General features: G+C 71.6%; 58 protein-coding genes, 1 tRNA gene and 1 riboswitch (1 of these 60 running past the window's edge). Of the genes, 29 read left to right on the top strand and 30 right to left on the bottom strand.

Features of this window, described 5'->3' with window-relative positions; genetic code table 11:
* Positions 1-462: the 3' portion of an AAA family ATPase gene (locus Cus16_RS14130; protein ID WP_069713297.1), read on the top strand. It extends 87 nt beyond the left edge of the window; only the last 462 of its 549 coding nucleotides appear in the window; the start codon falls outside the window, past its left edge; the stop codon is at positions 460-462.
* Positions 463-526: 64 nt separating this feature from the next.
* On the opposite strand, the gene Cus16_RS14125 is transcribed toward Cus16_RS14130, so the two are convergent.
* The gene (locus Cus16_RS14125; RefSeq protein ID WP_069713296.1) at positions 527-1,273 is read right to left on the bottom strand and encodes a phosphoglyceromutase; all 747 of its coding nucleotides are present in this window, start codon (positions 1,271-1,273) and stop codon (positions 527-529) included.
* Between the two features lie 44 nt (positions 1,274-1,317).
* On the opposite strand from Cus16_RS14125, the gene Cus16_RS14120 reads away from it, so the two are divergent.
* Complete coding sequence (locus Cus16_RS14120) at positions 1,318-2,091, top strand: class I SAM-dependent methyltransferase (RefSeq protein ID WP_189319609.1); 774 nt, start codon at positions 1,318-1,320, stop codon at positions 2,089-2,091.
* Between the two features lie 53 nt (positions 2,092-2,144).
* Here Cus16_RS14120 and Cus16_RS14115 read toward each other — a convergent pair whose 3' ends face one another.
* From Cus16_RS14115 to Cus16_RS14105, 3 genes are all read right to left on the bottom strand, one after another.
* Positions 2,145-3,212 (bottom strand): YgfZ/GcvT domain-containing protein, encoded by a 1,068-nt coding sequence (locus Cus16_RS14115; protein ID WP_069713295.1) that lies wholly within the window; start codon positions 3,210-3,212, stop codon positions 2,145-2,147.
* Positions 3,212-3,814, bottom strand: a complete 603-nt coding sequence (locus Cus16_RS14110) for an FABP family protein (RefSeq protein WP_069713294.1) — start codon at positions 3,812-3,814, stop codon at positions 3,212-3,214. Before Cus16_RS14110 ends, Cus16_RS14115 begins: the two co-directional genes overlap by 1 nt.
* A gap of 176 nt (positions 3,815-3,990) precedes the next feature.
* Entirely contained in the window at positions 3,991-4,272 is a 282-nt protein-coding gene (locus tag Cus16_RS14105) for a hypothetical protein (protein WP_141719004.1), read from the bottom strand.
* Between the two features lie 118 nt (positions 4,273-4,390).
* On the opposite strand from Cus16_RS14105, the gene Cus16_RS14100 reads away from it, so the two are divergent.
* The 8 genes from Cus16_RS14100 to pstB all read left to right on the top strand — a co-directional run bounded on the left by Cus16_RS14100 (position 4,391) and on the right by pstB (position 13,561).
* Positions 4,391-5,074 carry a DNA-binding response regulator gene (locus tag Cus16_RS14100; RefSeq protein WP_069713293.1) on the top strand — a complete coding sequence of 228 codons (684 nt, stop codon included), beginning with the start codon at positions 4,391-4,393 and terminating at the stop codon, positions 5,072-5,074.
* On the top strand, positions 5,074-5,910 hold the full coding sequence (gene mshD / locus Cus16_RS14095) for a mycothiol synthase (RefSeq protein ID WP_141719003.1): 837 nt from the start codon (positions 5,074-5,076) through the stop codon (positions 5,908-5,910). The genes Cus16_RS14100 and mshD overlap by 1 nt, the downstream gene beginning before the upstream one ends.
* Positions 5,911-6,004: 94 nt before the next feature.
* Positions 6,005-8,170: an RNA degradosome polyphosphate kinase gene (locus Cus16_RS14090; protein WP_069713292.1), complete on the top strand. Its 2,166-nt coding sequence runs from the start codon at positions 6,005-6,007 to the stop codon at positions 8,168-8,170.
* Complete coding sequence (locus Cus16_RS14085) at positions 8,167-9,114, top strand: NUDIX hydrolase (protein ID WP_069713291.1); 948 nt, start codon at positions 8,167-8,169, stop codon at positions 9,112-9,114. The genes Cus16_RS14090 and Cus16_RS14085 overlap by 4 nt, the downstream gene beginning before the upstream one ends.
* Positions 9,115-9,382: 268 nt before the next feature.
* The gene (gene pstS / locus Cus16_RS14080; protein WP_069713290.1) at positions 9,383-10,489 is read left to right on the top strand and encodes a phosphate ABC transporter substrate-binding protein PstS; all 1,107 of its coding nucleotides are present in this window, start codon (positions 9,383-9,385) and stop codon (positions 10,487-10,489) included.
* A gap of 196 nt (positions 10,490-10,685) precedes the next feature.
* Positions 10,686-11,636, top strand: coding sequence for a phosphate ABC transporter permease subunit PstC (pstC, locus tag Cus16_RS14075; RefSeq protein ID WP_069713289.1), 951 nt, complete (start codon positions 10,686-10,688; stop codon positions 11,634-11,636).
* Positions 11,637-11,650: 14 nt separating this feature from the next.
* A complete protein-coding gene (pstA, locus tag Cus16_RS14070; RefSeq protein ID WP_069713288.1) occupies positions 11,651-12,736 on the top strand; it encodes a phosphate ABC transporter permease PstA in 1,086 nt (361 codons plus the stop codon).
* Between the two features lie 45 nt (positions 12,737-12,781).
* Positions 12,782-13,561 (top strand): phosphate ABC transporter ATP-binding protein PstB, encoded by a 780-nt coding sequence (gene pstB / locus Cus16_RS14065; RefSeq protein ID WP_069713287.1) that lies wholly within the window; start codon positions 12,782-12,784, stop codon positions 13,559-13,561.
* A gap of 180 nt (positions 13,562-13,741) precedes the next feature.
* Here pstB and Cus16_RS14060 read toward each other — a convergent pair whose 3' ends face one another.
* The 3 genes from Cus16_RS14060 to Cus16_RS14050 form a co-directional block, all read right to left on the bottom strand.
* Positions 13,742-14,623 (bottom strand): anti-sigma factor domain-containing protein, encoded by an 882-nt coding sequence (locus tag Cus16_RS14060; RefSeq protein ID WP_069713286.1) that lies wholly within the window; start codon positions 14,621-14,623, stop codon positions 13,742-13,744.
* Positions 14,620-15,219, bottom strand: a complete 600-nt coding sequence (sigK, locus tag Cus16_RS14055; RefSeq protein ID WP_069713285.1) for an ECF RNA polymerase sigma factor SigK — start codon at positions 15,217-15,219, stop codon at positions 14,620-14,622. Before sigK ends, Cus16_RS14060 begins: the two co-directional genes overlap by 4 nt.
* Positions 15,220-15,745: 526 nt before the next feature.
* Positions 15,746-16,375, bottom strand: coding sequence for a DNA-directed RNA polymerase subunit beta (locus tag Cus16_RS14050; protein WP_069713284.1), 630 nt, complete (start codon positions 16,373-16,375; stop codon positions 15,746-15,748).
* 140 nt (positions 16,376-16,515) lie between these two features.
* Here Cus16_RS14050 and Cus16_RS16750 point away from each other — a divergent pair, with 140 nt between their 5' ends.
* The 3 genes from Cus16_RS16750 (at position 16,516) to Cus16_RS14040 (ending at position 17,443) form a co-directional block, all read left to right on the top strand.
* Entirely contained in the window at positions 16,516-16,677 is a 162-nt protein-coding gene (locus Cus16_RS16750) for a hypothetical protein (protein ID WP_189319608.1), read from the top strand.
* Positions 16,678-16,727: 50 nt separating this feature from the next.
* Positions 16,728-16,800, top strand: a tRNA-Lys gene (locus Cus16_RS14045).
* Positions 16,801-17,122: 322 nt separating this feature from the next.
* The gene (locus Cus16_RS14040; protein ID WP_069713283.1) at positions 17,123-17,443 is read left to right on the top strand and encodes a hypothetical protein; all 321 of its coding nucleotides are present in this window, start codon (positions 17,123-17,125) and stop codon (positions 17,441-17,443) included.
* Positions 17,444-17,467: 24 nt separating this feature from the next.
* On the opposite strand, the gene Cus16_RS14035 is transcribed toward Cus16_RS14040, so the two are convergent.
* The gene (locus Cus16_RS14035; protein ID WP_069713282.1) at positions 17,468-18,403 is read right to left on the bottom strand and encodes an aldose 1-epimerase family protein; all 936 of its coding nucleotides are present in this window, start codon (positions 18,401-18,403) and stop codon (positions 17,468-17,470) included.
* Positions 18,400-19,251 (bottom strand): DeoR/GlpR family DNA-binding transcription regulator, encoded by an 852-nt coding sequence (locus Cus16_RS14030; protein ID WP_189319607.1) that lies wholly within the window; start codon positions 19,249-19,251, stop codon positions 18,400-18,402. The genes Cus16_RS14035 and Cus16_RS14030 overlap by 4 nt, the downstream gene beginning before the upstream one ends.
* A 64-nt stretch (positions 19,252-19,315) precedes the next feature.
* On the opposite strand from Cus16_RS14030, the gene galT reads away from it, so the two are divergent.
* Both galT and galK read left to right on the top strand, forming a co-directional pair.
* Entirely contained in the window at positions 19,316-20,413 is a 1,098-nt protein-coding gene (galT, locus tag Cus16_RS14025) for a galactose-1-phosphate uridylyltransferase (RefSeq protein WP_069713281.1), read from the top strand.
* Complete coding sequence (gene galK, locus Cus16_RS14020) at positions 20,410-21,546, top strand: galactokinase (RefSeq protein WP_069713280.1); 1,137 nt, start codon at positions 20,410-20,412, stop codon at positions 21,544-21,546. Before galT ends, galK begins: the two co-directional genes overlap by 4 nt.
* Before the next feature lie 142 nt (positions 21,547-21,688).
* Here galK and Cus16_RS14015 read toward each other — a convergent pair whose 3' ends face one another.
* The 4 genes from Cus16_RS14015 to glyA form a co-directional block, all read right to left on the bottom strand.
* Complete coding sequence (locus Cus16_RS14015; protein WP_069713279.1) at positions 21,689-22,075, bottom strand: hypothetical protein; 387 nt, start codon at positions 22,073-22,075, stop codon at positions 21,689-21,691.
* Positions 22,076-22,135: 60 nt separating this feature from the next.
* Positions 22,136-22,642, bottom strand: a complete 507-nt coding sequence (locus Cus16_RS14010) for a hypothetical protein (protein WP_069713278.1) — start codon at positions 22,640-22,642, stop codon at positions 22,136-22,138.
* Positions 22,643-22,739: 97 nt separating this feature from the next.
* Positions 22,740-23,672: a tetrahydrofolate dehydrogenase/cyclohydrolase catalytic domain-containing protein gene (locus Cus16_RS14005; protein WP_141719002.1), complete on the bottom strand. Its 933-nt coding sequence runs from the start codon at positions 23,670-23,672 to the stop codon at positions 22,740-22,742.
* Entirely contained in the window at positions 23,669-24,928 is a 1,260-nt protein-coding gene (gene glyA, locus Cus16_RS14000) for a serine hydroxymethyltransferase (RefSeq protein WP_069713344.1), read from the bottom strand. The genes Cus16_RS14005 and glyA overlap by 4 nt, the downstream gene beginning before the upstream one ends.
* A gap of 122 nt (positions 24,929-25,050) precedes the next feature.
* Positions 25,051-25,136, bottom strand: a riboswitch (ZMP/ZTP riboswitch).
* A gap of 37 nt (positions 25,137-25,173) precedes the next feature.
* Between glyA and clpS the strand changes: the two genes are divergently transcribed.
* The 10 genes from clpS (at position 25,174) to Cus16_RS13950 (ending at position 32,077) form a co-directional block, all read left to right on the top strand.
* Positions 25,174-25,473 (top strand): ATP-dependent Clp protease adapter ClpS, encoded by a 300-nt coding sequence (gene clpS / locus Cus16_RS13995; protein ID WP_069713277.1) that lies wholly within the window; start codon positions 25,174-25,176, stop codon positions 25,471-25,473.
* Entirely contained in the window at positions 25,470-25,946 is a 477-nt protein-coding gene (locus tag Cus16_RS13990) for a DUF2017 family protein (RefSeq protein ID WP_069713276.1), read from the top strand. The genes clpS and Cus16_RS13990 overlap by 4 nt, the downstream gene beginning before the upstream one ends.
* On the top strand, positions 25,943-26,869 hold the full coding sequence (locus Cus16_RS13985) for a GNAT family N-acetyltransferase (RefSeq protein ID WP_069713275.1): 927 nt from the start codon (positions 25,943-25,945) through the stop codon (positions 26,867-26,869). Before Cus16_RS13990 ends, Cus16_RS13985 begins: the two co-directional genes overlap by 4 nt.
* A gap of 57 nt (positions 26,870-26,926) precedes the next feature.
* Positions 26,927-27,346, top strand: coding sequence for a MarR family winged helix-turn-helix transcriptional regulator (locus Cus16_RS13980; RefSeq protein WP_069713274.1), 420 nt, complete (start codon positions 26,927-26,929; stop codon positions 27,344-27,346).
* Positions 27,235-28,806 carry an MFS transporter gene (locus tag Cus16_RS13975; protein WP_083264004.1) on the top strand — a complete coding sequence of 524 codons (1,572 nt, stop codon included), beginning with the start codon at positions 27,235-27,237 and terminating at the stop codon, positions 28,804-28,806. Before Cus16_RS13980 ends, Cus16_RS13975 begins: the two co-directional genes overlap by 112 nt.
* Positions 28,807-28,860: 54 nt before the next feature.
* The gene (locus Cus16_RS13970) at positions 28,861-29,073 is read left to right on the top strand and encodes a hypothetical protein (RefSeq protein ID WP_141719001.1); all 213 of its coding nucleotides are present in this window, start codon (positions 28,861-28,863) and stop codon (positions 29,071-29,073) included.
* Between the two features lie 108 nt (positions 29,074-29,181).
* On the top strand, positions 29,182-30,042 hold the full coding sequence (gene purU / locus Cus16_RS13965) for a formyltetrahydrofolate deformylase (RefSeq protein ID WP_069713272.1): 861 nt from the start codon (positions 29,182-29,184) through the stop codon (positions 30,040-30,042).
* Positions 30,043-30,051: 9 nt separating this feature from the next.
* Positions 30,052-30,459 (top strand): YrdB family protein, encoded by a 408-nt coding sequence (locus Cus16_RS13960; RefSeq protein ID WP_083264002.1) that lies wholly within the window; start codon positions 30,052-30,054, stop codon positions 30,457-30,459.
* Positions 30,456-31,640 carry an N-acetylglucosamine-6-phosphate deacetylase gene (gene nagA / locus Cus16_RS13955; protein WP_223246632.1) on the top strand — a complete coding sequence of 395 codons (1,185 nt, stop codon included), beginning with the start codon at positions 30,456-30,458 and terminating at the stop codon, positions 31,638-31,640. The genes Cus16_RS13960 and nagA overlap by 4 nt, the downstream gene beginning before the upstream one ends.
* Positions 31,641-31,672: 32 nt before the next feature.
* Positions 31,673-32,077, top strand: coding sequence for a VOC family protein (locus Cus16_RS13950; protein ID WP_069713271.1), 405 nt, complete (start codon positions 31,673-31,675; stop codon positions 32,075-32,077).
* Between the two features lie 887 nt (positions 32,078-32,964).
* On the opposite strand, the gene Cus16_RS16450 is transcribed toward Cus16_RS13950, so the two are convergent.
* The 5 genes from Cus16_RS16450 to Cus16_RS13930 all read right to left on the bottom strand — a co-directional run bounded on the left by Cus16_RS16450 (position 32,965) and on the right by Cus16_RS13930 (position 36,815).
* Positions 32,965-34,251 carry a hypothetical protein gene (locus tag Cus16_RS16450; protein ID WP_141719000.1) on the bottom strand — a complete coding sequence of 429 codons (1,287 nt, stop codon included), beginning with the start codon at positions 34,249-34,251 and terminating at the stop codon, positions 32,965-32,967.
* Between the two features lie 666 nt (positions 34,252-34,917).
* The gene (locus tag Cus16_RS16935) at positions 34,918-35,127 is read right to left on the bottom strand and encodes a hypothetical protein (protein WP_069713269.1); all 210 of its coding nucleotides are present in this window, start codon (positions 35,125-35,127) and stop codon (positions 34,918-34,920) included.
* Positions 35,128-35,188: 61 nt separating this feature from the next.
* A complete protein-coding gene (locus Cus16_RS16930) occupies positions 35,189-35,383 on the bottom strand; it encodes an alpha-L-fucosidase (RefSeq protein WP_223246631.1) in 195 nt (64 codons plus the stop codon).
* A gap of 53 nt (positions 35,384-35,436) precedes the next feature.
* Positions 35,437-35,934: a hypothetical protein gene (locus tag Cus16_RS13935; protein WP_069713268.1), complete on the bottom strand. Its 498-nt coding sequence runs from the start codon at positions 35,932-35,934 to the stop codon at positions 35,437-35,439.
* Between the two features lie 53 nt (positions 35,935-35,987).
* Positions 35,988-36,815, bottom strand: coding sequence for a helix-turn-helix transcriptional regulator (locus Cus16_RS13930; protein ID WP_069713267.1), 828 nt, complete (start codon positions 36,813-36,815; stop codon positions 35,988-35,990).
* 122 nt (positions 36,816-36,937) lie between these two features.
* Between Cus16_RS13930 and Cus16_RS13925 the strand changes: the two genes are divergently transcribed.
* Both Cus16_RS13925 and Cus16_RS13920 read left to right on the top strand, forming a co-directional pair.
* Positions 36,938-37,876: an SDR family oxidoreductase gene (locus Cus16_RS13925; protein ID WP_069713339.1), complete on the top strand. Its 939-nt coding sequence runs from the start codon at positions 36,938-36,940 to the stop codon at positions 37,874-37,876.
* Positions 37,877-37,911: 35 nt separating this feature from the next.
* Entirely contained in the window at positions 37,912-39,081 is a 1,170-nt protein-coding gene (locus tag Cus16_RS13920) for a MalY/PatB family protein (RefSeq protein WP_069713266.1), read from the top strand.
* A gap of 30 nt (positions 39,082-39,111) precedes the next feature.
* Here Cus16_RS13920 and nagB read toward each other — a convergent pair whose 3' ends face one another.
* On the bottom strand, positions 39,112-39,897 hold the full coding sequence (nagB, locus tag Cus16_RS13915; RefSeq protein WP_069713265.1) for a glucosamine-6-phosphate deaminase: 786 nt from the start codon (positions 39,895-39,897) through the stop codon (positions 39,112-39,114).
* A gap of 58 nt (positions 39,898-39,955) precedes the next feature.
* Here nagB and Cus16_RS13910 point away from each other — a divergent pair, with 58 nt between their 5' ends.
* Positions 39,956-40,435, top strand: coding sequence for an NUDIX hydrolase (locus Cus16_RS13910; protein WP_069713264.1), 480 nt, complete (start codon positions 39,956-39,958; stop codon positions 40,433-40,435).
* Positions 40,436-40,534: 99 nt separating this feature from the next.
* On the opposite strand, the gene Cus16_RS13905 is transcribed toward Cus16_RS13910, so the two are convergent.
* The 4 genes from Cus16_RS13905 to Cus16_RS13890 are packed head-to-tail and all read right to left on the bottom strand — an operon-like array spanning position 40,535 to position 44,655.
* The gene (locus tag Cus16_RS13905) at positions 40,535-41,605 is read right to left on the bottom strand and encodes an ABC transporter ATP-binding protein (RefSeq protein ID WP_069713263.1); all 1,071 of its coding nucleotides are present in this window, start codon (positions 41,603-41,605) and stop codon (positions 40,535-40,537) included.
* On the bottom strand, positions 41,602-42,462 hold the full coding sequence (locus Cus16_RS13900) for an ABC transporter permease (protein WP_223246630.1): 861 nt from the start codon (positions 42,460-42,462) through the stop codon (positions 41,602-41,604). Before Cus16_RS13900 ends, Cus16_RS13905 begins: the two co-directional genes overlap by 4 nt.
* Positions 42,459-43,502 (bottom strand): ABC transporter permease, encoded by a 1,044-nt coding sequence (locus tag Cus16_RS13895; protein ID WP_411266611.1) that lies wholly within the window; start codon positions 43,500-43,502, stop codon positions 42,459-42,461. Before Cus16_RS13895 ends, Cus16_RS13900 begins: the two co-directional genes overlap by 4 nt.
* Positions 43,503-43,506: 4 nt before the next feature.
* Positions 43,507-44,655, bottom strand: a complete 1,149-nt coding sequence (locus tag Cus16_RS13890; protein WP_069713262.1) for an ABC transporter substrate-binding protein — start codon at positions 44,653-44,655, stop codon at positions 43,507-43,509.
* A gap of 198 nt (positions 44,656-44,853) precedes the next feature.
* On the opposite strand from Cus16_RS13890, the gene Cus16_RS13885 reads away from it, so the two are divergent.
* The gene (locus Cus16_RS13885) at positions 44,854-45,291 is read left to right on the top strand and encodes a YdeI/OmpD-associated family protein (RefSeq protein ID WP_069713261.1); all 438 of its coding nucleotides are present in this window, start codon (positions 44,854-44,856) and stop codon (positions 45,289-45,291) included.
* 142 nt (positions 45,292-45,433) lie between these two features.
* On the opposite strand, the gene Cus16_RS13880 is transcribed toward Cus16_RS13885, so the two are convergent.
* The 7 genes from Cus16_RS13880 to Cus16_RS13850 form a co-directional block, all read right to left on the bottom strand.
* The gene (locus Cus16_RS13880; protein WP_069713260.1) at positions 45,434-46,312 is read right to left on the bottom strand and encodes an NAD(P)H-hydrate dehydratase; all 879 of its coding nucleotides are present in this window, start codon (positions 46,310-46,312) and stop codon (positions 45,434-45,436) included.
* Positions 46,302-47,042 (bottom strand): histidine phosphatase family protein, encoded by a 741-nt coding sequence (locus tag Cus16_RS13875; RefSeq protein ID WP_069713259.1) that lies wholly within the window; start codon positions 47,040-47,042, stop codon positions 46,302-46,304. Before Cus16_RS13875 ends, Cus16_RS13880 begins: the two co-directional genes overlap by 11 nt.
* Positions 47,043-47,082: 40 nt before the next feature.
* Complete coding sequence (locus Cus16_RS16445) at positions 47,083-48,039, bottom strand: hypothetical protein (protein ID WP_069713258.1); 957 nt, start codon at positions 48,037-48,039, stop codon at positions 47,083-47,085.
* Positions 48,040-48,415: 376 nt separating this feature from the next.
* Positions 48,416-51,538, bottom strand: a complete 3,123-nt coding sequence (locus tag Cus16_RS13865; protein ID WP_069713257.1) for an alpha-mannosidase — start codon at positions 51,536-51,538, stop codon at positions 48,416-48,418.
* Positions 51,539-51,598: 60 nt separating this feature from the next.
* Positions 51,599-52,429, bottom strand: a complete 831-nt coding sequence (locus tag Cus16_RS13860; protein ID WP_189319611.1) for a carbohydrate ABC transporter permease — start codon at positions 52,427-52,429, stop codon at positions 51,599-51,601.
* 71 nt (positions 52,430-52,500) lie between these two features.
* Positions 52,501-53,451, bottom strand: coding sequence for a carbohydrate ABC transporter permease (locus tag Cus16_RS13855; protein WP_083263999.1), 951 nt, complete (start codon positions 53,449-53,451; stop codon positions 52,501-52,503).
* A 106-nt stretch (positions 53,452-53,557) separates the two neighbouring features.
* A complete protein-coding gene (locus tag Cus16_RS13850; protein WP_069713256.1) occupies positions 53,558-54,919 on the bottom strand; it encodes an extracellular solute-binding protein in 1,362 nt (453 codons plus the stop codon).
* Between the last annotated feature and the right edge of the window lie 688 nt (positions 54,920-55,607).

Genomic DNA, 55,607 nt, shown 5'->3' with positions numbered 1-55,607 from the left:
CCCTTCCTGTCGAAGGACCGGATCAAGGAGCCCCTCGCCGACGTCGTCGGTCCGATGATCGGCTCCCGCGAGCTCGGGGGCATCGCCATGGACTCGATGTGGTCGATGGCACGGGCCGTCGAGAACGGGGTCGTCCTCGACGCCGTCTGGCTGCCGGCACGGGACCGGGACCGCCTGGAGGCCGGGCTCACCACCGCCGGGTCGCCGCGCGCCGTCGAGGTCTGGTGCCACGTCGACCGGGTCACCGCCGCAGAGCGGCTGCGCGACCGGTACGAACCCGGCACCCTCCCGGTCCGGCACGAGGTGCACGGCGACCTGACGGACGTGCTCGCGTTCTGGGACGAGCACGGCGACACCGCCGAGCCCGTCGCGCTGCCGGGCGTCCCCGTCGTGCGCGTCGACACCGGTCGGCCGTACGACGTCGGCGCGCTCGTGCAGGAGATCGCCGCGCACTTCGTCTGAGTCCGCGCCCGGGACGACGAACGCCCCGCCGGAGACCGGCGGGGCGTTCGTCGTCGTGCTGGTGCTACTTCTTCGCGCCCTGCGCGGCGACCGCTGCGGCACCGGCGGCGGCGGCCTCGGGGTCGAGGTAGTACGAGGGCTTCGTCGGGCGGAAGTCGTCGTCGAGCTCGTACACGAGCGGGATGCCCGTCGGGATGTTGAGGCCCGCGATGTCGTCGTCGGAGATGCCGTCGAGGTGCTTCACGAGCGCGCGGAGCGAGTTGCCGTGCGCCGTGACGAGGACGGTCTTCCCCTCGCCGAGGTCCTTCGTGATGTCCGACTCCCAGTACGGCAGCAGGCGGTCGATCACGAGCTTCAGCGACTCCGTGCGGGGCAGCTGGTCGCCGAGCTCGGCGTAGCGACGGTCCCCGGCCTGCGACCACTCGGCGTCGTCGGCGATGGGGGGCGGCGGGACGTCGAACGACCGACGCCACTCCATGAACTGCTGCTCGCCGTACTGCTCGAGCGTCTGGGCCTTGTCCTTGCCCTGCAGGTCGCCGTAGTGGCGCTCGTTGAGGCGCCAGTCGCGCTTCACCGGCAGCCAGGCCAGGTCGGCCTCGAGCAGCGCGATGTCGGCGGTCTGGATCGCCCGGGTCAGCAGCGACGTGTACAGGACGTCCGGGACGATGCCCGACCCGGCGATGAGCTCGCCGGCGCGCTTCGCCTCCTTCTCGCCCAGCTCGCTGAGTCGGACGTCGACCCAGCCGGTGAACAGGTTCTTCTGGTTCCAGTCACTGTTGCCGTGACGCAGCAGGACGAGCGTGGAGGTCATGCCCCGAGTCTACCGAGCGGGTGCGCCTCGGTACCCTGGGCTCCATGCCCATCGGGAACGTCACGCGCGGGACCACCGGGTTCAACCGGCTCCGTCGCGTCGACCGGTGGATCGCGACGCTGCCGGCGCTCCGGCGCACCGCCGACCCGCTCGTCGCGGACGTCGGCTACGGCGCTCGCCCGACGACCACCCTCGAGCTCCGCGACCGGCTGGCGCGGGTCCGTCCCGACGTCGAGGTGACGGGCATCGAGATCGAACCGGCCCGCGTCGCGCTCGCGAACTCGGTCACCCGGGACGGGGTGACCTTCCGGCTCGGCGGCTTCGAGACGCCGACGCCCGGCGGTCGACGGCCCGTCGTGATCCGCGCGTTCAACGTCCTGCGGCAGTACGACGAGTCCGCCGTGGTCGACTCGTGGCGGATCATGCAGGACCGGTTGCAGCCCGGTGGGGCGCTCGTCGAGGGCACCTGCAACGAGGTCGGCCGGGTGGCGTCCTGGGTGACGCTCGACGAGCACGCGCCGCACACCTTCACGGTGTCGCTGCGGGTCGCCGACCTCGAACTGCCGAGCATCGTCGCCGAGCGGCTGCCGAAGGCGCTCATCCACCGGAACGTCCCCGGGGAGCGGGTGCACGCGTTCCTGCTCGACCTCGACCGGGCGTGGGCCGTCGCCGCCCCGCTCGGCACGTACGGCCCGCGGCAGCGGTGGATCGCCACGGTGCAGGGCGTGCGCGACCGGGGCTGGCCCGTGCTGCACGGGGTCTCCCGGTGGCGCCTCGGCGAGCTCAGCGTCCCCTGGTCGGCCGTCGCCCCCGCCTGAGACCCGGCGCGGAGGACCGACGCGGAGGACCGGCCCGGCGTCGGTCGCCCGGGCTACGAGCGGCGGACGGCGCCGAGTCGCGGCAGACGCGGGACGTTCGCCGTCGCTCCGGCGCCGGGCGGCACGATGACCTCCTGCGCCGCGGTGACGACGACGTCGTCCACGGTGAGCGTCAGCGTCGCCGCGGGGTCGAGCGAGCGCTTCACGACGGCGAGACCGACCGGCCCGAGCTCGTGGTGGAGCGCCGACGCGGTGAGCCGCCCGACCTCGTTCCCGTCGAGCTCGACCGCGGTCCCCGGCGCGGGGAGCACGCCGTCCGAGCCGTCGAGGTGGAGCATGACGACCCGACGCGGCGGATGGCCGAGGTTGTGCACCTTGGCGACGGTCTCCTGCCCGCGGTAGCAGCCCTTCGACAGGTGCACGGCGGAGCGGAGCCAGTCGAGCTCGTGCGGGATCGTCCGGTCGTCGACGTCGGTCAGGGTCGGGCGCCAGGCGGCGATCCGCAGCGCCTCGAAGGCGAGCAGCCCCGCGACCGGCGCACCCGTCGCTGCCAGCGCAGCCGCGGCCTCCCGGGTGACCACGTCGATGCGGAGGGTCCAGTCGGAGCCGGGGTGGGCCTCCCCTGCGGCGTAGCCCCACCCACCGGGCGCGACCGACGACCACGGGTCGACCCACTCGACGACCACGTCGTCCGGGGCGGACGACCCGTCGAAGCGGCCGAGCGTGACGAGGTCCGCCGAGCGGTCCGCGACCTCGACGCGGAGCATGAAGCGCATCGTGTCGAGCCACGCGGCGAGCGGTGCCGCGTCGGCGGGCTCGGTGAGGAGCCACGCGACCGATCCGTCGTCGACGACGCGGGCGGCGTGCTCGACCCGACCGGACTGGTCGAGCACGAGCGTCTCGGTGCTCGCACCCGGCTCGAGCCCGGTGAGGAGCTGCGACGTGATCGAGTTGAGCCAGGAGAGCCGGTCGGGACCGCTGACCGTGACGACGCCGAGCCCGAGCTCGACGACCGCGCGACCGGCGACGAGCGCACGCTGCTCGCCGGTCGGGTTGCCGAAGTGCGCCGCGGGCCCCTCCGGTGCGGCGACGAAGCCCGGACGGTCGGCGAAGACGGCCATCAGTCGACCTTCGCGAGCTGCCCCGAGGCGTGGGAGGTGAGCTGCTGCCCGAGTGCGGCGATGTCCCAGGCCCAGAACAGCTTGCCCTCGACCAGGCCGTAGAGCCGGGTGGCGGCCGAGTAGTCCTTCGCGTTCGGCGAGCGCATCACCGCGTCGGTGGCCAGGTCGATCCGGCCCTTCTTGACGCGGCCGACGTAGAGCTCGTTGACGCCCGTCGGGTGGATGATCGCGGCCTCGACGTCGAAGCCGTCGGTGGTGTTGCGGAGCGCCTCGACGCTCTCCACCGTGGTGAAGGGCACCGGGCCGTCGCCCATCAGCATCGCGGGACCGCGGTCACCGGGCTCGCTCGGGCGGTCGATGCGCCAGTAGCCCATCTCGGCGGCGAGCGGCGTGTGCTCGTCGTCGAGCAGCCACGAGGTCGACGAGTAGTTGAGGTAGGGCAGCCCGTCGTGGCTGAAGCTCACGCGCTGGCCGAACTCGTACTTCCGGGGCTCGTCCTCGCCGTCCACGGGGTACTCGACGACGCCCGTGCCCTCCCAGACACCGACGAGCCACGACAGCGGGACGAGTTCGGGTGCCAGGCCCTCGGGCAGTTCGATCAACGCTGACCCTTGAACAGCTTCACGACGACGACGACCGAGATGAACGCGATCGCGAGCGACGCCAGGCCGAGGAGGCCCACGTAGAACAGCTCGAGCGCAAGCAGCGAATCCATGCCGCGAGTCTACGCGGGACGCCTGACGGCGCCAGGGCCGGGCACCGCGGGTCGCGCGGGCGGTCAGCGCGCCAGCAGGACCACGGCGGTCACGAGCACGACGACGAACGCCCCGGAGGACGCGATGCTGATCCGCTCGACCAGCCCGTCCTTCGTCGCGGTGATGAGCTGCAGCACGAAGCTGACGAGCACGCACAGCACGAACACGAGGAGCAGCCACGCGAAGGAGTCCTGCTGCGTGAGGGTGAGGACGAGCACCGCGCCGACGACCGCGAGCACCCAGACCGGCAGCACGGAGGTCAGCCGCAGACGGCGCTGGTCGAGGGGCGGGACGGGCTCGGTCACGCGCTCCATCATGACAGGGCCGCGCCCGCGTGGGCGTCGGACCGACCGGCCGGTCGGCGGGCGGTTCCGCGGGCATCACTAGGATGGCTCCACGACTCCCCCTCGTTCTGGAGGTCCTGTGGCCCAGCTCCTGGTACTCACCTCAGCCGCGCCCGGCGACGTCCTGCCGAGTCTCGGTCTGCTGAGCCACCGGATCCGTCACGTCCCCGCCGAGGCCGCGCAGCTGGTCAACGCGCCGCAGAGCGACCTGATGTTCGTGGACGCCCGCACCGACCTGGTCAGCGCGAAGGCCCTCTGCAAGATCCTCGCGACGAGCGGGTCGACGACGCCGATCGTCCTCGTCGTCACGGAGGGCGGCCTGACCGCCGTGAACAGCGAGTGGAACGTCGAGGACGTCGTGCTCGAGACCGCGGGTCCGGCCGAGGTCGACGCGCGGATCCGCCTGACCACGGGTCGCGCCGCCAAGAACCCGACGGGCTCGAAGATCCAGGCGTCGGGCGTCGTCATCGACGAGGCCAGCTACTCGGCGAAGGTGCGCGGACGCCCGCTCGACCTGACCTTCAAGGAGTTCGAGCTCCTCCGCTTCTTCGCCACGCACCCGTCGCGGGTGTTCACCCGCGAGCAGCTCCTCAGCGAGGTCTGGGGCTACGACTACTTCGGCGGCACCCGCACGGTCGACGTGCACGTGCGACGCCTCCGCGCCAAGCTCGGCGACCTCGAGTCGCTCATCGGCACCGTCCGGAACGTCGGCTACCGCTTCAACGTCCACGACGACGAGGCCGAGCGGCTGGCGGACCGGTAGTGCTCGCCGTCGTCGAGATGCTCGCGAGCGCGTCCGTCGCCGCCGGCGAGGCACCGCCGTTCTCCGACCAGACCCTGGTCGACGTGCGCGCCGGTCGCGCGACGGTGATCGGCGACGAGCGCGGGGTGGCGGTCGTCCGCGACGGCGAGCTGGAGCTCGTGGTCGCCCGGGAGGCCCGTGGCCAGGGCGTCGGCTCGGCCCTCGTCGCGCAGGTGCTCGCCCCGGGCGGCGGGGCCGCGACGCCGCCGGCCCCCGCACCCCGGCTCGCGTGGGCGCACGGGGACCACCCGGCCGCGCGCGCGCTCGCCGACCGGTACGGCTGGACCGTCGTCCGCACGCTCCTGCAGCTGCGGGCGCCGATCGTCACCGAGCCCGTCGACCCGCGGGTGCCGGAGGGCTGGAGCCTGGACGCGTTCCGCGCCGGGGACCCGGTCGACGAGGACGCCTGGCTGACCCTGAACGCGGCGGCCTTCGCGCACCACCCCGAGCAGGGGCGGATGACGCTCGACGACCTCCGTGCCCGCGAGGCCGAGGCGTGGTTCTCCGGCGACGACCTCCTGCTCCTCCGCGACGCCGACGGGGCGCTCGCTGGATCGTGCTGGCTCAAGGTCGAGGACGGCACCGGCGAGTTCTACGCGGTGGCCGTCCGGCCCGACCTGCAGGGGCAGGGCGTCGGCGGGGTGCTGATGCGCGCGGGGACGGCGCGCCTGGCGGGCCGGGGCCTGACCGCCGCAGCGCTCTACGTCGAGGGCGACAACGAACCGGCGCTCGCGCTCTACCACCGGTCGGGCTTCACCCGGCACGCGATCGACGTGCAGTACGCCGCGCGGTCCTGACCGGGCCGGTCCCGAGGGCCCGCGTTCACCCGCGCGCTCCTCAGCGTCCACCCGCGCTCCACCGACCGTGCCGGGCGGGTGGCAGGATGGCGACATGGACACCGAACCGCAGCTCGACGGCGAATCCGTCGCCCCCGACCTCGACGACTTCGACGAGGTCGTCGAGATCGAGCACGAGTCGCTGCCCTCGGACCGCTACTTCGACCGCGAGCTGAGCTGGCTGCGCTTCAACCAGCGCGTGCTCGAGCTCGGTGAGGACCGCACGCAGCCGCTCCTCGAGCGCGCGAACTTCCTGGCGATCTTCGCGTCGAACCTCGACGAGTTCTTCATGGTCCGGGTGGCCGGGCTGAAGCGCCGCATCGACACCGGCATCGCGGTGCCGACGAACGTGGGCCGCGCCCCGAGCGACGTCCTGCGGGACATCGCGGCGAAGGCGCACGAGCTGCAGGACCGGCACGCCCAGGCGTTCATCGACTCGCTCAAGCCGGACCTCGACGCCGCGGGCATCCACGTCGAGCACTGGTCCGACCTCGACGAGGCCGACCGGCTGCGCATGCGCGAGTACTTCAACGAGCAGATCTTCCCGGTGCTCATGCCGCTCGCGGTCGACCCGGCGCACCCGTTCCCGTACATCTCCGGGCTGTCGCTCAACCTCGCGGTCCGCGTCCGGAACCCGAAGTCGCAGCGCCAGGAGTTCGCGCGCCTCAAGGTCCCGCAGAACTTCTCGCGCTTCATCGCGCTGCCCGACGACGGCTCCGGCCGGATGCGCTTCATCCCCCTCGAGGACCTCATCGCGAACCACCTCGACGACCTGTTCCCGGGGATGGAGGTCCTCGAGCACCACGTGTTCCGGGTCACCCGCAACGAGGACGTCGAGATCGAGGAGGACGAGGCCGAGAACCTCATCCAGGCCCTCGAGCGCGAACTGCTCCGCCGTCGGTTCGGACCGCCGATCCGTCTCGAGATCACCGAGGACATGGACCCGGTGACCCTCGACCTGCTCGTGCGCGAGCTCGACGTCACCGAGCAGGAGGTCTACCGCCTGCCGTCGCCGCTCGACCTGGGCGGACTGTTCGAGATCGCCAAGATCGCCCGTCCCGACCTGCACTACCCGCGCCACGTGCCGACGACGCCCGTGCAGTTCCAGCCGGGCGAGCCGAACACGAAGCCCGACCTGTTCCGCGCGATCGCGGCGCGCGACGTGCTCGTGCACCACCCGTACGAGTCCTTCGCGACGAGCGTGCAGGCCTTCCTCGAGCAGGCCGCCGCGGACCCGAACGTGCTGGCCATCAAGCAGACGCTGTACCGGACCTCCGGTGACAGCCCCATCGTCGAGGCACTGATCGACGCCGCCGCGGCGGGCAAGCAGGTGCTGGCGCTCGTCGAGATCAAGGCGCGCTTCGACGAGCAGAACAACATCGGGTGGGCCCGGAAGCTCGAGAAGGCCGGCGTGCACGTCGTCTACGGCCTGGTCGGGCTGAAGACGCACTCGAAGCTGGTGCTCGTGATCCGGCAGGAGGGCGGCACCCTCAAGCACTACAGCCACATCGGCACGGGCAACTACAACCCGAAGACCTCGCGCATCTACGAGGACATGGGCCTGTTCACCGCGGACGACACCGTGGGCAAGGACCTGACGCGGCTGTTCAACGAGCTGTCCGGCTACGCGATCGAGAAGAAGTTCAAGCGCCTGCTCGTCGCGCCGCTGCACCTCCGCAAGGGGCTCGTGAAGCGCATCCAGGCCGAGGCCGAGAACGCCCGGGCCGGGAAGCCCTCCGGCATCCGCATCAAGGTCAACTCGATGGTCGACGAGCAGGTCATCGACGCGCTCTACCTCGCGAGCCAGGCCGGGGTGCCGGTCGACGTGTGGGTCCGCGGCATCTGCTCGCTGAAGCCCGGCATCGAGGGCGTGAGCGAGACCATCCGCGTCCGCAGCGTCGTCGGCCGCTACCTCGAGCACTCGCGGGCGTTCACGTTCCACAACGACGGCGACCCGCTCGTCTTCATCGGGTCGGCCGACATGATGCACCGCAACCTCGACCGCCGCGTCGAGGCACTGGTCCGCCTCACCGACCCCGCGCACACCGCCGAGGTCCAGGAGATGTTCGACCTCGCGATGGCGGACACGACGAGCTCGTGGCACCTCGAGTCCGACGGCGAGTGGACCCGCCACTCGACGGACGACGACGGCCGACCGCTCGCGGACGTGCAGAATGTGCTCATGCGGAAGATCTCGGCCCGGAAGCGCTCGGCTCGGTGAGCGGCGGCGCCTCGGGCCCCGTCGTCGCGGCGGGCGCGGTCGTCTGGCGCGAGCGCGACGGCGTCCCGCTCGTGCTGCTCGTCCACCGTGACCACCACCAGGACGTCTCCCTGCCGAAGGGCAAGGTCGACCCGGGCGAGAGCGTCCCGACGACCGCGGTCCGCGAGATCGCCGAGGAGACGGGGTACCGCGTGCACCTCGGTGCGCCCCTCGGCACGGCGGAGTACGTCCTGCCGAGCGGCCGCGACAAGGTCGTGCACTACTGGTCGGCGCGTGTCGGCTCGAAGGAGTTCGAGCGGGCCGGACGGTTCCGCCCCAACGACGAGGTCGCCGCCATCGACTGGGTGACGATCGACGACGCCCGCGCCCGGCTCACGTACGAGCGGGACGTCGCGATCCTCGACCGCTTCGCCGAGCGCGTCGCGGCCGGCGAGCACCGCACGTTCGCGCTCATCGCGCTCCGGCACGCGAAGACCGTGCCCGGATCGGACTGGGACGGCCCCGACGCCACCCGGCCGCTGCTGCCCGTCGGACGGTCGCAGGCCAGGGCCGCCGCCGCCCCGGTCGCGGCCTTCGGCCCGAAGAAGATCGTCAGCAGCACGGCGGCGCGGTGCCTCGCGACCGTCGAGCCGCTCTCGGCCCGGACGAAGATCGGTGTCTCGAGCACGGCCGACATCAGCCAGGACGCCCACGACCGGGGCGCGGCCGACGTCAAGGGCGTGGTGCAGAAGCGCATCGCCAAGGCGAAGTCGACCGTCCTGTGCTCGCACGGGCCGGTCCTGCCGGACATCGTCGCGCGCATCGCCGCGGCGACGGCCGACGACCGCCGTCGCTTCGACCTCCGTCGGGCCGCCATGCTGTCCGTCGGGGACTTCGCGGTCCTGCACATCGCCGGCGAGAAGCTCGTCGCGGTCGAGACCCACCGGAACACCGTCCCGGCCTGACCGGACGCGGACCGACGTGGCGGAGCTGCGCCGCGCCTCCAGACCGATGCATCTGCATGATCCGGAACAGCGCACAGCGAGACCGATCATGCACCCGCTCGCGCGTCCGCGCACGTGTTCCGGACCGGGCACAACCCCTCGTTCACCTCCCGTTCACCGATGAGCGCCATCCCCGTCACCTCGCGTCCCTACAGTCGCTCCCGGGTCAGCACCGGCCCGAGGGACCAGCAGCGGTCCCACCTGCAATGACATTCCCGAAGGGACCCCTGTGAACATCAAGCGATTCGGTTCGATCGCAGCGATCGCGATCGCCGGCGCCGTCGTGCTCTCCTCCTGCGCGGCGAACGAGGGCGGCAGCGGCGAGTCCGCGGCTCCGACCTCGAGCTCCGGCACCGACTACTCGAAGCTCTCGGGCACGCTGACCGGCTCCGGCTCCTCCGCACAGCAGACCGCCGAGGCCACGTGGGCCGCCGGCTTCCAGAACGTCGCCTCCGGCGTGACGGTCAACTACTCGCCGGACGGCTCGGGCGCCGGCCGCAAGAATTTCATCTCGGGTGCGGCGGACTTCGCCGGCTCCGACGCCGCGCTCAAGGACGAGGAGCTCTCCGGCTCCTTCGACCTCTGCAACGCCAAGGCCATCGACATCCCGGTCTACATCTCCCCGATCGCGATCGCCTACAAGATCGACGGCGTCAGCGACCTGACCCTCGACGCGAAGACCATCGCGGGCATCTTCTCGGGCAAGATCACCAAGTGGAACGACTCGCAGATCGCCGCGCTGAACGACGGCGTCGACCTGCCGGACGCGAACATCACGGTCGTGCACCGCTCGGACGACTCGGGCACCACGCAGAACTTCTCCGAGTACGTGTCGGCGAACGCGTCGGACGTCTGGACCGAGGCTCCGAGCCAGACCTTCCCGTACCAGGTCGGTGACTCGGCGAAGGGCACCTCGGGTGTCGCGTCGGCGATGGCCAGCGCCTCGAACGCCATCACCTACATCGACGACTCCGGCGCCGGTGACCTCGACAAGGCCAAGCTCATGGTCGGCGACAAGGCCACCGAGATCTCGGCCGAGGGCGCTGCCAAGGTCGTCGCGGACTCCGAGACGGTCTCCGGCCGTGAGGACAACGACCTCGCGATCGACATCAACCGCAAGGACACCGCCGAGGGGGCGTGGCCGCTGGTCCTCGTCTCCTACGCGATCGCCTGCCAGGAGTACAAGGACTCCGCCAAGGGTGAGCTCGTGAAGGGCTACCTCGACTACGTCGTCTCGAAGGACGCGCAGGACGCCGCCGCGAAGGAGGCCAAGTCGGCCGCCCTCTCGAGCGACCTCGCGGAGAAGGCCGCGAAGGCCGTCGCCTCCATCAAGTAACGCCCCCTGAGCACCCGGACGCCGGTCCCACCCAATCGACCGGCGTCCGGGTTCTCGCCCGTCCGGCCCAGCGCCCGACGCCAGTCCGGCCCAGCGCCCGACGACCGCCCGGCCCGAGGCCGGGAACCCCGCACCACCCCGTCGCCTCCCCCGGCCGCTCCTGACGGAGCACGGCCTCCCCTCCGACAGGAGTCCCATGACGACCGCACCGGCCCAGCCAGGGGCCACCGTCTCCCCCACCAAGCCGAAGGCCGTCGTCCGCGTCGGCGACCGGGTCTTCTCGACCGCCTCGGTGGTCGCGGGCAGCCTCATCCTCTTCGTGCTCGTGCTCGTCGCCGCCTTCCTGGTCTGGCAGAGCATCCCCGCGTTCAGCGCGAAGGTCGGCGAGCTGCCGAACAACGCGACGAGCTTCTGGGACTACGTCGGTCCGCTCGTCTTCGGCACGATCTGGTCCGCGCTCATCGCACTCGTCTTCGCGGTGCCGCTGTCGCTCGGCATCGCCCTGTTCATCTCGCACTACGCCCCGCGACGCATCGCGCCGCTGCTCGGCTACGTGATCGACCTGCTGGCGGCGGTGCCGTCGGTCGTCTACGGCCTCTGGGGCATCGTGGTCCTGGCGCCGTTCGTCAAGCCGTTCTACGGCTTCCTCAACGAGTACCTCGGCTGGTTCCCGCTGTTCTCCGGCCAGGTGTCCGGCACCGGCCGCACGATCCTGACCGCGTCGATCGTGCTCGCGGTGATGGCGATCCCGATCATGACCGCGGTCATGCGCGAGATCTTCCTGCAGGCGCCGACCCTCAACGAGGAGGCCGCCCTCGCCCTCGGGGCGACCCGGTGGGAGATGATCCGTCTGTCGGTCCTGCCGTTCGCGAAGTCCGGCATCGTGTCCGCGATCATGCTCGGCCTCGGCCGCGCGCTCGGGGAGACGATGGCGATCGCCCTGGTGCTCTCGGTGTCGACGAACGTCACGTTCCAGATGCTGACCTCGCTCAACCCCTCGACGATCGCGGCGAACATCGCGCTGCAGTTCGCCGAGGCGTCCGGCACCGCGTTGAACGCCCTCGTCGCGTCGGGCCTGATCCTCTTCGTCATCACCCTGCTCATCAACATGCTGGCGCGCTACATCGTGCGCAAGCGGGTCTCCTGAGAGGTCGCGCCCCGATGTCACTCGCTCTCCGTCAGACCGGCGTCGCCGGCAACGTCTACGCCAACGGCAAGCTGCACAAGTCCGTGCCGTGGCTGCTCCTCATCGGCTCGTGGGTCGCGCTGATCGCGGTCTTCGCCCTGCTCAACGCGGGCGGTGCCGTCCGTGACTTCAACGTCGTCGCGGCCCTGTTCCTCGGCACGGTCCTCTTCGACGTGCTCATCGTCGTCGTCTCGCGCATCGTCGAGGGCGGCCGCAAGGCGGTCGACCGCCTCGTGACGTCGCTGGTCGCCACGGCCTTCGTCGTCGCCGTCCTGCCGCTGGTGTCGCTCCTCTGGACCGTGATCGCCGACGGTGTCGCCCGCTTCGACGGCACGTACTTCAGCTCCTCGATGCGCGGCGTCATCTCCGAGGGCGGCGGGGCCCTGCACGCCCTCATCGGCACGCTCGAGATCACGCTCTTCGCGGCGCTCATCTCGGTGCCGATCGGCCTCCTCACCTCGATCTACCTCGTCGAGTACGGCAAGGGCGCCCTGGCGAAGGGCATCACGTTCTTCGTCGACGTCATGACCGGCATCCCCTCGATCGTCGCGGGCCTCTTCGCATACTCGCTCTTCGCGCTCTTCCTCGGTCCGGGCGCCCGCTTCGGCCTCGTCGGCTCCATCGCCCTGAGCGTGCTGATGATCCCCGTGGTCGTCCGCTCCACCGAGGAGGTCCTGAAGATCGTGCCGATGGAGCTCCGCGAGGCCTCGTACGCCCTCGGCGTCCCGAAGTACCTGACGATCCTCAAGGTGGTCCTGCCGACGAGCCTCGCCGGCATCACCACGGGCGTCATGCTCTCGATCGCCCGCGTCATCGGTGAGACCGCGCCGCTGCTCGTCACCGCCGGCTTCACCGCGAGCATGAACTACGACCTGTTCAAGAACCCGATGATGACCCTGCCGGTGTTCGCCTACACGCAGTACTCGCAGCAGGGCGCCAACCCGGTGCCGTTCGTCGACCGGGCCTGGACCGCGGCGCTCGTGCTCATCCTCATCGTGATGGTGCTCAACCTGCTCGCCCGCTTCATCACCCGACTCTTCGCCCCCCGGCTCCCGCGCTAGCGCCGAGCACGCACGGTCAGACCACCCCACCCCGAAGGAAACCACGTGTCCAAGCGCATCGAGGTCGACGGCCTCAACGTCTACTACTCGAAGTTCAAGGCCGTCGAGGGCGTCGACATGACGATCGAGCCCCGCACCGTCACCGCCTTCATCGGCCCGTCGGGCTGCGGCAAGTCCACCTTCCTCCGCACGCTCAACCGCATGCACGAGGTCATCCCCGGCGCCTACGTCGAGGGCTCGGTCAAGATCGACGGCGACGACCTGTACGGCGCCGGGGTCGACCCGGTGCTCGTCCGCCGCCAGGTCGGCATGGTGTTCCAGCGCCCGAACCCGTTCCCCACGATGTCCATCCGCGACAACGTGCTGGCCGGTGTGAAGCTCAACAACAAGCGCCTGTCGAAGTCCGAGTCCGACGACATCGTCGAGCGCTCGCTGCAGGGCGCGAACCTGTGGAACGAGGTCAAGGACCGCCTCGAGAAGCCCGGCATGGGCCTGTCCGGCGGTCAGCAGCAGCGTCTCTGCATCGCCCGCGCGATCGCGGTGCAGCCGGACGTCCTGCTCATGGACGAGCCGTGCTCCGCGCTCGACCCGATCTCGACGCTCGCCATCGAGGACCTGATCGAGGAGCTCAAGAAGGACTTCACGATCGTCATCGTCACGCACAACATGCAGCAGGCGTCGCGCGTCAGCGACAAGACCGCCTTCTTCAACATCGCGGGCACCGGCGCACCGGGCAAGCTCATCGAGTTCGACGACACGGCGACGATGTTCTCGAACCCGTCGGTGCAGGCGACCGAGGACTACGTCTCGGGTCGCTTCGGTTGATCGGCCGTCGGACCGTCGCCTGACGGACGGCCTGGAGGCCCGGTGCACGTCCGCCACGGACGGCACCGGGCCTCGCTGCGTCTGCTGGTACGACCTGTCGGCTGGTACCGCACGTCCGACGACGACGACGGGCGGGCAGCGGATGCTCCGCTGCCCGCCCGTGTCGTGCTGTGCCGTGCGCTAGGCCTGCGTGGTCGGGACCGCCATGATCGGCGTCGTGGTCGGCTGCTCGGAGCCGCCCTCGGGCTCGACCGTCATGCCGATGGTCGCGCCCTGCGCCAGCTGTCCGTCGAGGACTGCCGTGTGCACCCCGTTGCGAGCGCCGTCGACCAGACCGGCCGGGACGATCTTCCCGCCCTCGCTGCCGATGTACCAGAGCTCGTAGGTCTTGCCCTCGGGCGCCTGCTCGACACCGTCGAGGATCACCGCCGAGCGTCCCACGTCGTGCGACCAGACGACCGTGGCCGAACCGCCGCCGGCGACCTTCGCGGTCGAGCGCTGGAAGTCCGCCGCGGCGTAGATCGAGTCGAGCGTGCCGGAGGCCTGCGTGGTGCCCGGGCCGGTGCCCTCGGACTGGCCGAAGTTCGTCCCGACGCCGAGCCCGACGCCGAGGAACACCACGGCGACGGCGGCCGACGCCGCGAGGGCGGCAGCCGGCCGCTGGAACCAGCGGCGGCGGGCCGTCGCTGCCGCGCGACCCTCGGCCGGAGCCGTGGGAGCGGACGAGGCGAGGGACGTGACGGGGGCGGTCGGGGCCTCCAGGCCGGTGACCGGAGCGTCGGTGCCGAGGCCGGACGCCGGAGCGGTCTGCTCGGCGACCGGGGCCGCCTGCGGGGTCCGGGCGATCTGGGTCATCAGCGACGTCTTCAGCGACGACGGCGGCTCGATCGGTTCGACGGCGTAGGCCAGCTGCAGCGCGGTCTCGCGGAGCGAGTCCGCCTCGGCCTGCAGCTCGGGCGACGTCATGAGTGCGTACTCGAGCAGCGCGCGCTCGTCGTCCGAGAGGGCGTCCAGTGCGTGCGACCCGGTGAGCAGGGCGGGGTCGTCGTGTCGGGTGTTCATGACGTCACTCCCATCTCGTCTCGGAGTCGGATCATCCCGTCACGGAGACGGGTCTTGACGGTGCCGATCGGGACACCGAGCCGTTCGGCCATCTCGCTGTGCGAGTAGCCGCCGTAGTACGCGAGCTGCACGGCCTGCCGTTGGAACTCGGTCAGCTTGCCGAGCGCCCGACTGACGCGTTCGTGCTCGATCCGGATCTCGACCGACTCCGACACCTGGTCGAAACCGGCCTCGAGGTCGCGGATCCCGATCCGGGTGTCCCGATCGTGCGACGCCTGCGAAGCCCGGATCCGGTCGACCGCCCGTCGGTGGGCCATGGTCAGCACCCAGCTGGCGGCGGTCCCGCGGGAGCGGTCGAACCGGGTGGCCTGCTGCCAGACCTCGAGGAAGACCTCCTGCGTGACCTCCTCGGACTGCGCCCGGTCCTTGAGGAGCCGGATCACGAGTCCGAGCACGCGGCCGGACAGGGCGTCGTAGAGTTCGGAGAAGGCAGGCTGGTCGCCGGTGGCGACGCGGGCGAGCAGGTCGTCGGGCGACACGGGTGCGGGCTCGTCGGAGCGCCAGGCCTCGGTGTCATGTTCCACGAGCGCTAGCATTGCAGGTTTCCCCCCTCTCGGTGGCATCAGGGTCGACACACGCGTTCACTTCGCAGGGTCGGGTTCGGGTGATCGGGTCCTCGCGGCGGGTACGTGGGCGAGGGCAGCGCGACCCGCAGGGAATTGACCGGCGGGTACCGGACCGGGTCACGCTGGCCCTCACTGTGACGTCCGCGAGGAGCGTCACACCCTCTCTTCGGCACCGTCCCCTGAACGGATTGGGAGCAGCTGCGACGAACGCTCGTCCCGGCGCCGTCGGCAGGGGCACGCCGGGGGCGTCGGGGGCACGCCCGGCCGCGCATCGTGTCCACCGAGAGTGAACACGGTCGCTCGTCCAGCGAGCGTCTCGTACGATGGGTCTCGCCGGGCCGCAGCAAGCCCCGGGCTCCAAAATTCGCCGCTTCGAGCGGCCTCGCGCCGAGAGGCGCTTCTGCGGCCCGGTCTTCTGCTGTCCGGGCGGTCTTCTGCCTGTCCGGGCGGTCTTCCGCCTGTCCAGGCGGTCTTCTGCCTGTCCGGGGCGCTCGCGTCAGTCCAGGCTGTCGCGGCGCCAGAGCGCCGCCGCCTCGGTGAGGTCCGCGGCGAGCTCCGTGAGCCGGAGTGCGCGCCGGGTCAGCTCGCTCGCACGCGGTCCCGCCGTCAGGTCGGCGTCGTCGGCGACCGACGTCGCGCCCGCCGCGGTCAGCCGGCAGAACGCCGCTCCGCGGTCGAGTGCCACCGCGAGGTCGCCCGTGTACAGGCCGTGCAAGATGCGGTCCGCGAGCGTGAGGATCTCCGCCGGACCCGTCGGCTGCTCGGCACCAGCGACGGCCTCGTCGATCGTGCCGATCCGCTCCGTGCCGCGCTCGAAGAAGTACGCGATCTCCTCCGGGTTCTGCCGGATGACGACACGGACGAGGTAGATGCGCCACAGGGCGCCCGGCAGGGTGTGCGCCCCCACGCGCGCCCAGAGCTCGGCGATCGCGTCGATGCCGTGCACGTCCGTGTAGGTCACCAAGCGTTCGACCACCGACGGGTCCGGGTCCTCCCGCACGCGGTGCAGCAGGGCGTTCGCGGTCTCGTGCGCGACGCGGTTCACCAGCGCCGGGTCGTCGCCGCCCTGGATCGCGGCGAACTCCTTGTCGGTGAAGTGGACGGGGCGGTGGTGATCGCGAGGCACCCGGCGAGTGTAGGCACGGCCGCCGACGCCCGCGCCCCCCGTTCGCCCTGGACGCAACCCCGACCCGCCGCGTACCGTGCTCGGGCGGGGAGGCGGTCCCTCCCCGCCCGAGGAACCCGGAGTGAGGAAGAGGTCACCCCATGAACGCCCTGCTCGTGGTCCTGGCCGTCGTCGCGGTCGTCCTGCTGTTCGTCGGCGGCATCGTCGCGAGCCTGAAGCTCCTGCTGTTCGTCGGGATCGTGCTGTTCGTCGTCGCGCTCGTTGCGTGGATCGTGCGTGCCCTGACCGGGCGCCGGAGCTGAGGCGCACCCGGTCCCGCACGTGGGGCACCAACCGCTAGCCTTGCGGATGAGGGCCTCTAGCTCAGTCGGTAGAGCACCGGACTTTTAATCCGAGGGTCGTGGGTTCGAGCCCCACGGGGCCCACACGTCCGAGGGCGCCGGCTCTTCATCCGAGGGTCGTGGGTTCGAGCCCCACGGGGCCCACATGCGCGTGCTGCGCTGCCGGGAGCCACGAGCGTCGACCTGCGGCAGAGCCCCGACCGCCCGCCGTGCACGACCACCCTCTCCTGCGCCGACGTCGAGCGCTGAGCGGGGTACAAGTCGTCCTCAGCAGGTTCATGGTGCGTCTTGTGCACAGTTCAGTCGCCGTTCAGCGGACTGTTGGCCCCGCGCCGATAGTGTCGTGCCCGGTCCCGATCAGCGGACCGAGCACGAACGCAGCACGACAGAACGGACGGGGTACACCGTGACCGAGCCCATCGACGCCACGCAGGCCAGCACCACCGGTGACGCGCGCCGCATCGTGGAGCTCGCAGCAGCGACGAACACCACGATGAGCAACCAGCTCCTCCTCGACACCCTCCGCCGCAACGCCCGCGTCACGACGCGGCACATCCGCACGGACTTCCTCGAGGTCGCGACGGCCACGACCGTGCTCGGCTACGTCTGCCGCCAGGGCAAGGCGTACGTCGCCCTCCGTGGTGACGACCCGGCCTGGGCGCAGGAGATCGGCCGCTACGGCACCGAGTCCCTCGCGGTCGAGGCACTCCGGATGCGTCGCGCCTGAGCGCCTCGGATCCGCAGCGGTCGGTCAGGACCAGACGCGGCGGATGCCCCAGGTACCCGTCCACGACTCGTCCGGCTCGAGCCACCGGAGTCCCTCGCCGGAGTTGAGCGCGTTCGCGGGTGCTGTCATGGGCTCCACCGCCACCGCGAGTCCGGTGCCGTCGCCACGGGGGAACTCCCGCGAGGTGAAGACCTGCACGTACGGGAACGACGCGTCCTGCCAGAGCTCGACGCCGTCGCCCTCGGGCCCGTGCAGCGTCGTCCGTCGCACGCCGTCCGCGTCGGGCGTGACGTCGCGGTAGGCGGTGTCGAGGTCGGCGTCCCCGGCCCGCTGCCCGCCCCGCAGGTCGTACGGCGTGCCCTCGACCGGGACGGTGCCGTCGGGGATCTTGTGCTCGTCGACGGTGAAGGCGGTGGCCGCGTCGAGCGTCACGACGAGGTCCTCCGCCGGGGTGTCCCCGGCGCGCAGGTACGGGTGCGCACCGACGGCGAACGGCGCGCGGACGCCGGACCGGTTGACGATCGTGTGCGTCACGCGGATGCCGTCCTCGACGAGCTCGTGGTGCACGCGGGTCTCGAGCGTGAACGGCCAGCCGTGCTGCGGGTGGATCGTCGCCTGCTGCACGATGCCCGACCCGGTCTGCTCGACCACGCGGTAGGGCGAGAAGCGGAGCAGGCCGTGCGAGGCGTTGCCGTACTTCGGCTCGGTCACGTCGAGCTGCTGGCGCTTCCCGTCGAGCTCCCACACGGCACCGGCGACGCGGTTCGGCCACGGCACGAGGACGATGCCGTCCGCGCCGGGCGGGAGCGACGTGACGGGGAACGGCTCGGTCAGGTCGAAGCCGGCGACCCGGAGCTCCCGGATGCCCGCGGCGACCTCGGTGACGACGGCCTCGACGACACCGTCCGGTCCGGCGTGACGGAGGTGGTACTGCCCTCCGGTGGGTGCTGCTGCGGTCATGCGGTCCTGTCCTTCCGTGGTGCTTCGTCGTCGTGTCCGCCGTCGGCCACCACGACCTCGACCCCGGCCGCCCGGATCGGGGCGACCGCGTCCGCGGTGACCCCGGCGGTGACGACGACGTCGATGTCCTCGAGCGGGCGGACGCGGCCTCGGTGTGCCCGGCCGAACTTCGAGCCGTCCGCCACCACGACCGTACGCCCGGCGGTCGCGGCGAGCATCCGCTTCGCCTCGGTCTCGGGCAGGTTCACGTTGGTGAGCCCGTGCTCGACGTCGAGCCCGGTCCCGCTGATGAACGCCAGGTCGGCGGCGATCGCGGGCAGGACGGCACCCATGAACGGTGCGACGAGGGAGTGCTGGAGCGGGCGCAGGGTGCCGCCCGTGACGACCACCGTGAAGCGTGGGACGGCCGGTTCCAGGGCGAGCGCGGTCGTGAGCGAGTTGGTGACGACGGTGACGTCGGTCAGGTCCTCGCGCGCGACCAGGGCCGACGCCACGGCTGCCGGCGTCGTGCCGACGTCCAGCACCACGCACTGTCCGGAGCGGACGAGGTCCGCCGCGGCGCGCCCGATCGCGGCCTTGGCCACCTGGTGCTCGACGGCGGTCTCCTCGAGCGGACGCTCGCCGGAGCCGGCCCCGAGGCGGACGGCACCTCCGCGCACCCGGCGGATGCGGGCCTCCTGTCCGAGCGTCGCGAGGTCCTGCCGGACCGTCACCTCGCTCGTGCCGAGCGCGGCGGCCAGCGCCGCGGTACGGACGAGACCGGGGGCTCCCTCGACGATGGACACGATCCGGTCCTGCCGGAGGGGCGCGGGCAGCGAGCCGGCCAGGAAGAGGTCGTCGTCGCGCACGGGACGAGTTTCGCGCACTTGCGGAGGCTTTCGCAACGCTTCACGGACGCGCTAGGCTCGTGCGGTGATCACCAAGCGCGTGACGACGCTCGCCGACGGCCGCGAGCTCATCTACTTCGACGACGCCGACACGCAGTTGCCCGCCGAGCGCAGCATCGACGAGCGCGTCCTCGACCCCCGGCCGGAGACCGCGCGGATGCGGCAGGACGTCCTGACCGGCGAGTGGGTGTCCATCGCATCGAGCCGGCAGAACCGCGTGTTCCTGCCCCCGGCCGACCAGGACCCGCTCGCACCGCAGACCGCGGCGAACCCGTCCGAGATCCCGAGCCGCTACGACGTCGCGGTGTTCGAGAACCGCTCGCCGTCGTTCGGCCCGTTGCTCGAGGCCGAGGACGCCCCGGAGTCGCTCGGGTCACTGTCCGACGTCGGCCTGAACCGCCAGCTCCGGAGCGTCGGCCGCTGCGAGGTCGTGTGCTTCTCCCCCGAGACGAGCGGCTCGTTCGCCTCGATCTCCGAGTCCCGCGCCCGCACCGTGGTCGAGGCGTGGGCGGACCGCACCGCGGCGCTGTCCGCGATGCCCGGCATCCAGCAGGTGTTCCCGTTCGAGAACCGCGGCGAGGCGATCGGCGTGACGCTGCACCACCCGCACGGGCAGATCTACTCGTACCCGTACGTCACGCCCCGCACGCAGCGCCTGCTCGCGTCGATCGAGCGCTTCGGGCCGGACCTGTTCGAGCAGCACCTCGCGAACGAGCGGGCCTCGGAGCGCGTCGTGCTGCAGGGCGAGCACTTCACGGCCTTCGTGCCGTTCGCCGCGCGCTGGCCGATCGAGGTCCACATGCTGCCGCACCGGCACGTGCCCGACCTCGCCGGCCTGACCGACGCCGAGAAGGACGAGCTCGCGCACATGCACCTGCGGCTCACCCGCGGACTCGACGCGCTCTACGACACCCCGACGCCGTACATCGCGGCGTGGCACCAGGCGCCGGTGCACACCGCGCGCGACACCGTGCGGCTCATGCTGCAGATCACGTCCCCGCGCCGCGCGGCGGACAAGCTCAAGTTCCTGGCCGGCAGCGAGGCCGCCATGGGCGCCTGGATCGGGGACCTCGTGCCCGAGAAGGCGGCCGAGTTCATCCGAGGAGGGATCGAACGCGCATGACGTTCCAGCAGGTGTACGGGTACGAGCCGGCGGTGCGGTACTCCGCCCCCGGTCGCGTCAACCTGATCGGCGAGCACACCGACTACAACGACGGCTACGTCCTGCCGTTCGCGATCGACCGGCGCACGGTCGCCTCGATCGGGCAGCGGGACGACCGACTGATCCGGGTCGCGTCGGCGTTCGAGCCGGACGCGGTGCACGAGCTGTCGCTCGACGAGCTGGACCCCTCGCGCATGCAGGGGTGGTCCGCCTACGTCTTCGGGATCGCCTGGGCGCTCCGCGAGCAGGCCGGAGCCGACCTGTCCGACAAGACCGGGTTCGACGTCTTCATCGAGTCGGACGTCCCGGTCGGCGCGGGCCTGTCGTCGAGCGCCGCGATCGAGTGCGGCGTCGCGCTGGCGTTCACCGACCTGTGGGAGCTCGGCCTCGACCGGAAGACGCTGGCCCGCGTCGGGCAGTACTCCGAGAACCACGCCGTCGGCGCCCCGACCGGGATCATGGACCAGTCCGCATCGCTCCTCGGTGAGCAGGACGCGGTCGTGTTCCTCGACTGCCGGACGCTCGACACCGCCGTGGTCGACCTGGCGCTCGAGGCGAACGGGCTCGAGGTCCTGGTCATCGACACCCGCGTCGAGCACGCCCACGCCACCGGTGGCTACAAGGCCCGACGGGAGTCGTGCGAGCGGGGCGCGCAGGTGCTCGGCGTCGAGGCGCTCCGCGACGTGTCCGTCGACGACCTGCCCCGCGCCCAGGAGCTGCTCGACGACGAGACCTTCCGCCGCGTGCGGCACATCGTCACCGAGGACCAGCGGGTCCTCGACACCGTCCGCACGCTCCGCGAGCAGGGTCCGCGCGCGATCGGTGACCTGCTCGTCGCCTCGCACGCGTCGATGCGCGACGACTTCGAGATCTCGGTACCGGAGCTCGACCTCGCGGTGTCGACCGCCCTCGAGCACGGTGCCGTCGGTGCCCGCATGACCGGTGGCGGCTTCGGTGGTGCCGCGATCGCGCTGGTCGACCGGGAGGCCCGTGACGCGATCACGACGGCCGTCACGTCCGCCTTCGCTGCGGCCGGGTACCGCGAGCCCACCGTGTTCACGGTGCACGCCGCGCAGGGCGCCCGGCGCGACTGACGCGCTGCGCGGGCGGGCCCGCCGGCGCCCGCATGTCGAACCACGGATCCGACGTCGAACCACTCCCCGAGGCTGGTTCGACGTCGGATCCGTGGTTCGATCCGTGCCGGTCGCCCGCGAGCGTCCGAGGCACGGGCGCCCGTCAGCCGTCGTGCGACGGGTACTCGACGGTGATCGACACGTCGCCGAGCATGAACGGGTGGAGCACGCCGTGGTCCACCGCCCAGAACGCCCACTCGTACTGCACGAGGAACAGCACCCAGACGAGCGCCGTCACACCGACCACGCCGCCGAGCCCGAGCGCCAGCACGCGGTCCTGGTCCCAGCGTCGGGCGCCGCGACGGGCGACCCCGACGACGAAGCCCCCGACCGCGGACCCGACGGTGAGGACGGTCCAGCCGATCCACGGCCGCGCCTGGAACGTCACCCACCCGAGCGAGACGTCGTCCGTGCTGCCGGGGAGGCGTGGTCCGGCCGTCCAGTTCTGCGCGAGCACCTGCAGGAACAGGCAGAGCAGGGTGATCCACACGAGCTTGCGGGCGTCGCGGGTGAAGAGGGACTCGCGGGGGGGCGCCCTCGGCGCTGGCCGTCATCGCGTCATGTGCCCGGTGGTGACGGTGACGCCGCCCCACGGGAAGCCGTGCGGTTCGAGCACCTGCCGGTGGACCTGGTCCATGACGACGTCGCCCTGCCACACCGTGTAGACCAGCGTGCCGGCGACGACGACCACGAGGACCGCCGCGTACGCCCCCCAGCGCACCGCCTCGCCGAGCGCAGGACGTCCGCGACGAGCGAGCGTCGGCGGGACGACCACGCCGACGACGACCACGAGCAGCAGGACCGCGAGCGCTGCCGGTGCCGTGTGCGCCACGACGTCGACGGTGGGCGGCGCGGTCGTGACGGGGTTGCCCGCGCCGTCGATCCACCCGCCGTCGGCGTCGACCCCGCCGTACCCGGAGGACACGCTCCACATCGTCGTGCCGGAGGTCAGGACGGCGACCACGCCGATGAGCACGAGCCCCCAGGCTCGTGGCCGGAACCGGCGCCCCTCGGGCGCCATCACCGGAGCGGCCAGGACCGTCTGCGTCTCCCCCATGGGGTGACCGTAGCACCACGGGAGGCGCGTGGCGGGGGTGGTCCGCGCCTCCCGTCCGGGGCTGGTGACGACCGTTCCAGCGGCGACCGTCCCGGTCTCAGTGCAGGTGGCGCTCGGCCGCCTCGACGACGTTCTTCATGAGCATCGCGCGGGTCATCGGGCCGACGCCGCCCGGCGTGGGCGACAGGAAGCCGGCGACCGACGCGACCTCTGGGTCGACGTCACCACGGAGCTTCGCCTTGCCGGTCGTCTCGTCGACGATCCGGCTGATGCCCACGTCGATGACCGCTGCCCCGGGCTTGACCCAGTCCGGACGCACGAGTCCCGCGACCCCGGCCGCCGCGACGATGATGTCGGCGCGACGGCACTCGGCGGCGACGTCCTCGGTGAGGGAGTGGGTGAGGGTTGCGGTGGCCTCGAGCCGGGTGAGCAGCAGGCCGAGCGGACGTCCGACCGTCAGGCCCTGGCCGATGATCGTGACGTGCCGACCCCGGATCGGGACCTCGTACGCCTCGAGCATCGCGACGATGCCCCGCGGGGTGCACGGCAGCGGCGCGTCGATCGTGCCGGCACCACCGGGCACGGCGAGCACGAGCTCACCGAGGTTGGTCGGGTGCAGGCCGTCGGCGTCCTTCGCCGGGTTCATCAGCTCGAGCATCGGGATCGGGTCGATGCCCTGCGGCAGCGGGAGCTGCACGATGAACGCGGTGACCCGGGGGTCGTCGTTCATCTGCAGGATCGCCGCGCGGATGTCCGCTGCACTGGCCGTCTCCGGCAGGTCGATGCGGATCGAGTCGAGCCCGATCTGCGCCGAGTCACGGTGCTTGCCCGCGACGTACGACACCGAGCCCGGGTTCTGCCCGACCATGATCGTGCCGAGGCCGGGCCGGAAGCCGTGGTCGTGCAGCCGGTCGATGCGGACCTTCAGGTCGTCGAGCGTGCGGGCGGCGAGGGCGGTGCCGTCGATGCGGACGGCACTGCCCTCCCCCGCCCAGAGCGCCCGCGGCAGGTCTGCCACGGCGCCGCTCACGCGTAGAGCGGGAACGCGTCGGTGAGGGCCTTCACCCGCGCCGAGAGCGCGGCGATGTCCGGCTCCGGCATGAGGGTCAGCGCGATGATGTCCGCCACCTCGGTGAACTCGGCGTCGCCGAAGCCGCGGGTCGCCAGCGCCGAGGTGCCGATGCGGACACCCGAGGTGACCATCGGCGGGCGCGGGTCGAACGGCACCGAGTTGCGGTTCACGGTGATGCCGACCTCGTGGAGGAGGTCCTCGGCCTGCTTGCCGTCGACCTCGGACTCGCGCAGGTCGACGAGCACCAGGTGCACGTCGGTGCCACCGGTGAGGACGTCGATGCCGGCGGCCTTCGCGTCGTCCTGCGTGAGCCGGTCCGCCAGCGCCTTCGCGCCACGGAGCGTGCGCTCCTGGCGGTCCTTGAACTCGGGCGTCGCCGCGAGCAGGAACGCGGTGGCCTTGGCGGCGATCACGTGCATGAGCGGGCCGCCCTGCTGGCCCGGGAACACGGCGGAGTTCAGCTTCTTGAAGAGCGACTCCTCGTTGGACAGGATGATGCCCGAACGCGGACCGGCGAGCGTCTTGTGCACCGTCGACGACACCACGTGGGCGTGCGGCAGCGGCGACGGGTGCAGGCCCGCGGCGACGAGCCCGGCGAAGTGCGCCATGTCGACCCAGAGCGTGGCACCGACCTCGTCGGCGATCTCGCGGAACTTCGCGAAGTCGAGCTGGCGCGGGTACGCCGACCAGCCGGCGATGAGGACCTTCGGCTGGTGCTCGATCGCCTTCGCGCGGATGTCGTCGTAGTCGACCTCGAAGGTCTCCGGGTCGACGCCGTACGACACGGCGTTGTAGATGCGGCCGGAGAAGTTGAGCTTCATGCCGTGGGTCAGGTGGCCGCCGTGGGCGAGCTCGAGACCGAGGATGGTGTCGCCGGCGGAGGCGATGGCGTGCAGGACGGCGGCGTTCGCGCTGGCGCCGGAGTGCGGCTGCACGTTCGCGTACGCAGCGCCGAAGAGGGCCTTCGCGCGGTCGATGGCGAGCTGCTCGGCGACGTCGACGAACTCGCAGCCGCCGTAGTAGCGCTTGCCCGGGTAGCCCTCGGCGTACTTGTTCGTCAGGACGGAGCCCTGCGACTCGAGGACGGCGCGCGGCACGAAGTTCTCGGACGCGATCATCTCGAGGGTGTCGCGCTGGCGACCGAGCTCGTTCTGCAGGACCGCGGCGATCTCGGGATCGACCTCGGCGAGGGGGGCGTTGAAGCTGGTCGGCATGGCGTTCGTGGGCTGCGTGGACGCAGCGGGCAGATCGGTGATGGACACGGGACTCCTCGTTGTCTGATCGCCGCGCGGACGCGACGAGGTGGACGGGTGGGCACTGCCCAGGCGTTCGGAATGGACACTGCCCAGGCGTACGGCAGCGCTCCGTGTCAGGTGTCGCTCCCCGATGGTGACCCATCCAACGCCAGTCGCGACCCGTCGATCGTACCGAGCGTGCCGGTTCGTGTCACCCTTGGTGCATGACCCTGAGCAGCCCGGAGCTCGACGAGCGCACCGATCTCCGCGCCCGGTACGACGTCCCGTGGACCACGGTGGTCTGGGACGACCCGGTCAACCTCATGTCCTACGTCACGTACGTCTTCCAGAGCTACTTCGGCTTCGGGCGCGAGCACGCGGACCGCCTCATGCGCCAGGTGCACGTCGACGGTCGGGCGATCGTCGCGACCGGGGCCCGCGAGGCGATGGAGCGCCACGTCGAGGCGATGCACGGGTTCGGGCTGCAGGCGACCGTCGAGCGCGCCCCCGGAGCGGACGCGTGATCCCGTTCGTGCGGCGTCGGGACGGCGTGCACCTCGGGCTGTCCTCCGGCGAGCGCTCCGTGCTGGCGAGCCTGGTCGAACAGCTGCAGCAGGTGCTCGGCGGCGACCTCGACGAGGACCCGGTCGCGACGCGCATGTTCCCGGTCGCCTACCCGCAGGACGCCGAGGCGAGCGAGGAGTTCGCGCGGTACACCCGCTCGGACCTCCTGACGCAGAAGACCACGAACGCGGGCGTCGTCCTCGCGTGGCTGACGGGCGCCCGTGACGGCGCGCTCGAGCCCGAGGACGAGCAGGCCTGGCTCCGCTGCCTCACCGACCTGCGGCTCACCATCGCGGAGCGGCTCGGCATCGTGGACGCCGAGACCGAGGAGTCGTCGTCCGGCGGATCGACCGGCGTCGGACTCCGCGACGTCTACGACTGGCTCGGGTACGTGCAGGAGCACCTGGTCACGACGCTCACCTCCGCGCGGTGACCGTCAGCGTCCGGGCGTCCACGGCAGCCGACCTGGAGGCCCTGCTCGCGTTCTCGACATCGGCTCCGGTCTCGTGGACCCGTCCGGACCGGTACCGGCAGGAGTCGCTGACAGGCAACCACCGACAGGAGTGGTCGTTCCTCGCGGTGCGCGACGGCCGACCCGTCGGTCGGGCGCTCTGGTGGGGCGGCGCCGACGCCGGTGCTCCGTCGACCCTGGACGACCTCCTGGTGGCGCCGTCGGACGAGGACGACCGGGTGACGATCGCGGCGGCCCTGATCCGGGCGGGTACCGCGTCCTTCGGCACCGTGCCCGAGTGGATCGTCGACCTGGCGGTGGACTGGCACGACGACCCGGAGGCGGTCGCGGCGGTGGCCTGGCGCACCGAGGCGGCCCGGCAGGCGGGGCTCGCCCGGTCGACCGAGCGGGTCAGCGTCGCGTGGGAGCCCCCCACGGCCGCCGTCGCGCCCACGTCGCCGCGCCTCCGGTTCCGCGGCGGCGACGACGAGTTCACCGACCTGTTCGCGCGGGTGACCGTCGGGTCGCTCGACGCCCACACCCGCGCGACCGTCGCGGAGCTCGGGGTGCGCGGCACCGCGCTCGACGACCTCGACTTCTACCGCAGCCTGCCCGGTCGACGCGAGGACTGGCGCATCGCCGAGGACAACGACGGCCTCGTCGTCGGCTTCGTGCTCGCGACCCGGACCGCCTACGACGCAGCGGTCAGCTCCATCGGCGTCCTGCCGCAGCACCGCGGGAAGGGCATCGTCGACGGGCTCCTCGCCGAGGCGCTCCGCGTCCACGCCGCCGCCGGGGAGCCGCGGGTCGTGGCGACGACCGACGCGGACAACGTCCCGATGCGGCGGGCGTTCGAGCGCGCGGGCGCCACCGTCACGAGGCGTCGGTTGGTGTTCGAGCGCTGAGGATCATGTTCGGAAGGCAACCTTGCAAGTTGGCCTGCTGAGGCGTAGCGTACCGGTGTGGAACCGGACTTCGCGCTCGCCGACGACCTGCTGACCCTGCACGGGCGCATCCGTCGCACGCTCCTGACGGGCAAGGCCGACGAGGTCACCGCATCGCAGACCGCAGCGCTCGGTCGGCTGCTCCGCCACGGCGAGAGCACGGTCGCCGACCTCGCCCGAGCCGAGGGCGTCCGCCCACAGTCGATGGGTGCGACCGTGCAGGCGCTCGTCGACCTCGGCCTGGTCGACCGCCGACCGGACCCCGCCGACGGCCGCCGCACGCTGGTCCGCGCGACCGAGACCGGGTCCCGCGCGCGCGAGGACGCATGGACCACCCGCACGCGCGTGCTCGCCGACCGGCTGTCCGCGCTGCCCGAGGACGACCGCGCGGCCGTCGCCCGGGCCCTCGCGATCCTCCTGCCGCTGACCGACGACTGACCCCACCCACGACCGACCCGCACCGATCCGACCCCGGGAAGAAGCCCACCACGTCCACCTCGACCTCCCCCTCGCCCACCGTCGCCCCCGGGGACACCGGCAGCGGCTTCGGCCCGAAGCTCCTCGTCCCGGTCCTGGTCGGTCCGCTCCTCAACCCCATCAACACGACGATGGTGTCGGTGGCCCTCGCGCCGATCTCCCGTGACCTCGGCATCGGGGCCTCCCAGGCGATCTGGCTCGTCGCCGCGCTGTACCTGGCGAGCGCGATCGCACAGCCGACGATGGGCAAGCTCGCCGACCGGTTCGGCCCGAAGAAGGTCTTCCTCACCGGACTCGTCATCGTCGGGGTCGCCGGCGTCGTCCCCGAGTTCCTGACCGGCTTCGGCGGGGCGGTCACCGCGCGGGTGCTCATCGGCATCGGGACCTCGTCGGCGTACCCGGCGGCGCTCACGACGCTGCGGCAGCACTCGGCACGCATCGGGAAGCCGACACCGCCCCTGGTCCTCGGGGCCCTCTCGATCACCTCACTCGTGTCCGCGGCCGCCGGACCGCCCCTCGGCGGCGCCCTCATCGCGGCGTTCGGGTGGCACGCGATCTTCCTGGTGAACGTCCCCCTCGCGGTGTTCGGCATCGTCGTCGCGGCGCTCTGGCTGCCGTCTGACCGGCTCCGCCCGCGGGACGCCGACCGGCTCCCGGTCCGCACCGCGCTCGATCCCCTCGGCATGGTCCTGATGACCGGGGCCGTCTCGGCGCTCCTGGTGTTCCTGCTCGACCTGTCCGCCGGGCTCTGGTGGCTGCTCGCGACCGCGGTCGTGCTCCTCGTCGCGCTCGTGCTGTGGGAGCTCCGGGCGACGAAGCCGTTCGTCGACGTGCGGCTGCTCGTCCGGAACGGGGCGCTGTCACGCACCTACGGACGGCTCTTCCTGACGTACCTGCTCGCCTACACGATGACCTACGGGTTCTCGCAGTGGGTGCAGGACGTGGCGGGCTACTCGAGCGACGTCGCCGGGTACCTGCAGCTGCCGGCCGCCGTCGTCGCCGGGGTCGTCTCGTTCCTGGTGGCCCGGAAGACCGCGATCCGCCGCCCCCTGGTCGTCGCGGCGCTCACCCCGCTCCTCGGCGCCGGCCTCCTCCTGCTCCTGCACGCCGGGTCGCCGCTCGTGCTGCTGATCGTCGTCCCGGCGCTGTTCGGGGTGCCGCAGGCCCTCGCCTCGGTGTCGAACCAGGCGGCGCTCTACAAGGTCGTACCGTCCGAGTACATCGGCACGGCTGCGGGCCTGTCCCGCACGAGCATCTACATCGGGGCGATCGCGGCGTCGTCGCTCATCGGCGGGGTGTTCGGCCAGGCCCCGACGACCCCGGACCTGCACGTGCTCGGCTGGGTGATGCTCGGCATCGCCGTGCTCCTCAGCGTCCTGACGCTCGCCGACCGGGCGCTCGCCCGGGCGGACGCCGCCTGACGCAGGCCGCCCGACGGGCGGACGCCGACGCCGTGCGCCGGTAGCGTGGCGGGCATGACGCACGGCGGCGGGTTCGACAGCAGCACCAGGGCCGGCGCGGTCTGGAACGTCGTGATCTGCGGGATCATCTGCATCGCCGCCCCGGTCTTCGCGGTGGTGAACGCCGGACGCGGTGCGACGTACGTCGGCATGGCGGTGGCCGTGACGGTGCTCGCGGTCTGCCTCGAGGTGTACTTCGTGCGCCGGCTCCTCGCGCACCGACGCTGACGACGGCAACCACCCCCTGACGCGACCCCGCGCGCCGGACGCACCCCGCGCCTCCCGTCCGCCCGACGCCCGCCGGAACGTGCCCACCCGGCCCGGTACCCTGATGCCGTGACCGACCCGACCCCCACGCACTGGACCCTCACGCTCGTCTGCGACGACCAGCCCGGGATCGTGCACGCCGTGTCCGGAGCCGTCGTCGCGGCACACGGCAACATCACCGAGTCGCAGCAGTTCTCGAGCGCCGACACGAACTCGTTCTTCATGCGGCTGCAGGTCATGGCACCCGTCGACCGCGAGACGTTCGAGCGGGCGCTGGCGCCCGTGGTCGAGCGCTACGACGCCCGGGTGCAGCTCGACGTCGTGGGTCGGCCGATGCGCACGCTCGTGCTCGTGTCGAAGGCGGGGCACTGCCTGAACGACCTGCTGTACCGCCAGCGCGGCGGGCAGCTGCCGATCGAGGTCCCGCTCGTCCTGTCGAACCACGGCGACCTGGCCGGCCTGGCGGCGTTCCACTCCGTGCCGTTCGAGCACCGGCCGGTCACCGACGCGGCCTCGAAGCAGGCCATGGAGCAGCGCATCCTCGAGGCGGTCGAGGAGCACGACATCGAGCTCGTCGTCCTCGCCCGCTACATGCAGATCCTGTCGCCGGAGCTGTGCGCCGCGCTCGCGGGCCGCGCGGTCAACATCCACCACTCGTTCCTGCCCGGCTTCAAGGGCGCGAACCCGTACCGGCAGGCGCACGCGCGCGGTGTGAAGCTCATCGGGGCGACGGCGCACTTCGTCACGAGCGACCTCGACGAGGGGCCGATCATCGAGCAGAACGTCGTCCGCGTGGACCACACGAAGGACCCCGCCGAGCTGGTCTCCATCGGCCAGGACGAGGAGTCCCGCACGCTCACCCAGGCGGTGCGCTGGATCGCCGAGGACCGCGTGCTCCTCGACGGCGCCCGCACGATCATCTTCAAGTAGGCACAGCGCATGACGAACGCACCGCAGAGCCCGGTCGACTGGGACGAAGTCCCGCCGCCGGTCGACGCCGACCGTCCCCGCCGTCGTGTGTCCGGGTGGACGGTGCTGCGGATCGTCGTGTGCGCGTTCGGCCTGTTCTCGCTGGCGTTCTGGGGGTACTGGTCGTGGATCCTGCCGTGGCCGGGCTACCTCTTCGCGATCGGGACGCCGCTGTTCGCGGCCGTCGTGTGGTTCCTGTTCCGGTCGCCGCGGTCGCCGATCGACACGGACGTGGTGGGCAAGGTCATCGTCGAGACCGCCCTGGTGATCGCAGCCGGCGCGTGCTGGGTCTCGATCGGCCTGCCGCTCGTGGGCCTCGTGTTCGTCCTGGTCGCGGCGCTGTCCGGGGTGGTCGCGTTCCGTCGGGAGACGGCGTGAGCGCCGGCCCCGGCTCGGGCTCCGGTCTGGAGGCGCGGCGCACGCTGGTCCGCGCCCGTCACCTCGTCGACGTGTCCGGCACCACGACCGACGGCTGGGTCCTGCTCGCCGGCGACGTGATCGACGCGGTCGGGTCCGGTACCACCGCGGTGCCCGCGGCGGACGAGGTCGTCGACCTCGGCGACGCCGTCCTCACCCCCGGCTTCGTCGACCTGCACGGGCACGGCGGTGGCGGGGCGGCCTACGAGGACGACACCTTCGCCGCAGCACTCGCGGTGCACCGGGCGCACGGAACCACCCGGTCCGTGCTGTCGCTCGTCGCGAACCCGATCGACGTGCTCGGCGCGTCACTGGCCCGCATCCGAGAGGTCGCCGCCACCGACCCGCTCGTGCTCGGCGTGCACCTCGAAGGGCCGTTCCTCTCCCCGCACAACAAGGGGGCGCACAACGAGTCGTTCCTCGTCGACCCGACCCCGACCGCGGTGGACGCCCTGCTCGAGGCCGGCGCGGGGGTCCTCCGCCAGGTGACGATCGCGCCCGAACTGCCGGGAGCGCTCGACGCCGTGCGCCGGTTCGTCGACGCCGGGGTCACGATCGCCGTGGGGCACACCGTCTGCTCGTCCGACCAGGCCCGGGCCGCGTTCGACGCCGGTGCGACGGTCCTGACGCACGCGTTCAACGCGATGCCGGGGATCCACCACCGTGCGCCGGGGCCGATCGTCGCCGCCGTGGCCGACGAGCGGGTGACCCTCGAGCTCATCCTCGACGGCGTGCACGTGGACCCGTCCGTGGCCGCGATGCTGTTCGACGCCGCACCGGGCCGGGTGGCGCTGATCACCGATGCGATGGGCGCGGCCGGCTCGGCGGACGGCTCCTACCTGCTCGGGTCCCTCGCCGTGACCGTCACCGACGGTGTCGCCCTCGTCGCGGGCACGGACACGATCGCGGGATCGACGCTGACCCAGGACACCGCGCTCCGGAACGCCGTCGACGGCGCGGGCCGGACCCTGCCGCAGGCCGTCGCCGCCCTGACGAGCGTGCCCGCCGCGGCGCTCGGACTCGGCGACCGCCTGGGTCGGCTGGCCCCCGGGTACGCCGCCGACCTCGTGGCGCTGTCCCCGTCGCTCGACGTGCGTCGGGTGTGGGGCGCCGGACGCGAGCTGACTCCACCCGACGCTTGACCACCGGGCTCGTGCGGCGGGACCATCACCGCATGAGCCTCTACATCGCCTGTCCGGTCGAGAGCGTCGAACGTGCGACCGCCTTCTACACCGCGCTCGGCTGGTCCCTGGTCGAGTCGATGTCGCGCGACGACGTCTCGTGCATCGCGTTCGGCACCGACCAGTTCCTCATGCTCAGCAGCCGCGAGGTGTACGCCAGCGTCGGGGGCACCGAGGACCTGGTCGGCGGCCCCGACACCCCGTCGAAGGTCACGCTGTCGTTCGACCTCGACAGTCGCGAGGCCGTCGACGAGCTGGTCGAGCGTGCCCGTGTGGCCGGTGGGCGGATCGGCGACACCGACGAGTACCCGTTCATGTACCAGCGGCAGTTCGACGACCCGGACGGGTACCACTGGTCGCCGTTCTGGATGGACCCCGCCGCGACCCCGGGCTCCTGACGCCGGCATGCACCCGGGGCTGCGCGGCGTCACTGGTGCAGGAAGTCCTGCCGGGCTGCGTCGTTCCCGGACGCCGTCGAAAACGTGGAAGTGGCCCCCACGGCTGGACCATCGACCGCGCTCCACGCATCACGCATCACGCAGATCCCCGCTCTTCACGGAATCACTGCCAGCAGTCAGCTGAGCGAAGCGCGCGCCGGTTCCAGAGAGCGCGTCGACCATTGCGTCATCGGTCTCCTCGAGCGCCGAGCGGAGCGCGTCAGCGAAGGGGAACTCGTATCGAAGGCGACGATTCTTCTCGGAGTGATCCTTATCGCACCCTCACACCCACCGCCGACACTCAGCTCTCCGACGGATCTTTCGGGATGCGACTCAGTCGCACTCCCCAGTCGCCATCCGAACACTGGTGTACGCGTCGGCGACACGGGTCTGCCCGTCCTGCTGGTACTGAATTCTGATGTCCCGTAACGAGCCGTTACCTGCGCCAGTGTGGTGAACGTGGATGATGAGGTCGTGGTGTTCGCCTGGTTTCAGTTTGGCGCCCCTGGCCTGACGGCGATTCGGCCACCACGAGTCCCCATCTACGATAGGCCACTTGACCGCACCGATCCGATTGTTCGGATCGATGGGGACCACCCAGGTCCCGTCAACACGCAAAGCGGACGCGTCGACCGCCTGAACCGACTTGATAGTGATCGGTTCGTCGCCGCGAGGGTCTACCCGAATGCCAACAGCCACATCCGGATAAGTGCTGATCGGAACACATATCTGCAGCTGGTTGTTGGTGTAGTGCAGTGCTGAAGGGGTCGTTGGACCGGAGGACCTGGCGCACGAGACCAGTCCGAAGACCAGTGCGCACGCCAGGGCCACCGATGTTGAGTGTCGAATCACTTCGTGACGGACCGCTGCGAGTTGGCGAAGTAGTCGTTGGTGCCGCAGATCTTCTTCGTCGAGCCGTTGTTCTTGTAGCTCAGCTTTGCGGTAGACGTGTAACCCGTCTTCGAGCTCAGATTGATGCCGATGGCGGCGTCAAGACTGGCACCGGAAGACCACGTGTTCGCGCTGTTCGAGCTGCGGGAGATCGTGAGGCCACCGCCGCCGAAGTCCGTGCACTTCGTCGCAGACGGCGTCGTCGAATTGTTCACGGTGCCGCCGCCCGCATAGGACGAGGGGCGAACCTTGAAGGCGTAGTACGAATCGATGTTCTTCTTGCCGCCCACGGGGTAGCAGTAATCTCCGTACTTGCCGAACTTGAAGTAGGTCGCGTACGAGTAGCCCCCGGTGCGGGTGCCGAAACCGACCGAAGCGTTCGACGAAGCGCTCGTGGTGCCGCTCTGGCTGTACGAGCCCTTGCTCCCGGAGTACGAGAAGCCGACACCGATGGTCGACGACGCCCCCGACGAGTACGTGAAGCTTCCGGTGGTGTTGCCGGCGACGGCGTAGCTGGAGCCGACGATCACCTTCTTCGACCCGAAGTCCTGCAAGTAGTCGGTCCCGCACACTTGGGTCGAGGAGGGGCTGTTCGGGCCAAGCCCACCAGGCCCCGTGCTGCTGGTCGGTTCCGGCGTCTCCTGGGACGGATCCAGAGGTTCGCCCCCAGTCCCATCAGTCGGGTCCTGGGACGGATCCTGCGGGTCAACGGGCAGCTCGTCGCTGGCAACTGCGATCACCCGTGCGGACTTCTTCACGGCCGACTTCGGAACCTTCGTTGCCGCGATCGTTGCTGGCTTGTTCGCTGCAGCAACCTGCGCGGTAGTTGCGGTAGTCGCATTGCTGTTCGAGAGGTCGCTTGGGTCTACGAGGGCGGTCGTCCCTTCGACGGTCACGATCTTCCGGCTCAGCGCGAACGGAGCGACATCAGTGTCGTCGGCTGCTCGTACTTCCAGGTTGAGCACGCCGTCCTTCGACGCGTACTTCGACAGGCTGGACACATCACTGATCGGCACGCTGAAGGAGCCGCTGCTTCCCACGACGCCGGTCGCGATCGGCGTGTTGACGAACGAGTCCCCAACCTTGGCTGCCGCCAATACGTCCTGAGAGGGGGTGGACCACACCACAACTGGCGTTCCTGCCGCAAAGGCGGATCCGTCGCTTCCTTCGATCTGGCCGGTGATGGACGACGTGACGGTCGTATCTGTGGCAGAGGCTACGGCTGGTACAGCGATCACGCTCACTACAAGGACCCCGGCGCCGAGCAAACTAATACCTTCATGGAACAAAGATCCCCCTAGGAATGAATTGTCAAGAAGGGCGTCGACTGACGCTGGACCGAACGTATTTGAAGGCGGCGCGGTTTCGCATGAGAGACCGTAAAGCATTGATCATGTGTCACTCCCTGAATGGTTCGAGACAGGAACTGATCGCGGAATCGTCAGGTCGCCCTCAGTCATGATCACCTGACAGGATGATTCGGCGTAGCCAGGTGGCCATGTGCGTAGTCGTCCTGCTCGAGTGGGAGTCTTGCCGAACAGGGTGCATTCCTCGTACCGGGGCATCTGGTGCGTTCCTGCGTTTGATCCTGCCAACGCTCCACCCTCCGCGCCGTGCGGGCGCTGCCGCGCCGGCCGCGGACGAACAGTGTCGGACGCGGTCGCAAGCCCCCTCGCACCGCCCGACATTCTTCGCCCTCGACCGGTCCCCCGCTCAGGCTCTCTGGCCTCCGCGCCGGCCGTTCTCTCCCACCGACAGCCGCCACCGGCCCGTCACCGTCGCCAACCGCGTCAAGACACTGGGCACCGATATTCGTAAGCTGAAACACCGTATCGTCGAGCCCCGCTATGACGCCGCGCGCGGCTCCGTCCCCGCGACCGCCGAGCAGATCGAAGCCATACACGCCCGCCTCACGTTGTACATCGACGAGAAGCGCGACCATCGCGCTGCGTCGGCCCGTAGAAGTCGTTCCACCGGGGGTCGAGCACGTCGGACTCGAACCGCGCACCGCCGTTCATGAAGAACCAGTGCTCGGCGCGGTGCCACGACGCGCCACGCACCATCCAGGCGTCGTCGACGGCGCGCGCGAGGTCCCCGAACACGTCGCGCTCCGTGCCCATCTACGCGGCGCTCCACCGCGAGTGGACGGTGTCGTACATCGCGAACCGTCGTGGTGCTCGGTCACAGGCACGACCACTGCGCTCCCGCGCGTCGGAAGAGCGCTGCCCAGGCCGTCGGGTCGAAGTGCTCCATCGCGAACGACGGGATGAAGTCCTTGTAGCAGAAGTCGCGCTGCGGTCCGTACGTAGCGACTCCGGGTCGAGGCCGGCGGAACGGTCCGGTGTGGGGCGGCCCTTCGTGCGTCGGACGCTGCACGGACCGCCTACCCGACGCGGTCGGGGGCTGGTCGGGTCAGCCGCGCGGACCGGTCAGGGGCGCTCGACGGTCACCGTCGCCGTGGACGGACCGCCGCACTGCTCGGTGCCACCGGTCCGGACCCAGGTGAGGCGCACGTCCCGCTGCACGAGCACGCGCTGGTCGGCGCCGAAGAGCGCTACCCGGCCGTGGTCACCGTCGTGTCCGGGTGTCTGCACCGTCCACACGTCGCCGTCGTGGATGGTCGACGGGCTGAGCGACGACGACGGTGTCGGGAGCGCGCCGGTGGGCGCGGCCGGCGTCGCGCCATCCGACGCCGTGGGTGCCGAGTCCACCTCCCAGGTGAGCAGCCCGGGCGTGCAGCCGTCCTGCTGGCAGAAGCCGACGCCCTCGACTCCCGAGCCGGGGTCGCCGCTGCCCGGTACGCGGACGTGGACCGTGTCGGTCCAGGCCTCCAGCGTGCAGTTGACAGGAGGCCAGCCTGCGCAGCCGCTCAGTGCGAGGACGAGCACGACGGCCCCGATGGTCGCACTCCCCGTCCGCCACCGCACCCCTCCATGTTCGCCGTCCCGGGACGATCGCGAGGTCACGATCCGGCAATCGATCAGGCGGCGACCACCGAGAGCAGGCGGAGTCGGTCGTGGCTCTCGGTGCCCGGGACCGCGGTGTACACGAGCAGCACGTGCGCCTGCTCCGGGTCGAGGAGCACCTGGCAGTGCAGCTCGAGCCGGCCGACGACCGGGTGGTCGTACCGCTTCACGGTGCCGGGTTGGAGTCCGACCTCGTGCCGGTCCCAGAGCGCGCGGAACTCGTCGGAGCGGCCGAGCAGGTCGTCCGCGAGCCGGGCAGCGGCGGAGTCCGGGCCGCGCCGTGCCACGACCTCGCGGAGCGACGACGTGTACAGCCGGGAGGTTGCCTCGCGGTCCTCGACCGGGAACAGGTCGCGGGCGCCCGGCTCGGTGAACCACCGCCATCCGCTCGACCGCTCATGGCCGGTGCGCTGACTCGCGTCGCCGAACAGGGCGGTGGCGAGCGGCGTCTGCTGCAGGGTCTCACCGAGCTCCGAGACGACCTCGGCCGCGGTGTCGACCAGCCGGTCGAAGATGCGCATCATGCCCGGGCCGACGTGGTCGGTGCCGACGCCGGACTCGGGCGGACGGTGCCCGGCGAGGCGGAAGAGGTGGTCGCGCTCCTGCCGCGTCAGGTGGAGCCCCTGCGCGATCGCGGCGACCATCTGCTCGGACGGCTGCGGTCCGGTCCCCCGCTCGAGCCGGGCGTAGTAGTCGGCGGACATGTGGCAGAGCGAGGCGACCTCCTCGCGCCGGAGGCCCGCGGTCCGGCGCCGCTGCCCGGGCGGGAGGCCGACGTCGGACGGTTGCAGCGCCTCCCGTCGGCCGCGCAGGAAGGCGCCGAACTCCGATCGATCCGTCATGCGTCCATCCTCCGGGTCCGCCGCCTCCGCAGCCACGGTTCGTCAGGTCCTGGTTCACGGTGTGGCGGCGTCGCAGGCTGGGACCGGCCCGGTCCGCGGGCGACGACGACGAGGAGACCACCGTGCCGAGACGACCCATCGAGATCACCCTCCCCCGCCTGGACGGCACCCGTGCCGTCGTGACGGGCGGCAGCGACGGCATCGGACTCGGCATCGCGACCGCGCTCGCCGGCGCCGGCGCCGAGGTCGTGCTGCCGGTCCGGAACCCCGCCAAGGGTGCTGCCGCACGCGACCGTGTCCTCCGCACGCACCCCGACGCGCGGGTCTCGCTCGGGACGCTCGACCTGTCCTCGCTCGCGTCGGTCGACGCCTTCGCCGGCGCGATGGTGGCCGACGGCACCCCGGTCGACCTGCTCGTCGGCAACGCCGGCGTGATGACACCACCCGAGCGGCAGACCACCGTCGACGGCTTCGAGTTGCAGCTCGGTACGAATCACCTCGGTCACGTCGCGCTCGTCCGCGGGCTCCTGCCGCTGCTCCGGTCGGCACGGGGGCACGTCACGTCCCAGATCAGCGTCGCGGCGCGGAGCGGTCGGATCAACTGGGACGACCCGAACTGGGAGCGCCGCTACGACGGCATGCGCGCCTACCAGCAGTCGAAGCTGGCGTTCGGCCTGTTCGGGCTCGAGCTCGCCCGGCGGAGCCACGAGCACGGGTGGGGCGTGACGAGCAACATCGCCCACCCGGGCGTCGCACCGACGAGCCTGCTCGCCGCCCGTCCGGAACTCGGTCGGAGCGGTGACACCGCGTCGGTGCGGGTGATCCGCTGGTTGTCCGGGCGCGGGCTGCTCGTGGGGACCCCGCGCACCGCCGGACTGCCGGCACTCGTCGCCGCGACCGACCCGGCCGTGCGCGACGGCGGCTTCGTGGGCCCCACCGGTCCGGGCGGTGCCGGCGGTGCACCGGGGACGCTCGACCCCTGGAAGCCGCTGCGCAGCGCCGAGGACGCCAGGCGCGTGTGGGAGATGTCGGAGCAGCTGCTCGGCGCACCCGTCCGCTGAGGGCACGCTGGCGAACGGGTGCGAGGATGAGCCGCATGAGCGTCATGGTCAGCGTCTCGGAAGCACAGCGGACGCGCACGAGCGAGAAGTACACCGCCTACCCGCCCGAGGTGCTGCCGATGTTCGTCGCCGAGATGGACTCGGTGCCGGCGGAGCCCGTGCGCGAGGCCCTCGAGCGCGCGGTCCGCGACGGTGACACCGGCTACGTCGGCCACACCCGGGTGCTCCCCGAGGTGTTCGCCGACTTCGCCGGACGCCGGTGGGGCTGGGACGTCGATCCCGACCTCGTCCGGACGACCACGGACGTGTCGGTGGCCGCGGTCGAGGTCCTCCGGCGCGTGGTCGAGCCGGGCGACCAGGTCGTCGTCATGCCGCCCGTGTACCCGCCGTTCTGGGAGTACGTGCGCGAGGCCGGGGGCACGGTGACCGAGGTCCCGCTCCGCGCGCCCGACGGCGACCCCGACCCGTTCGACACGACGGCGGGCTGGCGCATCGACCTCGACGGCATCGCTCGGGCCTTCGCCGACGGTGCCCGCACGGTCCTGCTCTGCAACCCGCACAACCCGCTCGGGCTGGTGCACGCACGCGACGACCTCGTCGCGCTCGCACGGCTGGCCGCCGAGTGGGACGCGGTCGTCGTGTCCGACGAGATCCACGCGCCGCTCACCCACGCCGACGCCGCCTTCACCCCGTTCCTGACGTGCGGTCCCGAAGCGGTCGAGCACGGCGTCGCCCTGACGAGCGCGAGCAAGGCGTGGAACCTGGCGGGCACCAAGTGCGCGCTCATGGTCGGCGCATCGGAACGGGCACGTGCCTGGTTCGACGGGCTGCCGGTCGAGGTCGTCGAACGGACCGGCATCCTCGGCTACACCGCGAGCGTCGCCGCGTTCCGGGACGGCGAACCGTGGCTCGCAACGCTGCTCGGCGAGCTCGCGACCAACCGACGAGTGCTCGCGGAGGAACTCGGTGCAGCCCTGCCCGGCGCGGGGTACCGGCAGCCGCAGGCGTCCTACCTCGCCTGGATCGACCTGCGCGCGCTGCCGTGGGGCGACGGGCCCGCCGCGGTCCTGCTCGAGCGGGCGGCGGTGGCACTGTCCGACGGGCGGGACTTCGGGCGCCAGGGCGCCGGCCACGTCCGGCTCAACTTCGGCTGCTCCGAGGAGACGCTGCGCGAGGGACTCACCCGGCTGGCGTCAGCCCGCTGAGCGCGGCCCGCCGAGCGGCAGCGCCGCGGGTCACTCGAAGCGCTGCCACTCCGGCTTGTTCGCGTACGTGTACCGGTAGTAGTCGGCCAGGCGCAGGCCGGCGGCCGCCTCCTCGTCGACGACGACGGTCGCGTGCTCGTGCAGCTGCAGGGCCGAGCCGGGCACGAAGGACGACAGCGGGCCCTCGACCGCGGCCGCGACGGCGTCGGCCTTCGCGGAGCCCTGCGCGACGAGGACGAGCTCACGCGCCTCGAGGATCGTGCCGAGCCCCTGGGTCATGCAGTGCGTCGGGACGTCGTCGAGGGAGTCGAAGAAGCGCGCGTTCGCCTCACGCGTCGACGGCGCGAGCGTCTTGATCCGGGTGCGCGACGCGAACGACGAGGTCGGCTCGTTGAACCCGATGTGCCCGTTCGCCCCGATCCCGAGGACCTGCACGTCCACTCCTCCGGCTGCGCGGATGGCGGCGTCGTACTCCTTCGCCGCGAAGGCCAGGTCGCCGGCGCGGCCGTCCGGCACGCGGACGCGCGACGGGTCGAAGCCGAGCGGCTCCACGACGTCGCGCTGGATCACGGACGCGTAGGACTCGGGGTGCTCGAGCGGGATCCCGACGTACTCGTCGAGGGCGAACCCGCGCGCGGCCGCGAACGAGACCTCGCCGGCCTCGACCCGTCGGCGCAGGTCGGCGTAGATGCCCTGCGGGCTGGAGCCCGTGGCGAGTCCCACGACGGCGGACGGCTTCTCGGCGACGACCGAGGCGATCTTGGCGGCGGCGACACGACCGACCTCGGCCGGCGTCGGCAGGATGATGATCTCCACGGGGCCACCCTACTGGTCATGACCAGTCGGCGACAGGGGTGATCGGTACCGTGGACCCATGCCGACCCCTGACTTCGTCCTGTCCCTGCGCGAGAAGATCGGCACCGACCTGCTCTGGTTGACCGGGGTCACCGCCGTGGTCACCCGCGGCGAGGGCGCCGAGCGCGAGCTGCTCGTCGTCCGACGCGCGGACACCGGCGCGTGGACGCCGGTGACGGGGATCGTCGACCCGGGCGAGGAACCGGCGGTGGCCGCCGAGCGCGAGGTCCTCGAGGAGGCCGACGTCGTCGCGGTCGCCGAGCGCCTGGCGTGGGTGCAGACCCTGCCCGAGATGACGTACCCGAACGGCGACCGCGCGCAGTACCTCGACCTCGTCTTCGCCTGCCGGTACGTCTCCGGGGACCCGTTCCCGGCGGACGGCGAGAACACCGAGGCGACCTGGGCCCGGCTCGACGCCCTGCCCGCGATGTCCGCGGACATGCGCGCACGTGTCGAGGCGGGCCTGGCCGACGAGCGCGAGGCGCGCTTCGAGCGCTGACCGCGGCGGACGGGAGGCGCGTGGCGGCCCCGCCACGCGCCTCCCGTCCGGCGGGGTGCACGGGCAGGGCCCGGGCCGGGTCGCGGGCCGGGTCGCCGGTCAGGCGAGCGGCGCGACCGCCACCGGCGCACCGAGCAGCCGCAGGGCCACGGGGTCGCCCGAGGTGCGGCGGTCGCCGACCTCGTGCTGCACCGTCACGACGGTGTCGTCGTCGAGTCGGACCGTCGTGCGGCGGATCGAGCCGAGGAAGCTCGACGCGACGACCGTGCCGGTGACGCCCTCGGCGGCGAACGCGACGTCCTCGGGCCGGACGAACGCGGTCACCGGGCCGTCGGCGGTCCCGGCGTCGAGGGCCGGTACCCGGAACCCGTACACGAAGACGTCGCCGTCGCGCAGGTCCCCGCGCAGCCGGTTCGACTGGCCGACGAAGTCCGCGGTGAACGCCGACACGGGGTGGCGGTAGAGCTCCTCCGGCGTGCCGACCTGCTCGATCTCGCCCGCGTTCATGACGGCGATGCGGTCGGACACGGCGAGCGCCTCCTCCTGGTCGTGGGTGACGAACACGGTCGTGATGCCGAGGTCGGTCTGGATGCGCCGGATCTCGTCGCGCAGGGAGACCCGCACCTTGGCGTCGAGCGCGGAGAGCGGCTCGTCGAGCAGGAGCACGCGGGGCCGGGTGACGAGGGCGCGGGCGAGGGCGACGCGCTGCTGCTGGCCGCCGGAGAGCTGGTGCGGCCACCGGTCGGCGAAGTCGACGAGGTGCACCATGTCGAGGGCCTCGACGACTCGCTCGCGTCGTGCGGCCGCCGGCACCCGACGCATCTCCAGGCCGAAGGAGACGTTCTGCCGCACGGTGATGTGCGGGAACAGCGAGTACTGCTGGAACACCATCCCGATGTCCCGCTGGTCGACCGGGACCGAGGCGACGTCCGCGCCGTCGATGCGGATGGCGCCGCCGTCGATCGTCTCGAGTCCGGCGAGGGCCCGGAGCGCGGTGGTCTTGCCGCAGCCGGACGGGCCGAGCAGCGACACGAACTCACCGGGTTCGATGCGGAGGGACAGCCCGGCGAGTGCCCGGTGCGTGCCGTAGTGCTTCTCGACCACCTCGAGTTCGACGGTCGCGCCCTCGGTCGAGAGCGATGCCGGGGCGGCGGGGGCGGTCGTGGTCATGCGGACTCCTTCGGGGTGCGCCGGCGGCCCGTCCCGACCCGGCCGATCAGCACGAGCAGGACGAACCCGAACAGCAGCGCGGCGAGCGAGAAGACCGCTGCGACGTACGGGTCGGTCGACTGCACGAGCAGCAGCGCGGTCTGGAACGTGGTGCGGGAGAGGAACGAGGCGAGGGTGTACTCGCCGAGGACGACCGTCACGGTGAGGAAGCACGCGGCGGTGATGCCGCGGCGGAGGTTCGGCAGCAGGATCCGCCACGTCACCGTCCACCACGAGGCGCCGAGGGACCGCGCCGCCTCGGACAGCACCGTGACGTCCACCGCGGTCAGGGCCGCCGCGATCGGACGGAACGCGAACGGCAGCGACACGACCCCGATCGCGAACGCCAGGGTCCAGGCACCGGAGCCGAAGACCTGGGAGACGACCCGGTAGACGGGGATGAACCCGACGACGAGCACCACGACGGGCACGGTGATCGGGACCAGGCACACGAACTCGAGCACCCGACGCAGGCGGGGGTAGCGCAGTGCCGTGACGATCTGCGCCGGCAGGAGGACGAGCAGCACGATCCCGACGGTGATCACGGCGATGAGCAGCGACGCGGCGAGACCGTCGAAGACCGGCTGGTACGTGACGGCGTTCGCCGGGTCGACGATCGCGGCGTAGTGGTCGAGGGTGAGGGCGCCGTCGGTGCCCTGCCGGAACGTGAACTGTGCCAGCGCGACCAGCGGGACCGCGAACACCAGTCCGACCAGGGTGAGCACGACCGCTGCGGTGCCCCGCGACGGGGCGACGCCGAAGCGGCGGGGGCGAGCCGAGCCTCCCGGCCGGGTCGCCGGACGCACGACGGCGCTCACCGCTGCCACCGGGCGGCCCGGCGCTGGAGCAGCGAGTACAGGGCCATGACGACCGCCATGACGACGACCATGCCGAGCGCGAGCACCCCGGCGACGTTCTGCAGGCCGATGATCGTCTCGCTGGTCAGCTGTGCGCGGATCGTCAGCGGGACGATGCCGCCCTGGGAGATGAGCGCGGCGGCGGTGGCGAACGACGAGAACGCGTTCGCGAACAGCAGCAGCAGCGAGCCCCAGAAGGCCGGAGCGAGGACCGGGACGGCGATGCGCCGCCAGTACGTCGCGCGCGAGGCCCCGAGGGTGGCCGCGGCCTCGCCCCACTGCGCCTGCACGCCCTCGAGTGCGGGCATGAACGTCAGGACCATCAGCGGGACCTGGAAGTACACGTAGGGGATCACGAGCCCCGGGACGGTGTAGAGGAAGGTGCCGTCGGCGTTGAGGTCGATCCCGAACGTGGACACGAGCCACGTCGTGACCAGGCCCTGCGCCCCGATCGTCGCGATGAAGGCGAACGCGAGCATGACACCGCCGAACTGCGCGAGGACGCTCGCGGCGGCGTCGATCACCGAGCGGACGAGTCCGTCCGGGCGGAGCGCCGCGAGCGCCCAGCAGACGAGCGCACCGACGACCGCGCCGATCACGGCGGAGACGGCCGACAGCCCGAACGAGCCACCGAAGGCGCGCAGGACGGACGGGTCGGTGAAGGCCGCGAGGTTCGCGACGGTGAACGCACCGTCGCCGGTGGAGAAGCCGCTGCCGACCGCGATCACGGCCGGGACGGCCAGGAACAGCAGCACGTAGGCGGCGAACGGGGTGAGGCCGAGCCAGGCGAGGCCGGAGCGGCCGGTGCGGCGGCCCCGGCCGCTCCGGCTTCTCGGCCCGGGCGGCGCGGTGGGAGTGGGCTGCGGACCGGGGGCGGGGGTGCCGCCGGCATCGGCCACCGAGCCGGCGGCGCTGGTGGCCGCAGCACTGGTCGCTGCGGGGGCGGGTGCCTGCCCCGGCACGGTCGCGCTGCCGCCGCTCGGGGCCGATGCGCGGGTCACGGGATCAGGACCCCATGGTGGCGGACCACTTCGCCGCCAGGACCTTCGCGGCCTCGGTGACCTGCGCGTCCGTCAGCTCGACGTAGTCCTTCGGCATGCCGCCGGCGGCCTCGAGCGCGTCCTTGTCGACCTTGCCCGACTGCTCCATCGCCGCGAGGGTCGACGGGAAGGCGCCGGCCTGCAGGTACAGGTTCTGCGCGTCCGGACTGGCGATGTACTCCTGCCAGAGGCGCGCCGCCGCCGGGTGCGGGGCGTCCTTGTTGATGGCCTGCGAGTAGTACGAGCCGAGCGCCTGCCCCTCGGGGACGACGGTCTTCCAGTTCTTGTTGCCCGATGCACCGGCAGCGGGGCCCCACGCGAGGTTGTTGTACGACCACTGGATCACGACGGGCGTCTCGCCCGAGGCGACGGTCGCCTGCGACGGCAGGACGTTCTGGAAGTTGCCGGCCTGCTTGAGCTTGCCGAAGAACTCCACACCCGGGGTGATGTCGTCCGCCGAGCCGCCGTTCTCCAGCGCCGCGAGGTACACCGCAGACGCCGCCTGGTTCGCCTGCGTCGGGTCGCCGGCGATCGAGACCTTGCCCTTGTACTCGCTGCCGAGCAGGTCGTTCAGGTCCTTCGGCGCGTCCGTGATCTTGGACGAGTCGTACCCGATCGACATGAGGCCCGTGTAGTCACGGGTCCATGCGCCGTCCTTGTCCTTCAGTGTGTCGGGGATGTCCGACCAGTTCGCCACCTTGTAGTCGGTGAGCAGGCCGAGGTTCTGCTGCATGACCGCGTTGCCGAGGTCGAGCACGTCGGGCGCGGTCGACTGGCCCTGCTGCGACTTCACGGCCGCGACCTCGTCGGCGCTCGAGCCGTTCGGGTTGGCCGAGTTGATCTTGATGTCGTACTTCTTCTCGAAGCCAGCGATGATCTTGCCGTAGTTCGCCCACGTCGGCGGGAGCGCGATGACGTTGAGCTGGCCCTCGGCCTTCGCGGCCTTCACGAGGGCGTCCATGCCGCCGGCGGACTCGGCGCTGGTGGCCGTCTTCCAGTCGGTGTCGCCGGAACCGGTGCTCGTGCTCGCCGAGCTCGTGGCCGAGCAACCGGCCAGGGTGACGACTGCTGCTGCGGCCAGGGCGATGCCGGCCAGGGTGCGGGTGTGCTGCACGGGGTGTGCCTTCCGGGTGCTGTGGGTGTTCGGGTGTCCGGGGGTCCGGGTTCGGCACGATCGTGGACGCGGCCGGTTTCGGGGTCGTGCTGCGGCGGTGAACGGTGGCGGAACAGCGGGTGCGGCTGTACGGTTTCGCTGCCGGGGACGGTCCCCGCGCACGCTGCGGTCGCGACCGCGGACAGCCGGGAGGCACGGGTGCAGTTCACGACGACGGTCCTGCAGGCGAGGAAGACGGCCACCGGTCTGCCCGTCCCCGAGGAGGTGGTCGACGCCCTCGGCTCCGGGAAGCGCCCCGCCGTGGTCGTCACGATCGACGGCGGCTACACCTACCGGTCGACGGTCGGGGTGATGGGCGGGCAGTTCCTGGTGCCGCTGTCCGAGGCCCATCGCACCGCAGCGGGCATCGCCGCCGGGGACACCGTCGAGGTCACGCTCGAGGTCGACACCCTGCCGCGGACGGTCGAGCTGCCGTCGGACCTGGCGGCGGCGTTCGACGAGGCCGGAGTCCGGGCGGCCTACGAGACCCTGTCGGCCTCACGGCAGCGGGCGCTCGTGGACCCGGTGCTCGCGGCGAAGGCCCCGGAGACGCGCCAGCGCCGGGTCGACAAGGCCGTGGAGTCGTTGCGCGGGTAGGCGCCGGGCGTGCGAGGCGGCGGCGGGAACCTGGTCCTTCCGGGCGTACCCGGTCGATCCGGGCACACCTGGTCGTTCGTCCTCACCAGGTACGCCCGATCTTGCCTTGTACCGCAGGCGTTCTGGGAAGGAACGGGCGGGATCAGCCGCCGAGTTCGACCAGGACGCGCGGGATCTCGGCGAGCAGCTCGCTCGCCAGGTAGCCGAGCGGCCCGACCTGCACCGCGAGGCGGTCCCCCGCGGCGGCGTGCACGTAGGAGGCCCACGCCACGGCCTGCGCCGGCTCCGCACCGCGCGCGAGCAGCCCGACCACCACGCCGGACAGCACGTCGCCGCTGCCGCTCGTCCCCAGGCCGCCCGAACCGGTGCCCTTCACCCAGGCACGGCCGTCCGGCGCGGCGATGACGTCGGACAGCGCCACGACGGCGCCGTACCGCTCGGCGATGTCGCGGGCGTCGGCGACGTCGTCGTCCCCGCAGTCCCGGCCGAGGAGGCGCTCCGCCTCGCCGCTGTTCGGCGTCAGCACGAGCCGACCGTGCAGGGGCGCGAGACGGTCCTCGACGTCCGCGGCCACGCCGAGCGCGAAGGCGTCGAGGACGACGTACGTGTCCGGACCGACCGCATCGGCGATGCCGGCGACGAGGTCGCGGGCACCGTCGGGCTCGTCGAGCCCGGGGCCGACGAGCACGGCGTCGGAGGACCCGGCGGTGTCGGCCACCGCGGCGAGCGCCCCGACCGCGACGTGCCCGTCCGCGTCCTCGGCGAGCGGGAGCACCCCGGACTCCGGCACGGCGACGGCCACGTGGTGCGCGACGCTCGCGCCGACCGCGAGGGTGAGCCGACCGGCACCGACCCGGAGTGCGGCGAGCGCGGACAGCATGGCTGCGCCGGGTGTGTACGAAGCACCACCGATCACGAGCACCTGCCCGCGCCCGTACTTGCCGGCGCCGGGCTCGGGCAGCGGCCACTCCCGCAGGACGTTCGGCGTGATGTGCTGCGGGGCCTCGGGCTCACTCGACACGGGCGTCGTCCTTCCGGCCGCTGTGCTCGGTCACTTCGTCGTCGTCGAGGTGCCCGACGGCGGAGAACTCCTCGAGCGTCCACGGCGCACCGGGGCCGTCGCGGTGGAGCCGGGTGAGCGAGGCGTTCGCGACGGTGTGGTCCTCGGCGAAGGCCATGAGCGCGTGCTCGTCGAGGTCGAGGCACACGGCCATCGCGAGCATGACGACCGCGTCGTGTGCGGCGACGAGGAGCCGCTCGGTCCCCTCGAGCCGGTCGACGTCGGTCATCACCGTGCGGAGCCGGAGCATGACGTCCGCCCACGACTCCCCGCCCGCGGGCCGGTGGTAGTACTTGCCGAGCCACTGTCGGCGGCGCTCCTCGTCCGGGTAGCGGTTGCGCACGCCCTGTCGGGTGAGCAGGTCGAGGACACCGAGCTCCCGGTCGCGCAGCCGTTCGTCGGTACGCCTCGGCGGCTCGGTCAGGCCGCCGGCCTCGAGTGCGATGCCGATCGTCTGCTGCGCGCGTCGGTAGGGCGACACCCACAGCGCGACCGGGACGTCGTCGACACCACGGTCGGCGAGCTCCTGCCCGAGCGCCCGCGACTGCTCCTCACCGAGGGGGCTGAGCGGGACGTCGGCATCGCGGTGGTCGACCTCGATGACGTCCGCGCCCGCGGCGTCCGCACGGGCGGCGGCGACGTTGGCGGTGGACTCCCCGTGGCGGACGAGCCAGATCTCGGTGACTGCCATGGGCGCGACGCTAACCCGAGGCCCCTGGGCCCGCTCCCGGTCAGGCAGCCGGTCGGGCGCTCCTGATCGGTCGCACCGGACACGGCAGGCCGGCGGCCCGAAAGCGGCGGACCAGGGCGTCCGGGTCGAACAGGTCTCGCCACTCGAGTCGGACGACCGCCCGGACCCCGGGGACCGTCAGCAGCCCCTCGTGCCGACGCTTCTCGTCGAGGAACACCTCGGTCGGGCTCCTGCCCGCGAGGTACCGCTCCTGCGTGTACTTCGCACGGCCGTCGATCTCGACGACGACGCCCTGGTCGGGGAACCAGAAGTCGACGGCGTACCGACGGCCGTCGACCACGAACCCCTGCTGCAGCACCGGCTCCGGCAGACCGAGCTCGAGGAAGACGACGCGGGCGAACGACTCTGCTGCGGAGCCGGACCGGCCGTCGGCGAGGTCGATGACCTGGTCGGCGCGTCGGCGCCCGCGAGACCGGTGGTGGACCGCTGCCCGGAGGCACCCGGTGCCGATGCCGCTGCGGAGGGCCGCATCGGCGACGACCACCGCGGTCCGGAGGTCGTCGGACATCGCGATGTCGACCACCGTCCGCGGCACGGACGTCACCGCGACGCCGTCCGCCTCGACCCGTTCGTCCGGCGGCACCGGACGCGTGTGCAGGACCAGGGTCGGTGTCCGGCCGCGGTACATCGACTCCGGCACGGTGGCGTGCACCGGGGCGTTCCACCCGGACAACGCCGGGAGCCCGTGGACCGCGGCCGCCGACACGTGCGAAGCGACGGCGGGGGTCCCGAGCCGTCCGAGCCGTGCGTACACGCGTGTGACGTACCGCTGCCGAGGGCCCGCGCCGTCCCACCGGACGCCCTCGACGAAGGCGTTCGGGCCGACGCGGACGAGCCGATCGGATCCGCTGGACCGGACGCGGCGACGCAACGTGGTCGGATCGCAGCCGACCTCGCGGGCCGGACCCGCACGGAGGATGGGGAGTGGTCGTTCCATGCCGGGAGCGTGCCCGGTCCCCACCGCGGGACCGGGGCCGGCGGGGCTGACTGTGGACGAGCCTCCCGTCCGCTCGCCCTGTGCAGGACGCCCGTTCCTTCCCATGACGGCCGCCATGGCGAGTGGGAACGGGCGTACCTGGTCGTCCTGTCCGACCAGGTACGCCCGTTCCCACCAGGTACGCCCGGATCGACCGGGCGAGACACCGCGGGCGACGCGGATCGACCGGACACGACGCCGCGGGCAATCCACGAGCGGCGCAGACCGCCCCGCAACGCAACGCGGCGCCGAGGGAACGCACCCGTGCTCCCCCGGCGCCGCAGCCCCTCCGGGCCGGCGGCGCCGGACCCGCTGCCACGGGCCCGGCACCGTCGCCTCAGCCCCGCCGCACCCGCAGCGTGACGATCTCGAACGGCCGGAGCGTCAGCACGACCGGTTCCCCAGCAGCCCAGGTCCCAGAGCCGACCGGCCGCTCGAGCAGGTCCACCGCGTCGACCGCGGCGACGTCGAACCCGAACGACACCCCGACGTCCGTCGCTCGACCGCCCGACGCCTCGTACAGCCGCACGACGACGTCGCCCGAGCGGTCCTCGGCGAGCTTGACGGCCTCGACGAGCACCTGCGGCGAGGACACGACGACCAGCGGCGACACCTCCGCCGACCCCGGCACCGAGCGCACCGGCAGGTTCAGCCGGTACCCGGAGTCCGCGGCGTCGAGCACCGAGGAGCCGACGCGCAGCACCGTCCGGAACACGTGGTGCCCCTGGTCGGCGTGCGGGTCCGGGAACGTCGGCGCACGCAGCAGCGACTCACGCACGAGCGTCGTCGTCCCGCCGTCCGCACGCGTCGAGCGGGTGATGTCGTGCCCGTACGTGGAGTCGTTCGCGACGGCGACGCCGAACCCCGGCTCCGCGACGTGCACCCAGCGGTGCGCCGCGGTCTCGAACCGCGCCATGTCCCACGAGGTGTTCTGGTGCGTCGGCCGGTCGATGTGCCCGAACTGGATCTCGCTCGACGCCACCGACGCCCGCACGTCGAGCGGGAACGCGAGCTTGAGGAGCTTCTGCCGCTCGTGCCACTCGACCTCGGTCTCGATGTGCAGCTCGGGCTGCCCCGCGGTCGCCGAGTACCGGGTGGTCACCGACGACGAGCCGAAGGGGCGCGTCACGACGAGCGCATCGCCGAGCACCTCGACGGAGGCCGCCGCCAGGACGGTCCCGTTCCGCTGGTAGGCGCGGTCGATGTCCCACGCCTCCCACTGGTTCGGGGTGTCCCGGAACACCGTGTACTGCGCGGCGACGGCGCCCGGTGCGACGGCGTCGCGTCCGGAAGCGTGGTCGACGAACGACACGACGTGCCCGCTCGCGTCGATGGTCGCCGTGACGACGCCGGTGTCGAAGACGAAGCGGTCGCCGTTCCGGACGGGAGGCACGGCCTCCTCCGCCGACGCCACGGAACCACCCAGGGCGGTCACCCCGCCCGCCGCGACGGGCGAGGCGTTGAAGCGCACCACGGTCCCGACCTCGGCGCTGCCCCCGGTCCCGACCGCACCCGCGCCCTGCGGCGCGTCGAGCCCGCTGCCGGCTCCCCCGGCGAACGCGGTCGCCGACGCCCCGACCCCGGCGAGCGCCGGCGCCCCACCGCTCGCGAGCGCGGTCGTCGACGACCCGATCAGTCCCTCGAGGACCTCGGCGACCCGGGCGTACTCGGCCTCGGCGTTCTCGTAGACCCAGGCGATCGACGACCCCGGCAGGATGTCGTGGAACTGCTGCAGGAGCACGGTGTGCCACACGGACTCGAGCTCGTCGTACGGGTACTCGGCGCCGAGCCGCACGGCCGCGGTCGCCGCCCAGAGCTCGGCCTCGCGGAGCAGGTGCTCGGATCGGCGGTTGCCCTGCTTCGTGCGGATCTGCGAGGTGTACGTGCCGCGGTGGAACTCGAGGTACATTTCCCCCGACCACACCGCGGGTTCCGGCAGGACGCGCTCGAGCTCCTCGAACACCTGCGCGGGGGTGCCGAGGTCGACCCGCGGCGAGCCGTCGAGGTCGTGCTGGCGTCGGGCCGCCGCGACCATCTCGCGGGTGGGCCCACCGCCGCCGTCGCCGAACCCGTACAGCAGCATCGACGTGTTCGCGACGCCGCGCTCCTTGTTGCCGCGTTCGCCGCGGAGCAGGTCGGCGGCGGAGACGTCCGAGTTGTAGGTGTCGGCCGGGGGAAGGTGCGTCAGGACGCGGGAGCCGTCGATGCCCTCCCAGTGGAACGACGTGTGCGGGATGACGTTCGTCTCGTTCCACGAGGGCTTCTGCGTGACGAACCACTTCGAGCCGGCGGCCCGGACGATCTGCGGCAGCGCGCCGGTGTAGCCGAACGAGTCGGGCAGCCAGGCCTCGGGGGTGTCGACGCCGAACTCCTCGAGGAACAGGCGCTTCCCGGCGACGAACTGGCGCGCGAGGGCCTCACCACCGGGCAGGTTGGTGTCCGACTCGACCCACATGCCGCCGACGGGGATCCAGCGGCCCTCGGCCACGCGCTGCTTGATGCGGGCCCAGATCGACGGGTACCCGTCGCGGATCCAGGCGTACTGCTGTGCGGACGAGCACGCGAAGGTGAAGTCGGGGTCCTGGTCCATCAGGTCGAGCACGTTCGAGAACGTCCGGGCGCACTTGCGGATCGTCTCGCGGACCGGCCAGAGCCAGGCGGAGTCGATGTGCGCGTGTCCGACGGCGACGGCGCGGTGCGCGGCGGCGCTGGCGGGCACGGCGAGGGCCGGGGCGAGCACGGCGCGGGCCTCCGCGGCGGTGCCCGCGACGTCGTCCGGGTCGAGGGCATCGGCGGCGCGCTCGAGCACGCGGAGCAGGTCGGCGCCGCGGGTGCCGTCGGTCGGGAGCTCGGCCATCAGGCCGCGGAGCACCCAGACGTCCTGCTGGAGCTCCCACACGGTGTCGTCGCGCTCGACGAGCTCGAGCGCGCGCAGCCGGTAGATCGGCTCCGTCCCGGCGGTCGACCGGGACCCGAGCGGTGTCGCGCCCTGGAAGTCGTCGCCACCGATGTCCGGGTTCGCGGCGGCCTCGACGTACAGCTCGAAGGAGCCGCCGGGGCCGACCTCGACGGGCACGGTGTCGTTGCGCGGCTCGATGCCCTTGATCGTCGAGCCGTCGGTGCGCCAGGCGAGTCCCTCGGCCTGGAAGCCGGGCTGCCGCTTCGAGAAGCCGAGGTCGACGCGGAGCTCGACCGTGGTGCCGGGGTCGGTGCCGAAGTCGTCGGGCACGGTGCCCCGCACGCGGAACCACGTGGTGCCCCAGGGGCGGCCGCCCCACGCGCTGCCGACCGTGAACGGCGTGTACTCGGCGGTGACGGCCTCGGCGAACGGGACGGGCTCGTCCGGCACGTCCCAGGCGTCGATGGTGATCGGGGCCGAGCGGCGGTGCACGGCGGGGTCGATGCGGTCGCGGACGAGACGGGCGATCCGGGCTTCGACGAGCGGTTCGTCGTGGTGCATGGAGGTGGTTCCTTTCCAGCAGGGACAGCGGTGGGACGAGCCCACCGCGGTCGGACGGGGTCAGCCCTTGATGCCGCCGGCGAGGGCGTTGCCGCCCCCGAGGCCGCGGGACACGAGCACGTAGAGGGCGATCACGGGCACGGAGTAGACGATCGAGAAGGCGGCGAGCTGCCCGTAGGCGACCGCGCCGTTCTGCCCGAAGAAGTTGAAGATGCTCACCGCGGCGGGCACCTTGTCGGGCGAGAGCAGCAGGACGAACGGGACGAAGAAGTTCCCCCAGGCCTGGATGAACACGAAGATGAACACGACCGCGATGCCGGGGCGCATGAGCGGCACGACGATCCGCGTGAGCGTGGTGAACATCGAGGCGCCGTCGGTCCACGCCGCCTCCTCGAGGGAGATCGGCACCGAGTCCATGAAGTTCTTCGCCATCCAGATCGCCATCGGCAGGCTCGTCGCGGCGAGGAAGAAGATGCAGCCCCACACGTTGTCGATCAGGTTGAGCGACACGAACAGCGCGTAGACGGGCACCATCATCGCCGTGATCGGCAGCCCGGTGCCGAACAGGATGCTGTACAGGAACGGCTTGTTGACGCGCATCTTGTAGCGGGACAGCGGGTACGCGGCGAGCAGCGCGAACACCACGGTGACGACCGCGGTGCCGCCGGAGAGCAGCAGGCTGTTCGCGAGCGGGATGAACGACAGCTCCGGGGTGAGCACCTGCGTGAAGTTGTCGAGCGTGAACTGCGTCGGCAGCTTCACCGACAGCGACGCCTGGGTGTCCACCGACGCCAGCACGAGCCAGAGCAGGGGCACCGCGAAGCAGACGGCGATGACGAGCAGGACGACGTTCGACACCCAGCGCATGGTCCGCCCGCGCGGGGAGGTCATGTGCAGTGCGCCGGGCGCGGTCACCGAGCGGGTGACGTTCGCGACGGGACGGTCGGCAGTGAGGGCCATGGTCAGTCCACCTCGGGCTTGAGCGCGCGGATGTAGATGATCGAGAACACCGCGCCGACGATCAGCAGGATCGTCGCGATCGCGGTCCCGAAGCCGAGCTGCGAGAACTTGAACGCCTCCTGGTACGCCAGGATCGGCAGGGTCGACGAGTTCGTGCCGGGGCCGCCGCCCGTCATCACGAAGATGAGGGTGAAGACCGACAGCGTCTGCAGCGTCGTGAGCATGAGGTTCGTCGAGATCGAGCGGCGGATGACCGGCAGCGTGATGTAGACGAGCCGCTGCCACCCGGTGGCGCCGTCGACCTCGGCGGACTCGGTGATCTCCTCGGGGACCTCGGACACGGCGGCCGCGTAGACGAGCATCGAGAAGGCGGTCCCGCGCCAGATGTTCGCCAGGATCACGGCGAGCATCGGGTACGTGTACAGCCAGTTCGCCCCGGTGATCCCGATGGACGCCAGGAAGGTGTTGAGCGTGCCGGTGTCGTTGAAGAACGCGTAGGCGGCGAACGAGGCGACGATCTCCGGCAGCACCCAGGCGGCGACGACGAAGGTGCCGACGATCGCGCGGACGACCCGGTTCGCGCCGCGCATGAGGAGCGCGAGCCCGAGGCCGAGGACGTTCTGCCCCACCACCGCCGAGGCGAGGAGGAACACGATCGTCAGGACGACGGACTTCGGGAAGTCCTTGTCCTGGAAGAGCTCGACGTAGTTGCGGAAGCCGACGAACTGCTGGTCGGCGGCGCCGACGCCGGTCAGGGCCGAGTCGGTGAACGACCCGTAGAACGACGAGATGACGGGGCCGAGCAGGAAGACGACGAGGAGGACGACCGCGGGCAGGAGCGGGACGACCCGCGTCGCGTTCCGCAGTGGTCGCCGCTTGCGCGGCACGGGTGGCTCGGTGCGCTTCGGCGCACCGGGCGCCGACAGCGTCGGCGCGAGGGGTGTTGTGGACACGCTGGATGCCTTCCGGGTGCGGAGGGGTTCCGAAGGTGGGGAGGGACGGACGGGAGGCGCGGTGCGGGATCGCCCCGCGCCTCCAGTCCGTCGGGTGGTCGCGCCGCTAACCGGCGTCGACGGTGTTGTCCTTGCCGACGACCTGTTCGACCGCCTGGTCGTAGTCCTTCGCGGCCTCGGCGGGCGTCTGCTGCCCGGTCATGACGGACTCCATCGCGACCTGGATCGCGTTCGAGACCTGCGCGTAGTCACTCGTCGCCGGGCGGAAGTTCGTGTGCTCCACCAGGCTCGAGAAGAACTTGAAGGTCGGGTTGGCGTCCGTGTACGCGGTGTCCTCGGCGACGTCCTTGCGGACGGCGATCTGGCTGTTCTCGGTGTCGTACTTCAGCGAGCCGTCCTTGTCGAGGAAGGTCGTGATGAAGTCGAACGCCGCCTGCGGGTTCTTCGACTTCGAGCCGACCGCGAGCGTCCAGCCGCCGGACATCGAGTTGTAGCCCGGCGCCTGACCGTTCTGGGTCGGGAACGCTGCCTGGCCCATGACGTCGTTCCACTCCTTCCACGGAGCGGTGCCGGACTCGAGCCACGTGCCGGACTGCCACGAGCCGTCGAGGTCGATGGCGAGCTTGCCCTCGGGCAGCCACGTCTGCGCGATCGTCGTGCCGACGTTCGTGTCGAGCGCCTGCTGCGGTGTCGGGCCGAGGCCGCCCTGGTAGACGTCCTTCACGAACTTCAGGGAGTCCTCGAACTGCTTCGAGCCGACGACCCACTTCTTGTCCTTGTAGAGGGTGTTGCCGTCGCCGTCCGCGCCGTACAGGAGCATCTCGAAGCCCTGCATGGTCGAGGCCTCGCCCTGCGCCTTGCCGGAGTAGATGTTGAACGGGATGACGTTCGGGTCCTTCTCCTTGAGCGTCTTCGCCGCGGAGAGCACGTCGTCCCAGGTCTTCGGCTGCCACGGCACGGGGAGACCGGCCTTCTCGAAGAGGTCCTTGTTGTACCAGAGGGCGCGGGTGTCGGTGCCCATCGAGACGCCGTAGATCTTGCCGTCGTCGCCCTGCCCGGCCTGCTTCGCGTTGTCGTAGAACTGGTCCCACTCGTCCCACTTGTCCGTGTACTTGTCGAGGGGCAGCAGGTAGCCGGCCTCGGCGTCGGACTTGATGAGGAAGGTGTCCTCGTACATGACGTCGGGGGCCGTCGCGGGCGCCTTGTTCATGAGCGCGAGCTTCGTGTAGTAGTCGTTGCCCTGCGCCTGGATCGGGACGAGGGTGACGGTTCTGCCCGGGTTCGCCTTCTCGTACGCGGTCTTGACCTCCTTCATCTGCGCATCGAGCTGCTGGAAGGCACCGAACTTCTGGTACGCGATCTTGATCGTGTTGCTCGAGGCGGACCCCGAGCTGGAACAACCCGCCAGTCCGACCGCGGCGACTGCCACGGCTGCGAGACCGGCGATGATTCGGGTGCGGCGTTTCATCGGTGCTCCTTTGCACGGGATGTCCGCGGGCTCCGTCACCCGCGCGCAGGATTAGTACAGCGTGTGGACTTATTCGTGTCAAGAGCTTTCGGTCACGGCTCCGCAACGGTGCCGAGCTCAGGAGCGCGCCCCTCGTGCCGGGCCGTGCGGGGCGCCCACCTGGTCGGAACGGGCGTACCTGGTCGGAACGGGCGTACCTGCCGTGACGGAACGACCAGGTACGCCCGGAACCGCTTCCCATCGCACCTGTTGTGGGAAGGATCGGGCGGGCAGGGCCGCGTGGCGAGCCTGTCGGCGCGTAGGCACCTGGTCGGAACGGGCGTACCTGGTCGGAACAGGCGTACCTGCATTGATGGAACGACCAGCTACGCCCGGAACCGCTTCCCATCGCACCCGTGATGGGAAGGATCGGGCGGGCGGGGCCGCCCGGAACCGCTCCCCATCGCACCTGTTGTGGGAAGGATCGGGCGGGCAGGGCCGCGTGGCGAGCCTGTCGGCGCGCAGGCACCTGGTCGGAACGGGCGTACCTGGTCGGAACAGGCGTACCTGCATTGATGGAACGACCAGCTACGCCCGGAACCGCTTCCCATCGCACCCGTGATGGGAAGGATCGGGCGGGCGGGGCCGCCCGGAACCGCTCCCCATCGCACCTGTTGTGGGAAGGATCGGGCGGGCAGGGCCGTGTGGC

The sequence above is a fragment of the Curtobacterium sp. ER1/6 genome (genome assembly GCF_001742745.1).
Classification (GTDB): domain Bacteria; phylum Actinomycetota; class Actinomycetes; order Actinomycetales; family Microbacteriaceae; genus Curtobacterium; species Curtobacterium citri.
Note: the sequence above shows the minus strand (reverse complement) of the source record. Positions and strands in the feature narration are given on the sequence as shown.

Excerpts from the sequence above, each read along its gene's own strand:
- Cus16_RS13860 (WP_189319611.1), bottom strand. The coding sequence starts at position 52,429 with ATGACCTCCCCGCGCGGGCGGACCATGCGCTGGGTGTCGAACGTCGTC.
- Cus16_RS13975 (WP_083264004.1), top strand. The coding sequence starts at position 27,235 with ATGGACCACCCGCACGCGCGTGCTCGCCGACCGGCTGTCCGCGCTGCC.
- Cus16_RS13910 (WP_069713264.1), top strand. The coding sequence starts at position 39,956 with ATGCCGACCCCTGACTTCGTCCTGTCCCTGCGCGAGAAGATCGGCACC.
- Cus16_RS16750 (WP_189319608.1), top strand. The coding sequence starts at position 16,516 with ATGAACGCCCTGCTCGTGGTCCTGGCCGTCGTCGCGGTCGTCCTGCTG.
- Cus16_RS14035 (WP_069713282.1), bottom strand. The coding sequence starts at position 18,403 with ATGACCGCAGCAGCACCCACCGGAGGGCAGTACCACCTCCGTCACGCC.
- Cus16_RS14090 (WP_069713292.1), top strand. The coding sequence starts at position 6,005 with ATGGACACCGAACCGCAGCTCGACGGCGAATCCGTCGCCCCCGACCTC.
- glyA (WP_069713344.1), bottom strand. The coding sequence starts at position 24,928 with ATGCCGACCAGCTTCAACGCCCCCCTCGCCGAGGTCGATCCCGAGATC.
- clpS (WP_069713277.1), top strand. The coding sequence starts at position 25,174 with ATGACCCTGAGCAGCCCGGAGCTCGACGAGCGCACCGATCTCCGCGCC.
- pstC (WP_069713289.1), top strand. The coding sequence starts at position 10,686 with ATGACGACCGCACCGGCCCAGCCAGGGGCCACCGTCTCCCCCACCAAG.
- Cus16_RS14010 (WP_069713278.1), bottom strand. The coding sequence starts at position 22,642 with ATGGGGGAGACGCAGACGGTCCTGGCCGCTCCGGTGATGGCGCCCGAG.
- Cus16_RS13920 (WP_069713266.1), top strand. The coding sequence starts at position 37,912 with ATGAGCGTCATGGTCAGCGTCTCGGAAGCACAGCGGACGCGCACGAGC.
- Cus16_RS14120 (WP_189319609.1), top strand. The coding sequence starts at position 1,318 with ATGCCCATCGGGAACGTCACGCGCGGGACCACCGGGTTCAACCGGCTC.
- Cus16_RS14115 (WP_069713295.1), bottom strand. The coding sequence starts at position 3,212 with ATGGCCGTCTTCGCCGACCGTCCGGGCTTCGTCGCCGCACCGGAGGGG.
- Cus16_RS13905 (WP_069713263.1), bottom strand. The coding sequence starts at position 41,605 with ATGACCACGACCGCCCCCGCCGCCCCGGCATCGCTCTCGACCGAGGGC.
- Cus16_RS13950 (WP_069713271.1), top strand. The coding sequence starts at position 31,673 with ATGAGCCTCTACATCGCCTGTCCGGTCGAGAGCGTCGAACGTGCGACC.
- Cus16_RS14060 (WP_069713286.1), bottom strand. The coding sequence starts at position 14,623 with ATGAACACCCGACACGACGACCCCGCCCTGCTCACCGGGTCGCACGCA.
- Cus16_RS13960 (WP_083264002.1), top strand. The coding sequence starts at position 30,052 with ATGACGAACGCACCGCAGAGCCCGGTCGACTGGGACGAAGTCCCGCCG.
- Cus16_RS14125 (WP_069713296.1), bottom strand. The coding sequence starts at position 1,273 with ATGACCTCCACGCTCGTCCTGCTGCGTCACGGCAACAGTGACTGGAAC.
- Cus16_RS13875 (WP_069713259.1), bottom strand. The coding sequence starts at position 47,042 with ATGGCAGTCACCGAGATCTGGCTCGTCCGCCACGGGGAGTCCACCGCC.
- Cus16_RS13970 (WP_141719001.1), top strand. The coding sequence starts at position 28,861 with ATGACGCACGGCGGCGGGTTCGACAGCAGCACCAGGGCCGGCGCGGTC.
- Cus16_RS13930 (WP_069713267.1), bottom strand. The coding sequence starts at position 36,815 with ATGACGGATCGATCGGAGTTCGGCGCCTTCCTGCGCGGCCGACGGGAG.
- sigK (WP_069713285.1), bottom strand. The coding sequence starts at position 15,219 with ATGCTAGCGCTCGTGGAACATGACACCGAGGCCTGGCGCTCCGACGAG.
- Cus16_RS13865 (WP_069713257.1), bottom strand. The coding sequence starts at position 51,538 with ATGCACCACGACGAACCGCTCGTCGAAGCCCGGATCGCCCGTCTCGTC.
- Cus16_RS16445 (WP_069713258.1), bottom strand. The coding sequence starts at position 48,039 with ATGGAACGACCACTCCCCATCCTCCGTGCGGGTCCGGCCCGCGAGGTC.
- pstA (WP_069713288.1), top strand. The coding sequence starts at position 11,651 with ATGTCACTCGCTCTCCGTCAGACCGGCGTCGCCGGCAACGTCTACGCC.
- galK (WP_069713280.1), top strand. The coding sequence starts at position 20,410 with ATGACGTTCCAGCAGGTGTACGGGTACGAGCCGGCGGTGCGGTACTCC.
- Cus16_RS13850 (WP_069713256.1), bottom strand. The coding sequence starts at position 54,919 with ATGAAACGCCGCACCCGAATCATCGCCGGTCTCGCAGCCGTGGCAGTC.
- Cus16_RS16935 (WP_069713269.1), bottom strand. The coding sequence starts at position 35,127 with ATGGGCACGGAGCGCGACGTGTTCGGGGACCTCGCGCGCGCCGTCGAC.